We start from the raw sequence: 44,990 nt of genomic DNA on the forward strand, positions 1-44,990 counted from the left end.
AAGCGGAAATCCTCGCTTCGCTCGGACTTCGCTGCGCTTCGCCCCACAGCGGCGCTTTTGCGCCGAAGGCGCAACGCACCTTGGGGGTTCCGCTTAGCTCGCGCACCGTTAGGCCGCTTTACGAAACCTGTTTTATACTTGGGTAATTTTGTCAGGAGATACGAGGTAGAGTAGACTGAGATAGAGGCACAGTTTCGTGCAGCGTCTCCAACCCTTCAGGAGGTGTCAGATGAGCGTACACATTGGCGCAAAGCAGGGGCAAATTGCTCCAACCGTTCTTCTACCCGGCGATCCGTTGCGAGCCAAGTACATTGCAGAAACAATGCTGGAGGATGTATTCTGCTACAACGAGGTCCGCGGGATGTTAGGTTATACGGGCCACTATGGAGACAAGCGCGTCTCGGTCATGGGATCCGGCATGGGTATGCCCACCTTGTCCATCTATGTAAACGAGTTGGTGAGTGAGTATGGCGTCAAGACGCTGATTCGCGTTGGGACGTGTGGGGCACTCCAGTCTCACCTGAAGGTCGGCGACATCGTGCTCCCCATGACATCCTCCACAGACTCCCACATGAACAAGCTCCGCTTCCAAGGGATGGATTATGCACCTGCAGCCAGCTTTGATCTCTTGCTGAAAGCCTATGAAGCCGCCAAAGCACGTGAGGCCAGAGTGTATGTGGGGGGCATGTTCTCCGGCGACACGTTCTACGCCGACGATCCTGAATGGTGGAAGATATGGGCTGCGTATGGCACACTGGTCTGCGAGATGGAGACGAACGGTCTGTACACGCTTGCGGCAAAATTCAAGGTTGATGCTCTCTCCGTGCTGACCGTGAGCGACAGCCTGGTGACCGGCGAGTCCTCAACAGCCGAGCAACGGGAAAGGGATTTCCCGCTGATGGCCGAAATCGCATTGGAGATTTCGCCTTGTTCTGGTTAGAGCGCCTTATCTTGGTCGTAGCGGCCTAACACGCGCATGCAGCCGACACGCGCTTCGCGCGTGGGTATCGAAGAGGGTTACGGCATTGGTGGGGGTTGGTTGGCGGAGTTGGCAGGGCCAAGCCGCGCGTGCGGCTGATGCGCAACCGTCCGGTGGATAGAGAATCAGATTAAAAGACTCCACCAAGACGATGTATCTACTAATGGGATTGTACGTCGTCAAATTTCATAAAACGACGTACACCGGTGAAAACCACAAATCCTGAAGAGAGAACGGTACCGTGAACGATATTCCTGGTACACAGCAACAGTCCAAATCTGGGGACATGCGATACGCCTTGCTAGCTATGACATGCAGCCTGACTATTATGGTGCTGAGTGGTTGTTGGGAGCGGGACATGCCGATTACGCCAAAATCAACTTTGCAGCCTACGTCGATTGTTACCGGGTTACCGGTGTCTACGCCTGACCTGCGCTGTATCGAAGATAGCGACTGCGTGATCGCATTCAGGCTCGATCTCTGGTGCGATTGCGGGAGCATCTACAGCCGTGAACAGGTTGAGGGCGACCCCAACTTACTGCTTGTGTGGGAAAGACGGAAGTATCCATATACGGTGCCACGGACGACCCGCACACCGACAGGGCCGATTGCCATGTGTAAACCGTGCGGCTACCACCCGACAGGGGCAATTTGCTGGGAGGGGCGGTGCAAACTGCCGGACAACCAGGTGGAAATGCTGCGATTGTGTGATGGCTTGGTTGATCAACCTCGCGCCGGCATCTGCTATGACGCCGCAGCCTACCAGGCCTTTCAGGAAACTGGTACTCAGGGTGCTCTGAAGATATGCAGGTTGCAGAAACGCCCGGATTTAGAGGCCGCATGTTTTTCCAACATCGCCAGCTTCCTCGCCCAAACCGATGCAGAACGCGCCAATCAGTTGTGTAAACTGATTGGTGATACCACCTCGATCACTCAGGCGGATTGCTTCGAAAAGGTCCGCATCACCAGCCCTACGATTACTCCCACACCCACGGCGACCACGACGCCCTTCCCCACGACAATACCAACCGCCCGATCACTCGACTCACCATTGCCCACGGTCACGCCCACGCCCACTAGTGTAGCCCAGTTCATGTCGCCATTACCAACGCCGATCGAAGGCGAGTAATGACAGGGTAACACCAGGACGAATTCGCTAATCATTTGAGTACAGACGCCGATTAGCGTATAGTTGGCCCCTTTGTCAAGACCACGAATCGACGAATCTAAGGTGATGGACATAACGTTCTGGTCGAACGATAAGAAGTTGAACAAGGATTAGGAAAGAAGTCATCGCTTTCCGGTCTGCATCGACAACAGGCGTGCAGTGAGCGAACAGGTTCGACTTCGCTCACTGTACGCTTTCTGCTGGCTGAACTGCCCCGGTCTCATGCCGAAGGCACCCCTTTGGGGAGGGCCGCCGGTTGGGGGACGGAATCCACTTCCCAACTTTCCACTAGACGCAAAGACAGACGCAAAAAAGACGCCTGGCGACCGCTTACCCTGTATAATGCCCGGCGATGGATGATTTCGAGGGCAACGCTCACTCGTTCATTGTAAAAATCTGGTTGGAGGAAACAGCTGAAGAGGCCGGCCAGGCGCACTGGCGCGGGCGCATCACCCATGTACCCAGCGGCACCTACCGCTATGTTCAACGGCTGGAGGATATCAGCGCGTTTATCATCCCTCACATCCGCGCGATGGGCGTGGAACGAATTTAGGGATGTCGGGCAATTTCGACAGCCGGCGCGGGGCAAACAGCACGCCTGTTGCCGGCATGTCGGGTCCCAATTAAGGAGAGTTACCGATGCCAGTCACACCGACCTATCCGGGAGTCTACATCGAGGAAATACCCAGTGGTGTGCGAACAATCACCGGCGTTTCTACCTCGGTCGCCGCTTTTGTCGACTACTTCAAACGTGGTTCGATGAACAAAGCGGTGCAAATCTTTAGCATGGGTGATTTCGAGCGCGGGTTCGGAGGCCTGGACGAACTCAGTGAAGCCAGCTATGCCATTCAACAGTTCTTTCTCAACGGCGGCACTGAAGCCTGGGTGGTCCGGGTGGCCAGCGCAGATGGCAGCAACCCGTTGGCCAAGGCAACCGCGACCCTTTTCGACAGTGCCAGTGGCGGCTCCCAGGCCATGGCGATCTCGGCTGCCAGCGAGGGGACCTGGGGCAACAATCTGCGGGTGGAAGTAGACTATGGCACCGCCAGTTCTGCTACACAATTCAATCTGACCGTCTCAGAGGTCCAGACAGTCAGTGGTCGCACGGTGGTGACCAGACAAGAGGTGTTCCGAAACCTCTCGATGACCAGCACCGATCCCAGCTACGTCAAGACTATCGTGGATGACGGTTCAACGCTCATGAGAGTGGACTCGACCGCGGGCAGCAATCTTCCTCAGGCCTCAGGCTCACTATCTGGTTCCACCTTCACCTTCCCCGCCAACCCACCTGGGGCAGGGCTGCCGCTGCTGGTTGACGTCATCCTGGACGATGGCACCAGCGCCGTGACCAAAACCGCCAACCTGGGTACGACGGCCATCGCCAGTGTGGAGGAGGCTGCCGGCCGCCTGCAAAGTGGCATTCGAGGTGCAGACCCGGGAAATCCAGCCTGGGCGCAGGCTCGTGCAGGAGTTGTGGCGGGCGTTCTTCAGATCGTGGCTGGTCCCTCCGCGCCAGGTACTATCTTCACCTTCGCCGCTGCGGCAGCCGATGCCAACACCGTCGGGAACCTGGCTCTGCCCACCGCGGCGGGTACGGAAACCAACGTTGCGCTCTACCAATTGGGCTACAATGGCAGCGCCATTGGGGCCCAGGGCGCGGGTGCTGCCACATCGGTGGGCGGCAATGGGTTGCCGCCCGATGCCACGGCCCTGCTGGGCAGTCCGGCTGTCGATCCACCAACCGGACTTCACGCTCTGGACAAGGTCGACCTGTTCAATATTCTCTGCCTTCCTCGCATTGCCCGGGTGAGCGGCACGTCGACAAACTTCGCCGAGGCCCAGGTCGATGCTGTGGTCAGCGCAGCCACGACCTATTGCAACGCACGGCGAGCTTTCTTTGTTTTGGATACCCCCAGCAACAAGACCACCGTTTCCCAGATCAAGGACTGGATCAACACCAAGGCGACATTGCGGGACAAAAATGTTGCGCTCTACTTCCCCCGGGTCCAGATCGCCGATTCCCTGCAGGATTTCCGCCTTCGCTCCTTCGGCGCCAGTGGCACCATTGCCGGGCTCTACGCACGCACCGATGCCAACCGCGGTATCTGGAAAGCGCCGGCGGGCGTTGACGCGGCCCTCCGCGGAGTCACCAGGTACGACGTCAAACTGAACGACGCCGAAAACGGCACCCTCAATCCTCTGGGAGTTAACTGCCTGCGCATTTTCGATGTCTTCGGCAATGTCTGTTGGGGGGCCCGTACCCTGGACGGTGCCGATCAGCAGGCCTCGGAGTGGAAATATGTTCCGGTGCGTCGGCTGGCCCTCTTCCTGGAGGAAAGCCTGTTCAGAGGAACGCAATGGGTGGTCTTCGAACCCAACGACGAACCCCTTTGGGCGCAGATTCGCCTCAACATCGGGGCGTTCATGCATAGCTTGTTCCGCCAGGGCGCCTTCCAGGGTACAACGCCGCGCGATGCCTATTTTGTCAAGTGTGACAAGGAGACCACGACTCAGGATGATATCAATCGCGGCATCGTGAATATCGTGGTCGGCTTTGCACCGCTCAAGCCGGCTGAGTTCGTGATCATCAAGCTCCAGCAGATCGCTGGTCAGATCGAGGTATAGAACCATGGCCCAGTTTACCGTCAATACCCATCGTTTCGATCCCTACAAAAACTTCAAGTTCCGCGTCAGGTGGGACGGCCGCTATGTGGCAGGAGTCAGCAAGGTCAGCGCGCTCAAAAGAACCACCGAGGTGGTCACCCACCGGGAGGGAGGCGATCCCAGCAGCAGCCGCAAATCGCCGGGGCGCTCCGAGTATGAGGCGATAACGCTCGAGCGTGGCGTTACCCATGACCAAGAATTCGAGCAGTGGGCCAACAAGGTCTGGAACTTTGGTTCAGGGTTGGGCGCCGAGAGTTCGCTGAAGGATTTCCGCAAGGACATCATCATCGATGTCTACAACGAGGCTGGCCAGCTGGCGATCGCCTACAAGGTGTATCGCTGTTGGGTTTCGGAATACCAGGCGCTGCCTGATCTGGACGCCAACGCGAATGCCGTTGCCATCCAAACCCTCAAGCTGGAAAACGAGGGCTGGGAGCGCGATTACGAGGTCACCGAGCCGACGGAACCGACCTTCACTGAACCATGATCTGGTTCGCCGGCGAGTTTCTTCCGGACATCCGGTGGTCATACTATCAGCCCACCGGCCGGGTTTCCCACGTAAGACCGGTGCCAGCGCTGCGGGAGCGTGGTCCATGAGCGGGATCGCAGGCAACTCGAGGTCATCCGCTCGACTCTGGCTGCATGTCTGGGAGCAATGCCAGATGCATGGGTCTGTGCAGCGAGCCCTGTTGCTGTTGGCCGGCGCCGAACCGCAAAGCCCTGTCGAAACCCTGGCAACGCTGTCGATCGGCCAACGCAACCGCCGGCTGCTGGCGTTGCGCGAGTCTCTCTTCGGACCCGGCTTCGTTGGCCTTGCTACCTGCCCCCAATGTGGTGAAAGGATTGAAATGACCTTTGCCGCATCTGAGATCAGCCAGGCTATGGCGTCCATTCAACGGTCAGACGCCGGGATCACCGGGTCACCCGAGGTTGATTCCGAAGGCGGGGAACATGGCGCAACGACCCCTTCATCCCTGGTTGCGATCGAGGACAGGTATCTGTGGAGCGACAGCAGCTTCGAGGTGATCTATCGCCTTCCCACCAGCCAGGACCTGATGGCCTTAGATCCCGCTCACGGGTCCGGCGCGCGACGAAAACAGCTTCTGGATCGCTGTATCCTGGAGTCTCGAAGTGACGGCGTGAACGTGGCGCCCGATCAGCTACCGAGCGAGGTGAGTGCCGCCGTTGTTGCCCATATGGCGGCGGTTGATCCCTTTGCACTCATGGAGACGGACCTGATCTGTTCGGCCTGCGAATACCGATGGCCGGTCCAGTTCGATATCCTTTCCTTTCTGTGGGACGAGTTGAACGCGTGGGCTGAACGCATGTTGAATGAGGTCCATACGCTGGCTTCGGCGTACGGTTGGTCTGAAATGGAGATACTGGACATGGGTCCCTGGCGGCGAGGACGGTACATTTCGATGGTACTTGACCGCGGAGCTGTCACATGACCGATTACCTGGACAATCTGGTTCAGCACAGCCTGCCAGGTTTGCCGGAAGCGCTGAACGTGCTGCAACCTCGGCTTCCAACCCGCTTTGAAGCGAGTGGAGTTGAAGGAGTTGGGTTGGCGCGAAGTGCGAATGTGGACAGCATCGAGACGCTCGATGGGCCGGGGTTGGATCCAGGGAGATGGGAAACCAGTCAATCGACTCCAGCCTTAGCTGAAGAGAGATGGCCTGGGCAACCGGCTCCCCGCGCGATCGGAACGCAACAAGGAATCCTGGAAAGTCCCTGGCCAGGCAGCGTGCCTTCTTCCGATCATGAGGGTCGCCCGGTGACGCAGCCAAATATCAGGATGGATCGCGACCCCAAGATATCGAACGACCTGGACAGTAGTCCGCCGGCAGGCATGGTCTCAGAGACGAAGGCAGCGACTCCCATTTCGGTCAAGGATCAGACCCAGACGATGAACAAGGGTCAGGACTCTCTGGCATTGGGCAAACTGGCAAACGCTGAGACTGTCGCCTGGCAGTCGCCCGGCCTGCCTTTGCAATCATCGAACATTGGTCGGTATCAACGGCAGATCGAGCCCAAGCTCCAGCCGCCAGTGCGAGGTTTTCAGAAAGAGGCCAGAACCGGGCCAACAGTGGCTATCACAATTGGGCGCATCGAAGTGCGGGCAATCACGCCACCGGCACCGACTCGACCGGTCCGGCGAGCGGCGCTGCAGTCCAAACCCAATACCCTTTCGCTGGATGACTACCTGCGCGGCCGAACACCAGGAAATCGGGGCACGGCCGGAGGGAGTGGCGAGTCATGAGTAATGCCCTGGCTATCGCAGCCGTCACGGCTGTGTTACGGGACTTGCTGAACAATGGCCTGATCGATCACGACGTCACCGGAAGCCTGGGTGGCAACGTGACTGTCAGCGCGCTGCCGCCGGACCGCATTCAGACGGGGGATAGCAGCGAGCAGGCCCAACTGAACCTGTTTCTTTACCAGGTTTCCCCCAACGCCGGATGGCGCAATGTTGGTCTGCCCTCCCGCAGTTCAAACGGTGACCGGCTCAGCAATCCGCCGCTGGCTCTGGACCTGCACTATCTGCTTACCGTCTATGGCGCTCAGGAGTTTCATGGCGAAGTGCTGCTGGGTTACGCTATGCAAATCTTGCATGAGACGCCGGTGTTAGCCCGGGACGCTATTCGCGAGTCTCTGGCAGCGCCACCCCCTATTTCGGGAGGGGTGCTGCCGCCGGCGCAACAGGCGCTGGTTGCGGCAGAGCTGGCAGACCAGGTTGAGTTGATCAAAATCGTTCCACAGGCCTTGAATCTGGAGGAACTCTCCAAGCTTTGGACAGCCATGCAGGCCAAGTACCGTCCCTCAGCGGCCTACCAGGCATCGGTAGTCCTGATCGAAAGCAAACGTTCCACCCGACCGGCGTTGCCGGTACGGACGCGCAATGTCAAGGTCTTCACCTGGCGCCAACCGGTGATCGAACAGGTGGTGTCGTCCGAGGGGGCCGATGCCTGGATATTCGAGGGCAGCACCCTGCTGGTCCAGGGTTATCAATTGAAGGGCAATGTCACCCAGGTGCGCTTCGGTGAGGTCGACGTGACGCCCGCCGACACCGACTTAACCGATAGCGAGATTCGGGTGGCAGTCCCGGCAGGCCTCCAGGCGGGCGTGCAAAGCGTTCAGGTGGTCCAGCGACTCGATCTCGGCACAGCAGCGCCGTCTGAGCCCCACCGCGGTTTCGAGTCCAATGTGATGGCGTTTATTTTGCATCCTGTGATCGAGGCGTCCGGTCCGGTACCCCCTGCGGTGATTGGCCCCACGGTTGCCAACGTCACGCCCACCCTGGTCGACGGGACACCGGTGATCGTCGACGGGGTGACGCTTCAGTCGGCCGATGTGACGGTCAACTTCGCGCCGCGGGTAGGTCGATCCCAGCGGGTGAGGTTGCTTCTGAATGAGTTCAACCCCCCGGCCTCCCGCCAGGCGAGGGCCTATTCATTCAATGCGCCCCAGGACAATGGCATTGCCGATCCCCTTCAGGCCGATACGGGATCGATCGTATTCCCGATCTCCTTTGTCGCGCCGGCCGACTATCTGGTGCGGGTCCAGGTCGATGGCGCTGAGAGCCCACTCACAGTTGATGGCACGGGCCAATACGCCTTGCCGAGGATAACGGTATGAGCGACACTGTGACGGCCAGCTCTCGCAGGCAGGAGACGTCGGAAAAAACCGATGCCCAGCGGGACTTTCTGCTGGACAACCAGCGTGCGCTGGTCGCCGCCCTCGAGCGACTGCGCGTCATCTTGCAGGCATATCTGAGCGGGCAGCCGGGCAATGTAGCGCCCGCGATCGAACCACCGATGCTGGCCTCGCTGCGTGCAACTTTCGGTCTGACTGCCTTCGAGCGCGACCTGTTGTTGCTGGCTGCCGGTGTCGAAATGGACAGCGAGATCGGAAACCTTTGTGCCCAGGCACAGGGTGGAGCAACCGGGATCCAACCCACCTTTGGCCTTGCTTTGTCGATGCTTCCGGATGGACATTGGAGTGCCCTTGCGCCCACCGGGCCGCTGCGGTCCTGGCGGCTGCTGGAAGTGGGACCGGGGCCTTCACTGATTCACAGCCCGCTGCAGATCGACGAGCGGATTCTGCATTTCCTGGCTGGGCTTCAACACCTTGACGAGCGGCTGGCTTGCTATGCCTTGCCGGCGGATGCCCACGTCGATCTGGTGCCTTCCCACCGGCGACTGGCAGAGCATCTGGCTGGGCTGTGCCAGCAAGAGGGCAGTGATCCATCGCCCGTCGTGGCGCTCTGCGGCGGCGTCCCGGCCGACCGGCGGCTTATTGCGGCGGTAGCTTGTGACCTGGCGTCGCGACCTCTCTGGAGGTTGGCCTCCGGCGATTTGCCGGCTGGCGAGCTTGACAGGATGGCTCGACTTTGGGAAAGGGAACAGGCGCTGGCCGGCAGCATCCTGTTGCTGGAGTGTGATGAGCTCGATGGCAGCCGGGGAAGTTCTGCAAATGGTCTGGTTCGCCGCTTCATTGAGCGCGCAGGGTTTACCGTGTTCGTCTCATCCAAAGATCGCCTGTTGGGAATACAGCGTCCCATGGTTGTCCTGGAGGCGCAAAAACCATCGAGAACTGAACAGCGCAGCCTGTGGCAGCAAGTTCTGGGGCCGGCTGCCGGCAGTCTCAATGGGCAGCTGGATGGCCTGGTTGCCCAGTTCGACCTGAGTGCTCATGCCATCCACTCGGCGGCTCAACTGGGTGTAAGTACGGGAGAGGACGATCTATGGCAGGTATGTCGCCAACAAACCCGGCTTCGACTGGACGATCTGGCCCAGCGTGTTGCGCCGGCAGCGGGATGGAAGGATCTGGTGCTTCCCAGGGGCCAACTTCTTCTGTTGCGCGAGATTGCGGCGGCAGTCCGGCAGCGCACCCAGGTGTACGATGTGTGGGGTTTTGCCCGCAAAAGCTCCCGGGGTCTCGGCATCAGCGCCCTCTTTGTTGGAACCAGCGGTACTGGCAAAACCATGGCGGCTGAAGTGCTGGCCCAGGAACTTCAACTGGATCTCTATTGCATCGATCTGAGCCAGGTTGTCAGCAAATATATCGGCGAGACGGAAAAGAATCTACGGCGGGTCTTTGATGCGGCCGAGGAGAGTGGCGCCATTCTGCTTTTCGATGAGGCGGATGCCCTCTTTGGCAAGCGCAGTGAGGTCAAGGATAGCCATGATCGTTACGCCAACATCGAGGTTAGCTACCTGCTGCAACGGATGGAGGCCTACCGCGGGCTGGCAATCCTGACCAGCAATATGAAGAGTGCTCTCGATCCAGCCTTCATGCGGCGGCTGCGCTTCGTCGTGCAGTTTCCCTTCCCCGATTCGCATCATCGGGCCGAGATCTGGCGCGGGGTCTTTCCGCAGGAAACGCCGACGGAAGGCCTGCAGCCAAAAAAACTGGCGCGACTCAACCTGGCGGGGGGCAACATCCGCAACATCGCGCTGGGTGCGGCCTTTTTGGCGGCCGATCAGGGCCAGCCTGTGCGGGCTGGCCATATCCTGAGGGCTGCAAGGGCCGAGTACGCCAAGCTGGAAAAGCCCATGAGCGAGTTAGATCGTCTGGGCCTGGAGCAGGATGATGACTGACAAGGCTAGCCGGGGATTGAAGACCCCCGCGGTTCCAGACAGGGTGTCGGTTCACATCGAGGAACTGATTCTGCATGGGTTTCCCGCGGCCGATCGTATGCGCATCGGCCGGGCGGTGGAACGGCAGCTTGCCCGTCTGCTGGCTGATGGGCAGATGCCTGGCAACTTCACAGGCCATGAAAAGATCTCCGCCCTGGACGGCGGATCGTTTGCCACGAGCCCAGGAATTCGTCCGGAACAGATTGGTTCGCAGATTGCCGGAAGTGTTGTCCAGGCATTACAGCAACAGCAAACGGTCTCCTCTCGTTGGACGGAAGGAACGGACCAATGAGCCAACGTGCTAACGCCACACAGAAACGATCAGGCTCGGCAACGCGGGTTCCCCGGAACCGTCATTCGCGGCTGGCGGTCAATCGACCCGGGGATCGATACGAACAGGAAGCGGATCGCATTGCCGACGCGGTGGCCGGTGGCGCGTCCGGCCGTCCTGATTTTTCCATTGCGGCGGTGCCCATCGTTCAGCGGCAGGATCGGGACATCGTCTCGGAAATGCGTGGCATCAAAAAGCCCAAGCCGGAAGAGGAGAAATACAAAGAGGCGGCCAAAAAGGTCGGCGACGCATTTCTGGAAACGGCTCCCGGCAAGGAGATCAAGGCGAAAGCGGAGCAACTGGGTGATGCTTTTATCTCCACACTGCCGGGCAAGATCATTGCCGGTACTGCCCTGGCCGGGGCTGTTGCAGCCCTGGCTGCCACCCACTCGGAATTGCCCATCGGCATCCCTGAGATCTCGCTGGACAAAATCAAGCCTGGTCTGAAGATGCAGATCACCTACGAGGGTCCGGTGGACAAACCGACCAAGGTGATGGCCACCTTCACCTACAAGTTTGGGCCGGCTCCCAAGGCACCCAAAAAACCGGCCATGAGCAAGTCAGAGAGATTCCGGGCGGAAACGGCTCGTATGCAGCTGGAACAGCACAAGTTTCGGGAGAGCATGAAAACGCCGGAGGAGAAGGCCCAGGACCAGGCGATGATCAACGCCTGGCTGATGCACCGGAATCGCCAGATGGGATTGTTACCCGGCTTGACCCCTGGGGCTGCGGAACAGACCTATGGACCGCAACCGGATGCTGGCAAGCAGGCCTCTCCCGACGACCTGAAGCTGAAGGGCGAGACGAAGACACCCAGTCGTGCCGAGATGCCCAAGAAGAAGGAAGAGGGATCGCTGCTGATGCGCAAAGCCACCGGCCAGGCTGAAATTGGCCATGCGCCATCGCAGGTCCATGATGCTTTGCAGTCCCCGGGCAGGCCATTGGATGACAGCACGCTATCCTTCATGGAGACCCGCTTCGGCCATAGTTTCGCTCACGTGCGTATCCACACCGATGCCGGGGCAGGCCAATCAGCCAGAGCCGTCAGTTCCCATGCCTATACCGTGGGATCAGACGTCGTTTTCGCCAGCGGGCAATACTCGCCGCACACTGCTGCCGGGCGGCATCTGCTGGCCCATGAATTGGCCCACGTCGTTCAGCAGACTGGGCCAGCCCCCCTTTCGCCCGGGTTGGTTTTGCAGCGCAAGGAAGGGGAAGAGGGACTCTCACCCGAGGAAATGCTCAAACATGCTGTCGAGGGTGACGACGATGCGGTGCGCGAGCTGGTTGATTCTCAAGAGTGGGGGAAATTGACCTTCGATGTCGCGCAGGGGAGTCAGCTGATCGTCAACCTGTTGGATGGTGCAACGGGCGATGATGATGAACTGGCAGGTCTTGGGATTCTGCGCAAGGCGTTGAAGCTCAGCCTGTTCGACGATTTATTGCTCAAACTCAAGGCCCGGAGCCGCTTTGGCCAGTTGATGGACGACTACCATGGCGCCGAATATCGCGATCTGCTGGATCTGCTGTCAGGGAACATCAAACACCTGAAGGTCAAGGTTGCCTACCTGGACGAATTTGTGGTCATGTGGTGGGTGCGGGAGCACGAGGAGCGGGCTGTCGTCCTGCTGCTGGAAAAATCCGCGATGGATGAAAAGGTCAAGCTATTGACTGATGATCACCGGCGCAATGAACTGCGGGACGCCATTGACAATCGCGATCTTTCCTTCAGGTATGAGAAGATCATCGGTGAGGCGAATCAGGGGCGCCAGCAAGACCTGAAAATCCAATTGCGAAATATCTTCGGTGTCGAGGCCGCCAAAACGGTGAAAGCTGGTAAACGAACCCAGGCTGAAGTGGACCGGCTCCTGGTGGCGGCAACGGTTGATCTGACCAGGGAGTTGTTGGACTACCGAGAACAACTTGATGACCTGCTGAAGGCAAAACCGCCCGATTTCGGACAGATCAGGAAACTCAACAAGGAGTTTGAGGAGCGATTGAAGGCTCTTATCGTGAATAAGACAGCCGAGTTTGGCCTGGAACTTAAGTACAACCTGGAGTTCAACCGCTTGCTGGACAAGACCTACGGGCTCAGCTGGACTCCTGAAGACCTCAAATTCTTTGATCGGCGAATTCTATCCAGGATTCCACCGGAAATCCTCCTGGCCAATCCAAAATTCCGCAGGATATTGCGTGCAAGAGAGCATCCGGACGTGGCAGGTCGCGCGCCGATGAGTGGCCGGTACATCAAATTATACGGCGGTTTGACCTTCGGTACCACGGTTCACGAACTTGGACACATCCTGAGTCGTGACGAAGCTCATCGGCTTATGGGTGAGTTCATTACTGAATTCAAGTGGGAGCATCTGACAAAAGGCAATCTGAAGACCCATGTTCGTAATGATGGGAAACGCGAGCGCTTGATAAAGCGGATGGAGGCAGACCGAAAAAACAAACGGACCAAGGCGAAACACCGCCACGGGGATCATTATTACAAGTACGACAAAAAATCGGACGACGCCGATCCGATGTATTTCCGTTTTCCGGTGGATAGCTGTTTCGTTTCTTCCTACGCGACCGTTCATCCCAACGAGGATTTTGCAGAGACTTTTGAAGAATACGTGAAGAATCCCAACAATCTTTACGATAGCTGCAAAAAGAAGTATCAATTCATGCGTAGAAATGTGTTTGGCGCCTATCTCTTCGACAAACAACGTAACCGTCTCCTGGGGGAATTCGATGCTGAGCGAAAGCGTCAACTGACTTCAACACTGGTGGCGTCGTTGCGGGGAGGGGATTTCGCAGTCGACGATCACCTCAACGACAAACACCTGGATCCCCTGCGAACCGAATTGCGAAAAGCTCTTGCCGCCGAAAAGAAGGCGGTGGCAACAAGCACCGCAAAGGATGAACGGCCAGGAGAAGGTGATCTGGTTCCCTTCAAGAGTGCTGACGTTCGTGCCACCGCGGCACCATTTTTGAGGAAACTGAAGGCGATCGTGGTGCTGAGCGCACGACTGGCCCAGCCCTGGTCCCAGCATAGCTTGGCGCTGGACGGCGAGATGAAGAAGGTACCTGCGGGTGTGTTTTTTGGCGGCGGGCAACGGCTTCGCCATCGATTGGACAGCGCATTCCAGACGGATGCTCTGGCAGCTCTCGACCTCCAGGCGAAAAAGATCCTGGATGGCAAGGAGTCGGAGGTCGACCTGGAACCGGGCCTTAACAAGCTGATAAGCAAATTCCAGTCGGCGGTCAAGGTTTTCGGGAGTTATGCGCCGGTCTATCATGCCCTGGCCAGTCCCGAGTTCCAGGTGCAGTCAAAGCCTTCATCTTCTCAAGCCAGGTTTGGTCCCTTCGGAGCGGGTATCATGAGTCAAATACCGCCAGGTGACGCCCGGCGAACGAAAGTGGAAACTCACATACTGTCCTGGCGGAAGAAACTCGTGAAGCAGCGGAAGAAACTCGTGGTGGATATCTTTGATAACCTGCTGGCCGGCATATCGTTCGTCAATTCAGGCCTGGAACACCCCGACGTTCTGTTGAAGGAATACAAGGCAGATGTGCGAAAATTCGCCAGGAAACAGGGCCTGGCCATTCGCCGGAAATCGCAAATCGGTCAGGAAACGCGCGAGGTCACGGATGCGGCCGGCCTCCAAATGACGGGGGCGGGTCAACCGCTGCCTGGCGAGACCCGAACGCTGATGGAACGCAGCCTGGGGCTGGACTTCAGCCAGGTGCGAATCCACGCCGACTCGTCCGCCGCCCGGTCTGCCCGGTCGGTGCACGCGCTGGCCTATACGATAGGATCGCACATCGTTTTCGATGCAGGCCAGTTCGCACCCTCGACACCGGGCGGTCAATGGTTGTTGGCCCACGAATTGACCCATGTGGCCCAACAAGGGCAACTGGACGGTGTAAACCATGACTCACTGAATGAGCAGGAGTCAGAGGCCATCCCGGGTGACCTGTCCGCCAGCAGGTCATCAGCGAATGGCCAGGCAGGAAGCGCATGAGCACATTTCCCGGCACTCCCAGGCTGATCAAAGGTGGGCTCGTACTGATCGACCCTGTCTCGGCTGCCGTTCAGCAGGTGATCACGTTGCAGTACAACCCCGATACGATCACGCGCACGCTGCAGGTTCAGAGTGTAGGCGAAACGGCCGACCGTTCCGAGGCGCTGCGCCTCAAAGGCCCCCCGGTGGAGACCATTAGCCTTGAAGCGGAAATCGATGCGAGCGATCAGTTGGCTGCAGGGGATTCCTCGGTGAGTGAGTTGGGCGTTGCGCCTCAACTGGCCGCACTTGAGGCTACAGTTTATCCGGCCAGCAGCCAACTGCAGCAGATCAATGGACTGGCTCAAAGCGGAACCCTGGAGATCATTCCCATGCAGGCTCCCCTGATGCTATTTGTGTGGAGCAAAAACCGGGTAATGCCGGTGCGCATCTCCGACTTCAGTATTACGGAGCAGGCCTTCGATCCGGCGCTGAACCCGATCCGGGCCAAAGTGAGCCTGAGCTTGCGAGTCCTCAGCATCAGCGACCTTCCCTTCAACGAGAAGGGAGGCAATCTCTATATGATCTATCAGCAACAGAAGGAGCAGCTGGTTAGCCGCGGTCCGGGAGGCACCCTGGGTGCTCTGGGCCTGGGAGGGATACCATGAGCGATTCCGAACAAGCGCTGCAGGCGTTGCTTCAGCCGCTGGGAATGGACTCCACGGCCTTTCCACCCACCAGCCGCTATCATGGCATTGAAGTTGCCACCATGGAGACCTCGGACGGTCGCACCATTGCTTACGTGCGACGTCGTTTCGTCCCGCCGCCGGAGCGTTTCGCGTTGCTACAGGAACATACGGTTCAGGAGGGTGACCGGCTGGACAAACTCGCTGCTCAATACATCGGCGATCCGGAGCAATTCTGGCGTCTCTGTGATGCCAATGGTGCGACGCGACCTGATGAACTGACCGAAGAGAACGGCCGGAAGCTACGGATTACCTTGCCAGAAGGCATTCCAGGCGGCCAAAATGCTTAAGGGCATCAATCTTACCCTGATGATCGGTCCGGCTGTGCCGCTGCCGGTACCGGCGGCTGTGCTCGATGCCCTGACTGACATTCAGGTACAGGTCAATTCCGGCGAGGTGACCAGCGGATTCGAGATGAAGTTCACGCTCTCAAAAAACTCGCCACTGCATACCCTCTTTCTTCTGAGTGGCCAGGCGGCAATTCCCATCATGCGTGCGGTGATCGTGGTAACGGTGAACGGGGCGACCGAAGTTCTGATGGATGGTGTGATCACGCATCAGAATGTGAGTCCCGGCGGCGCAGGAAACGACCCCGTGCTGACGGTCAAGGGCAAGGACCTGACAGCAGTCATGAACTGGATCGATTTCAGTGGCATTCCCTACCCTGCCATGCCCAATTTTGCGCGGGTTGCACTCATTCTGGCAAAATATGCCGTCCTGGGAATTATTCCCGTGGTGATCCCCAGCGTTCTGACCGAAGTGCCCATTCCTGTGGATCGAATTCCACGACACAAGGGAAAGGATCTTGCATACGTCAAACAGCTGGCCGAGGAGGCAGGTTACGTCTTTTATCTCGATCCAGGTCCAGCGCCAGGCACAAGCAGAGCCTACTGGGGTCCCCTGATCAAAGTTGGTGCGCCGCAGCCAGCCCTGAACATGGATATGGACCACTACACTAACGTGGAGTCCTTGAGCTTCAACTTCGACAACGAAGGCCGTACGCTTCCCGTGGTATTCATCCAGAACCAGTTGACCAAGGTGCCAATTCCCATCCCGATTCCTGATGTTTCATTGACCAATCCACCGCTGGGCCTGGTTCCGCCCCTGCCGAACGACATCGAGCCTTTGAGCGGCACTGCCAAACTCTCTCCGATCCGGGCCGCTCTCTTTGGCCTGTCGAATGCCGCAAAATCGGCTGACGCGGTGACCGCCGATGGCACGCTTGACGTGTTGCGCTATGGCCGGGTTCTGAAGGCCCGTCAGTTGGTCGGCGTGCGCGGGGCCGGTGTTGCCTTCGACGGACTCTATTACGTGAACAGCGTGACCCACCAGATCAAGCAGAGCCAATACAAACAATCCTTCACCCTTGCTCGCAACGGACTGCTGTCTACCGTTCCCACCGTTCCAGCCTGAGGAGCAATACGAGTCTGAATTCTATGAGCCAAAAAAAGTTCTATGGCAAATATCGTGGTCAGGTCATCAACAACGTTGATCCCATGATGATAGGCAGGATCCAGGTTATGGTGCCCGACGTATCAAACATTGCCTTGACCAGTTGGGCCATGCCCTGTCTGCCCGTCGGTGGCGTACAGATGGGCATGTTTACAGTGCCACCCATTGGCGCAGGCGTCTGGATCGAATTCGAGCAGGGTGACCCTGATTATCCCATCTGGACAGGCTCCTTTTGGGGTTCGACGGCCGAGGTGCCTGCGTTAGCCAAAACCGTGCCCCCGGCCATCGACGGAATCACCCTGCAAACTACGCTGCAAAATGGCATCGTGATCAGCGACCTGCCTGGACCCACCGGTGGCATCATGCTCAAGAGCACGACCGGCGCCACGCTGATCGTCAACGATACAGGTATTTACATCCAGAATGGCAAGGGGGCGATGATCACGTTGATCGGCCCCACGGTGACCGTCAACAACGGCGCGCTGGTGGTCGTCTGAGGTCATTCTGAAGAATGCTATCTATCCGATAAAGGAGATCGACTCGTGCCAGGTCCTTTGCTTCACGTCGGCGCCGTGGTGATTTGTGCCCACGGCGGACAGGCTCAGCCGGCGGTGCCCAATCCCAGGGTGCTGGTAAACGGGCAGCCAACGGTTGCTGTTACGTCACCTTATGTGATCGCAGGCTGCGCGTTCGTGCCGCCCGGCGGCAACGGTCCCTGCGTGACGGCCCAGTTTGTCACTTCGGCGATCCGGGTCACGAGCAATGGACAGCCCTTGCTTCTGCAGGATAGTCAGGCTATCTGTGCTCCCACCGGCACGCCCCTGTTGCCGCTTGTGGTGCAGCCGCGGGTGACCGCCATATGAGGAGGCAGACCAATGACGATGGCACTTAGCAAGACCATGAAGAACCTGGATTATGCCTACCATTTCGATGGTCGGGGCCGCACGGCCGGCACCGGCTACGAGGACCATATTCGCGATATGATCGAGCAGGTGCTGTTCACGGTGCCGGGAGAGCGGGTCAACCGCCCCGATTTCGGTAGCGGCCTCCTTCAGCTGGTGTTCGCACCCAACAGTGATGAGTTGGCAGCAACCACCCAGTTCCTGGTACAGGGCGCTCTGCAACAGTGGTTGGGCGACCTGATACTGGTCGAAGAGGTCGAGGTCGAGGCCCAGGATTCCAGCTTGACAGTCCAGGTGCGATACGTTATCCGGCGGACACAAGAGCGCCGGGTGGCGGAGTTCAACCGCCAGATCTGAGAGTGAGTTATGATCTATTTCTGCTGTGACGAAAGGCGCCGCAACAGCGTTGCGAACCATCCGGTGCTCAATGGGATCGACTATCTGGAGGTGCTGGACGATCCTGGGCTGCCCAACAATCTCAGGCAGCGTACACTCTTCGTTCACTTTCTGAAGGAGGATCATCTTGCCGGACTGGACTCGACGAATATTGTGATCGAGGGTGGCGAGCGGATCCGGGATATCGCTGTGCTGGAAACCAAGGCTGATCCATTGGATGCCACGGTACTGGTGGTCACTGTCGACCAACCGGGCGACTTCTCGACCTATACCTTGCGTTTGGTGGCAGCGCCGGAGGCGTTGAGCCCACCTGAGGACTTCGATCCTCGTCTTTCAGCCATCGACTTTTCCTTCAAGGTGGCCTGTCCCAGCGATTTCGACTGTCTGCCTGTCGATGAATGCCCTCCAGATGTCGAGTTGGCGCCTGAGATCAACTATCTTGCCAGGGATTATGCCAGTTTCCGGCAGCTTATGCTGGACCGGATGGCGACGATCATGCCCGATTGGCCGGAGCGAAATCCGGCCGACCTTGGTGTGGCCCTGGTGGAGTTGCTGGCTTATCTGGCCGACCGTTTGAGCTACCAGCAGGATGCCGTAGCCACAGAGGCCTACCTGGGCACCGCCAGGTTACGGACCTCGGTGAAGCGTCACGCCCGTTTGATGGATTACTTCATGCATGATGGCTGCAACGCGCGGGCATGGGTTTATTTTGATGTCAACGCGCCGGTGACTCTGCTGGATGTGGATACGATCTCTGGTGCGCCCGCGCGACTGTTGACCCGATGTGTGCCAGGTCCGGTGGTTGCGGCCGATGATTTGCCGGCTGTGCTCACAGACCACGATCCCGAGGTCTTTGAGTTGCTGGAAACTGGCTACCTGCACCCCGCTCACAATGAAATCCCCTTCTATACCTGGGGCGATGAGGAATGTTGTTTGCCCAGGGGTGCCACCCGCGCCTACTTGAAGGACAGCGTGAATGGGGACGAACGACCACGCTTGCGTCCCGGGGATGTGATCATCTTCGAGGAACGCCTGGGGCCGAACACTGGCAGCGAGGCTGATGCCGATCCAAGCCATCGCCACGCCGTGCGTTTGACTCGGGTGCATCCGGAAGCAAGCGAAACGATGCAGGCTGGCGGCCCTGGAGTTCGTCCGAGGATAGATAGAACGCCTGCCGCAGCGGTCATCGATCCCCTCACCGGGCAGCCATACATTGCCATCGAATGGGATCCTGAAGATGCGCTGCCCTTCCCGCTTTGCCTGTCGGGCATCACCGACGATGACCATGGCAGTCAACTGGTTTTGGACATCAGCCTTGCCCTTGGAAACGTTGTCCTGGCGGACCACGGTCTGAGTATCACGGACGAGGATCTGGGAGTTGTTCCCGACGCAACGATCTTCAAAGCGGAGGGCAGCGAAGCCCACTGCGAGCCTCACCAACGCCATCCGGTTCCTGCCCGTTTCCGGCCCGGTTTGCAGAGTCAACCGTTGACCCAGCAGGGCATGGTGCCGGCGACAGAGCAGCTTCCTGGTGGTGGTCAACAGAGGGTGCACCGGCCTTTCGACGACGAAGGGTCGGCGACAGCGGCATTCCGGTGGTTGATGCGTAATACCATGCCTGCGGTCAGCCTGGTCGATAGCCTGGAGCGGACCTGGAAATCCCGGCGTGACCTTTTGGCAAGCGAAGAGGATGCCACCGAGTTCGTGGTGGAGATGGAGCAGGGAGGACGGGCCTTTCTGCGCTTCGGCGACGACCGCCATGGTGAGCGTCCCAACAGTGGGCTGGGATTCACGGCAACTTATCGGATCGGCAATGGAACGAGCGGAAACGTCGGTACCGACGTGATCACTCTGCTGGTGACAGGGCAGAACGATGTGGCGGCTGCAGTTACCGGCGTGCGTAATCCATTGCCTGCCCGAGGTGCTGTTGAAGCGGAGCGCATCGAGGATGTTCGCCAGCGGGCACCTGTGGCCTTTCGCACCCAGGAGAGGGCTGTGACGGCCGCGGACTATGCCGAAGTCACGGAACGGCAGCAGGACATGCAGATCCAGCAGGCGGCCGCGACCTTTCGCTGGACCGGCAGCTGGCACACGGTGTTTGTAACGGCCGATCGTTATGCCGGGCTTACCGTCGATGAACACTTCGAGCAGCGCCTGCAAGACCGGCTCGAGCGCTACCGTCTGGCGGGCTACGACCTGGAGGTCGACGGTCCGCGCTACGTGCCGCTGGAAGTCACCATCAAGGTCTGCGTCAAGACAGACTATTTTCGCAGCCACGTCAAGGCAGCCCTTCTCGATGTCTTTAGCAATCGCGTCCTGCCCGATGGACGGTTGGGTATCTTCCATCCCGACAATTTCACCTTTGGCCAGCCTGTCTATCTGAGCAAATTGGTGGCTGCGGCCCAGCAGGTGGCGGGGGTGGAATCAGTGAAAGTTTCCAGGTTTCAGCGGCGGGGCCGTCCCGATCCGAAGGCGTTTCAGGATGGCATGTTGGCCTTCGAGCGGCTTGAGATCGCTCGATTGGACAACGATCCCAGTTTCCCCGAACGAGGTACATTCAAGTTGAAGTTGTTAGGTGGCAAATAACACCAGAGGATCATGATGAGCCAATCTCCAGTCACGCTGAATGACTGCGGCTGCTGTCAGGGAACCAGCGCAGAGACGCCGGTTACCCTCGATAATCGACCAGGCCTGAGTGCGATCGCCTACCGGGTTGGCATCCACGGAACGTTCAAGCGCACCATGCTGGCCCGTCTTTCCTCCAGCGCTTACCCAGCGCTGCGTATGCTGACGACCCGCGAGGATGACGACTTCACCATCGCTCTGCTGGATGCGTGGGCAGTGGTTGGCGATGTGCTGAGCTTTTATCAGGAACGGATCGCCAACGAGTCCTACTGGCGTACGGCGACGGAACGGCTGTCGCTGCTGGAGATGGCCCGTCTTATTGGCTACGAACTGCGCCCCGGCGTGGCCGCCACGACCCTGCTGGCCTTTTCGATGGACGAGACACCTGGGGCGCCCGAAAGCGTCATCGTGACGGCAGGTGTCAAGGCTCAAAGTGTACCGGGACAGGACGAATTTCCTCAGACCTTCGAGACCATCGAGGAAATCGAGGCCCGCCCCGAATGGAATGCACTGAAGCTGAAGTTAACCGAAGGCCAAAGTGTTGGACAGAGCAGCCAAAAGATCTATCTGGAAGGCACCGGCAGTAATCTTCGGGCCGGCGATGCGCTTATCTTCGTCGGAACGAATCGAAAGGACGATCCCGAAAGCAACAACTGGGACTTTCGCTATGTAAGCGATGTGACTGCCGACCCGGTGTCGAACCAGACGCTGGTCATATTGAGCACAGCCCTGGATAGTAGCGTGGCTTCTGGACATCCGCTGGAGGTGCACGCGCTGCGCCAGAGAGCGGCCCTCTTCGGCTACAATGCCCCTGATCCGCGTGTCCTGCCGGCGGAAACCCTGACCAAATACGCGAGCAGCCTCAATGCAGGGAAGACCCGTTGGCTCTATCCAATATCCGGGAGCACGGTTTATTTGGACAACAACTATCCTGCGGTTGAGAAAAGCAGTTGGGTCGTGCTGACCAGGCCCGGCTCTACCCGGCTGTACGAAACGGCTGGCGTTTCCGAGGCCGCTGTTGCCAATTTTGCCATGACAGGAAAGGCAGCAAAGGTTCAACTGGACCCCAGCACCGGCCTGGGTAACTTTTCCAGCACCAACTATCGCGGCACGACAGTCTATGCCCAAAGCGAACGGCTTGCAGTAGCCAGTGAGAGGCCCATCGGCAAGAAGGCAACCGGCAGGGTGGATAATCTCCTGATGGCAGCCAAGGTGGACAACCTGTTGCCCGAGCGACGCCTTGTTCTGGTAGGCATCCCAAAAGACGCTGAAGAGTTAACGAGCGAGGACCTGGTCCTGGACAGCGCCAAACTTGAAGGCAACGCCACACGCCTGACCTTCACTACGACGCTTCAGCAATCGTACCAGCTGGAAACAGTGATGATCTACGCCAATGTGGCCAGGGCCACTCACGGCGAGACCACCCAGGAGGTGTTGGGTGCCGGCGATGCAACCCGGCCCTACCAGAAGTTTGGGCTAAAACAGTCGCCGGTGACCTATGTGCGGGATACAGTATCGGCCAGCGGCGCGGTTTCGACATTGGCGGTGAGGGTCAACGACATCCTGTGGCACGAGGTGCCAAGCCTGTACCAAAAAGGCCGCGATGAGCGTGTCTTCGTGACCCGGCGGGACGACGAGGGAAAGATGACCGTACAGTTCGGCGACGGTCAAAATGGCGCCCGGCTGCCCACCGGTATTGACAATGTCCGGGCTACGTATCGCAAGGGGCTGGGAGCAGCCGGTAACCTGGAGTCTGAGCGACTGACAACTCTGTTGACCCGTCCGTTGGGCTTGAAGGAAGTTGCTAATCCGGTGCGGGCTGCTGGCGGCGCCGATGGGGAGACCCGCGACGAAGCCCGCCGCAATGCGCCTGTCACAGTTCGGACCCTGGATCGCATCGTTTCTCTTCAGGATTATGAGGATTTCGCCCAGGCCTATGCCGGGATCGCCAAAGCCCGGGCCACCTGGACCTGGAGCGGCCAACAGCGGGGCGTGTTTGTTACCGTCGCTGGCGCGAACGGCGACATCGTGGAGACCGGTAGCGACACGACCGGTTCCAGCCTGCTTTCGGCCATGCAGGGGGCTGGCAATCCCTTCGTGCCGCTGTCACTCGCTTCCTATGTTCCGGTGAAATTTACGTTGGACGCCGTGATAACCGTTGAGCTGGATTATGACTCCGATCTGGTTCTGGCAGCCGTGGAGAATGATCTGCGCGATCACTATTCGTTCGAGGCCGGAGAGCTGGGCAAGCATGTTTTTCTGAGCGAGATCATGGCTGTGATACAGAGCGTCGATGGGGTGGTTGCAGTCGACGTCAATTACTTTCATCGGCTTGATCCTGGCGTCGGCCCCACTTTTTCTCAGCGACTGATTGCCGCCGCGCCGAGCCCGGGCGTGGCGGCCGGGGAGGTTTTCGGCGCCGAACTGTTGATGATCACCGATGAGCCGCTGGGGCTCGAGACCGCACTATAGGGTCTGGACGAGACGAGGTTCAGAATGAGTTACGACCTGGACACGATATACGAATTGCTACCGGCAATCTACCGCCTGCGCGATGCAGAGGAAGGGGATCCTCTCAAGGCGTTACTGGGTGTCATATCCGAGCAGACAGCGATTCTCGAGGAGAATCTGGCTCAGCTTTACGACGATCAATTCATCGAAACCTGCGCCGATTGGGTGGTGCCCTATATCGGCGATCTGATCGGGTATCGTACTCTGCACGGAGTCACTCCGGAAGTTAGCAGTCCTCGCGCTGAGGTGGCTAACACGATAGGCTACCGCCGGCGCAAGGGCACTGCGGCGATGCTGGAGCAACTGGCCAGGGATGTAACCGGCTGGAATGCCCGGGTGGTCGAGTTCTTTGAGCTTCTGGCAACCAGTCAATACATGAAACACCTGAGGCTGCACAACCTGTACAGCCCTGCCATGCGCGATTGGGAAGCGCTGGAACGATTGGATACTGCCTTCGACAGGGTTGCTCACACGGCAGATGTCAGGCGAATTGGCGGCTATCCGCAGTCGCCCAGGTCTGAACGAAGCGCCGGCAAGTTCAATATTCCCAATGTGGGGATTTACCTCTGGCGACTGGATAGCCATAAACGCAGCAGGTCGCCCGCGGTACGGATCGGTCCCCGGCGTTATATGTTCAGCCCTCTGGGGAAAAACACCCCGCTCTACAATCGGGTCGAAACTGAGGATGAGATCACCCACCTGGCGGAGCCCATCAATGTTCCCATGGCGTTGAGCCGCCGGGTACTGGATTCCTACCTGGCACTGCACTACGGGCCTGGCAAGGGAATCCTGCTCACCGCCGGCGGTGTGGAGATCGACCGCAGCCAGGTCGTGGTCTGCAATCTTTCCGACAAGGGGGCTGTGTGGGCCCATAAGCCGGCCGACAAATATGCCATCGATCCGGTACTTGGCCGGGTGGCTACCCCGCAGAACACGGGGGACCCGGGCCAGGGCATTTTGACGGTGACCTTCCACTATGGATTCAGCGCCGATCTGGGCGGAGGCGAATACGCCAGGGCCGACGACCTGGATGAGGAACTCGCGCCGGTGATGAGGGTGCCAACAGATGAGGCGTCGATTCAGGCTGCGCTTGCGGCCCTGGGTGGCCACGGCGTTGTCGAAGTGCAGGATAGTGGCCCCTACGATGAGACTCCCCACCTCACGGCCACAGCTGGTTCCCGCCTGGAGCTACGGGCCGCGGACGGAAGCTTTCCTCACCTCTTGCTGGGCGGTGAACTGGTCATCGACGGGGGGGATGAAGCCGAGGTTACCGTCGATGGCTTGCTGATCAGCGCCGCCGCCGTCCGTATCACAGGCAACCTGCGACGGGTTACCCTACGCCACTGTACTCTTGTGCCTGGGCACAGCCTCTTCGTCGATGGAAGGCCGCGTTTCCCCGACGCGGCAAGCCTGATCGTCGATGCCGAGGGCCTGATCCTGGAGATCGACCGGTGCATATTGGGCGGATTGCGAGTCGACGGACAGGTCGCGGAGGTTCGTATCGTGGACAGTATTGTCGATGCGACCTCGCCCGACAGGGTCGCTTACGCCGCTTTGGATGGAGAGGGACCTGGCGCGCAGCTGACCGTCGTCGATTCTACGGTAATCGGCAAGGTGCACACCCGGCTGCTGGAGTTGGCCTCAAACACCATTTTTCACGCCCGGCTTGATGTTGACGGCGGGGATACCTGGCTCGCGCCCGTTTTGTCGCAGCGGCGCCAGGAGGGCTGCGTGCGCTTTTCATTTGTGCCGTTCCGGTCGGTGACACCTCGCCGTTTTCAATGCCAGCCGGCCAGGGAGGAAGACATGGTGTCCATGAGGCCTGTCTTCAACTCCCAGCGCTATGGAGATCCCGACTATTGCCAGTTGAACCAGCGGTGCCCGGTCGAGATTCGCACTGGTGCCGATGATGAATCTGAGATGGGCGTGTTTCACGACCTGTATCAGCCTCAAAAAGAGACGAATCTGCGGGTACGCCTGGATGAATATCTGCGCTTTGGGTTGGAGGCGGGGATATTCTATGCCAGCTAACCGATCCTTTGGAGGTCCGCTATGAAGGGCGATTTCAGTCGAAACACCTTTGATCCAAAAAAACATTATTCCAACGTACTGATGCAACAGGGACGCGTGCATCTGGACGCGGATTGGAATGAGCAGCAGGCGATCGTTACCTGCCGTGTCGAAACCGAGGCCCGAGATGTGATCGGGAAGTGCGGTGGGCCGCTCGGCGGGGCTGGTTTCGGGCTGGTCGCCAAACCGGACGGCACGCTGGTGATTGGCAAGGGCCGTTACTACGTGGACGGCATTCTGTGCAAGAACGAGCAGGACGCAGCCTACAAAGATCAGCCTGATCTGCATGAGCCACCTGACATTCCCTCATTGCTGAAAGAGGCGGATACCGCTCTGGGAATCGTCTACCTGGATGTATGGAAACGTCACATCACGGCCCTGGACGATCGGCTTATTCGGGAGGTAGCCCTGGGCGGCCCCGACACCGCCACCCGGGTGCAGACCGTCTGGCAGGTCAAGGTGCTGCCCGTTCAGTCAGCCGGCGATTCCAGTGAATTGCAGGAGTTGATTGAGGTGCGCAAAGAGCTGCTGCAGATGCTCATGGAACTGGAAGAAGCAGGCGCCGGGGCCGACCAGATCGCCGAGGTGAAGGCTAAGATTGAGGAAGTCGAGGCGGCCATCATCGCCAGCCTTGGAAGGAAGAGTTGTGCCGATTCCTTTCCGGAGTGGACCGACCTGATATCTCCGCCAGAGGGAAAGTTAACGGCCCAAACCACGGTAGCGGATGACGACGACAATCCCTGCCTTTTGCCGCCCAGTGCCGGGTATCAGCGATTGGAGAATCAACTCTATCGGGTCGAGGTGCATCGACCCGGACCCAGGGGACAGGCAACCTTTAAGTGGTCCCGGGAGAATGGATCGGTGGTAACACCGATTGAAAAGTTCAATGGCAAAGAGGTCACTGTCACCAGTGTGGGACCAGATGCAGTGCTGGGTTTCTCGAACGAACAGTGGGTCGAGGTTATCGACGATAAACGAGAGCTGGATGGCGCGCCGGGGCAACTGGTGCAGATCGCCAACGTGGATCCCGGCACGCGCATCATCACCCTCAAGGTGGCGCCGGCGGCGATAGATTCCAGGTACAATCCCAAATTGCGCCGCTGGGACCAGACCGGCGACGACGCCACGGCCGGGGGCGTTCGGATTCTGACCGGGCTCCACGACCTGGAGGGTGGCATTCAGGTTCAGTTTTCTGCCGCCCACTACAAGACGGGCCAATATTGGTTGATTCCCGCACGAACGGCCACCGGCGAGATCGAATGGCCACCCTTTGAGGTGCCCAACACAAGCCCGGAAGCGGTCCCTCCCTTGGGAATCCATCACCACTACTGCAGGCTGGGCATTGTGCGCCTGAAGGACAACGATCTACGAGTGATTCAGGATTGCCGTACCATCTTTCCTCCCCTGGCCTCGCCGGCACTGCGGGTCGAACGGATCAGTTGGCGGAACGACGATCTGATGAGCATTAGCAGGTTCGCCGAGGAAGGGCTGCGCATGGCTCTCAGCGGTACGCCTGATTCCCGAACCATTGACAGTTCCACGATGATCGTGACCGCGGAGGTGTCCTATCGCGAGGGAGATTCCCAGAGCGAGGTGCCGCTGAATCACAGCCTGATCCTTCACGGCAGTATCAGCGTCCACGGGAACATTATTCACTGGCAGTGGGATCAGGGCACAAATCCTGATGGTCCCAGTGGTGCCGGTTTTCTGGCTGTGAATTCGCTGGCAGCAATCCAGGATCCGCGCATCATCCGGCTTAGAGTTGTGCTAAAGGGGCACGTGGTCTGGGGTGATTTTGGCCAGCGCCGCCTCTTCCTGGATGGGCAGGCCTTCGGTCGCCCGGACCTGCGAGGAGTCGACAATTCGGTTCGCACGGCGCTGGAATTACCCAGTGGCAACGGTGAACGGGCAAGCGATTTCGAGAGCTGGTTTTTCCTGGGAACCGAGGGAGATACCCCTGAGCCGCTCCAGGTTAGGACGGTGCGTTTCATTTCTGTGAGGGAGACAGGGGAGCAGCCCAGCTCGGCCGGTGATATCAACGTGCCTCCGGTGCCCAGCGTGCCGCCGGTATTCAAGGCTGGTGAGCGTATCAACGTCGTCGAGATTGAGTTCAACAGAGCCGTCAGCCCGGAGGGCATGAAACCCAACGGTGAACCGCAGTCGATCCATGTAGACAGAGTCGACCAGGCGGGCAACCTGGACAAGATCTTTGGCGACATCCAGCTGGTGGACGAACACAAGGCGCGCTTCCTGGTCCAGGATCCCTCACGATTTCCAAAGGGTAACTTCCTCCTCACCATTCTTGGAGAGGATCGCGATGTGGATCCCGGCGTTCGTGCCCAGGATGATGGGTCCTTGCTCGATGGGGACTTCGATGACGATCCGGGCGCCGATTTCCGCCTCGAATTTCGCGCTGTGTAAATCAACCTCGGGCTAAGTTTGGGCAATCTGCTTTCCGCTTTTTCATGTGCGTATCCGTCACGCCTGCTTCTCCCTACGTCACTCCCGCAGTCATCCTCGCGAACGCAGGGAAGGCGGGAGTCCATCTATGGCTGGTCTCCTGTAGTGCTTCCCGGAAGTCAAGGGAAGTGTGGTATAATCGTCCGCCATGGACGACTCACAGAAACGACCGAACTGGCGATTGCTGGTAACTGAGCCCATGTCCGGTGCCTGGAACATGGCCATCGACGAGGCGATTGCTGAGCATGCTGGCAAGGGCGATGTGCCGATGACGCTGCGTTTTTACGCGTGGGCTCCCCCCTGTGTTTCCCTGGGCCGGCACCAACCGCTGGCCGACGTCGACGTAGAAAAATGTAGCGAGCTGGGGTACGATGTTGTTCGGCGACCTACGGGCGGTAGGGCTATCCTGCACACCGATGAGTTGACCTATTCGGTGGCGGGCCCCCAGTCCGATCCCATCCTGGCGGGCGGGGTGCTGGACAGCTACCTGCGCCTGAGTCAGGGTTTGCTGGCGGGATTGGAGGAATTGGGACTCCAGGCGGGCAAGGCGCCCGTCTCCAATCGGGCCAACGCCGACGCTGGCCCGGTCTGTTTCGAGGTGCCCAGCGCCTACGAGATCGTGGTTGGCGGGAAAAAGTTAGTGGGCAGTGCCCAGAGCCGTCGCCAGGGGTGGGTGCTCCAGCACGGTACGCTGCCCCTCGGCGGTGATATCACGCGTCTGGTGGATGTTCTTGACATAAAATACAGTAGTGAACGGTTGGCTTTGAAGCGTATCCTGGCGGATAGGGCCACTACCGTTGGCGCGGTGCTGGAAGGAGGGGTCGGGTTCCAGCGGGCAGCCGAGGCCATGAGCAGGGGATTCGAGAGTGGGGTGGCCATTGAGCTGACGCCGGGGCTGTTAAGCGATGAGGAGTGGGGCACTGCGGAACGAATCTGGCAGGAGAAGTACGCCAGCGATGATTGGACAGGGCGATTCTGAAGGATGTCATCATCTTTCAAAATCGAAGGGTTGACCCCCCAACAACGCCAGAGATCACCCATATGATCCAGATCATGGTCACGGCTGGCGATGCATTCTATGACATGGTCTACGGCTACGACGGCACTGGCAACCTGGTAAACAAGGCTGGCACTACGCTGGACTACTTCCCCCATGGGACAGCACAGCCCCATGCCGTGCAGTCGGACGGCACCCATGTGTATGAGTATGACCAGAACGGCAACATGGTGGCACAGCGGCTGAGCGGGGGTGGCAGCGCGATTGCCACCTACACCTGGACGGCGGACAACTGGCTGGCCAGTGTGGACATGCAAGGGCAAGGGGTATCCAGCTTCAGACTTCTACTCGCTTTCCTTGTTTTGGGTCATTTGCTGTAATTCGTATAGTCTGTTAAGGGCATCCAGGGGGCTAAGGGCATTGACATCTAACTTTTTTAAGGCTTCGACCACAGGATTCGGTCCGCCAAACAGAGTTAGCTGCATGGGATTCATCGAGGGTCCAATGTCATCCGGGGAGAAGAGACCGCCGGGTGCTGCGCCCTGAGATTCCAGGTCTTCGAGGATTTCCTCGGCCCGGTGAATGATTGGACGAGGAATCCCTGCTAATTGGGCAACATGGATGCCGTAGGAACGATCGGTCGCGCCTGGCTCGATCCGATGCAGAAAGATGACCCCCTCTCCTTCTTCAGCCACCGCGACGTTGTAATTCACTACATGAGGCAGCCGCTCAGCCAGGGCAGTCAACTCGTGGTAGTGGGTGGCAAAGAGGGTCTTGGCTCGCAGCCGCGGGTGGTTGTGAATATATTCGACCACTGCCCAGGCGATGGAAAGACCATCGAAGGTGCTGGTGCCACGCCCCAGTTCGTCGAAGATGATCAGGCTGCGGTCTGTGGCATGATTGAGGATATTGGCGGCTTCGACCATCTCGACCATGAAGGTGCTCTGGCCGGCATGAATCTCGTCCTGCGCTCCAATCCTGGTGAAAATCCTGTCTACCAGGCCAATATGGGCGCTGTCGGCCGGTACGAAGGAGCCAATCTGGGCCATGAGTGCGATCAGCGCCACTTGCCGCAGGTAGGTGCTCTTTCCAGACATATTGGGCCCGGTAAGGATCATGATGCACTGTTCTTCGGAAAGTTGCAGGTCGTTGGGTTGGAAGGGTTCATCCCGTTGGGTGATTTCGACGACCGGATGCCTTGCCCCAATGATGTCCAACCGGTGATCATCGGAAAGTTGGGGTCGAACATAACGGTTATTGGCAGCAACTTCCGCAAGGCTGGTGAACAGGTCCAGTTCGGCCAGACTGTGAGCGGTCTCCAACAGGCGGCTTGCAGCGGCCGCGACTTGAGCGACCACCTGGCGGTAGAGTTCTCCCTCCAACTCTGCCTGGCGTTCTTCCGCGTTCAGAATGAGATTCTCATACTCCTTCAGTTCCGGCGTGATGTACCGCTCGGCGTTGACCAGAGTCTGTTTGCGGATGTATTCCTCGGGCACCAGGGCGCTGTTGGCCCTGGTCACCTCGATGTAATAACCAAACACTTTATTGAAACCGACTTTGAGCGACTTGATTCCCGTGCGCTCTTTTTCGCTTCGCTCGAGGCTGGCCACCCAGTCCTTCGCGTCGCGGGCCGCAACGGTGATGCCATCCAGTTCAGCGGAATAGCCGGGGCGAATTACACCACCGGAGCTCACGGCAGCCGGCGGTTCTTCGGCAATTGCCTTTTCAAGCAGGTCCAGGACATCGGAGCACAGCAGCTGGGATAAGCCGTTCTGCTGGTTGTCTCTGGAGATCTCGAGAATCTCCGGCAGCAAGGTCAGGGTCTGACGGATTCCCACCAGGTCCTGGGGGCGAGCCGTGTTCTGAGCCGCGCGCCCGGTCCACCGCTCCAGATCGCCGACCTGGCGAAGCAGATCGCGCAGTTCAGCGCGCGCAACCAGGTTGTCGTGCCAGGCCTGCACACTGTCCAGGCGAGCGTCGAGCGCCGCCCGATTCAGTAGCGGCTGGTTGAGCCATTGTCGTAACAGCCGGCTGCCCATGGGCGTTCGCGTCGCATCCAATACGCCCAGCAGGGAACCCTTTTTACTGGCGCCGCGAATCGTCTGGACCAGTTCCAGGTTGCGGCGGGTAGCTTCGTCGAGAAGCATAAACTCGCCCGTGCTGTAGGTTCGAAGCCGGCTCAGGTGGGGCAGGGAATCTCGCTGGGTCTGTCGCAGATACTGAACCAGGGCGCCGGCTGCGATCGTGGCCGCCGGCAGCGACTGGCAGCCAAAAGCTGAGAGAGATTCCACCTCAAACAGATCAAAAAGCGTCTGGCGGGCGCTCTCCTGCTCGAATTGCCAGTCCGGCAACGGTGTCAAAATGAACCCCGGTTCCTCGCCGTTGATTTGTTGGCCGAACAACCCTCCGCTTGGTGACAACAGGGAGTCCTTCAGGCTATCCGGGATCAGAAGCTCGGCCGGCTTCAATCGGGCCAATTCCTCGCCCACCAAATGGCCCAGTTCGCTTCCTTCGAGCTGTGTGGTTGCGAATTCACCTGTCGTGATATCGGTGTAGGCGAATCCCGCGGTGCCCGCTGAAGGATCCACAGTCAGGGCGCCCAGGTAGTTGTTCTTATCCTCGTCGAGCATGTGGGGCTCAACAATAGTGCCCGCGGTAATGACGCGTCGGACCCGCCGGTCGACCAGCTTTTGGCCCGGAGGGGGTTTGTTGCCTATCTGTTCGGCGATGGCGACCTTGTAGCCAGCCCCAATCAATCTGGCGATGTGAGGTTCTACGCTATGAAAGGGCACTCCTGCCAGCGGTACCCGCTGGTTTTTCCCTATCGGGCGCGAGGTCAGAACAACATCACAGACTTGGGCGACAATCTCCGCGTCGTGGTCAAAGGTCTCGTAGAAATCGCCGAGCCGAAAGAAGAGAATGGTATCGGGATACTGTTGTTTGATCGCCAGATACTGGCGACGCATGGGTGTTGGCATGGCGGGTGTCAAGCCGTTTGATAGATGGTCTCAAGCATTTCCAGCCAGCCAGTATCGGCGAAATCCAGCTCTTTGTAGGCTGGAGAGGGTTGCACGTTGTAGGGCGCGTGACTGGCCGGAAGATAGATGGAAAGCCCGGTCGCCCTGGGCGCAGCGTACTTGCCGGTCGCGACATTGCTGACTACCGGGCCCCGGCTGGAGGCAATCCAATCGCGCAGGACCGTGCTGGTTGCGAGCAATCTCAGGTCCATGCCACCGTTTTCGAGATAGTGACGTCGTAGCAGGGTCACGAAATGATGCAAATCCACGTAGTCTGGATCCTCGAAAATACCCCGGGCTGTGTCGGCTGCCGACTGGTATGCCCGCCGAAAAGCACTCTCGTCCGGATAGATTTCTGTGATGGCCCGCGCCAGATTTCCGACCCGGTGAGCTGTTGTCTTCATGGTCGTCAGATCCACCGCGGACTGCGTAATCGGCCGGCTCTGGTAGGCCTTGCCATATTCCTCTACAATCAGTATCCCCAGTTGCCGGGGTGAGATCTCCGGGTCGCCATTCAGTTTCTCAAGTATCCCGGTGTAGGGCCAGCCATTGAGGGGTTCCAACTCCTGGGAAGCGATCGCAACAGCTGCAAAATCCCGCACCTGGTGGAAGACTTCAATCATAGCCATCAGACAGGCGTCCATACCGATTGCGCTCAGCTGGCGCTGTGGTTCCTGCTCATGGTCGGACATCACAGCTTCCAGCCGTGTCGGATCAGCAAAAATCGCCGCTGCGTCATCTTCACTTTCGGCAATCTCGGCAACGCGCAGCGCCTGGCTCAACTCCACGTTGGTCAAAAAATCAAGGGAGGTATCGTCATAGAGGATTCCCCGCAGGAGGTCATCGTCGATATCCTGCCCCAATTTCCGGGCCCAGTCCGCTGTTGCCGAAAAAAAGGCCACGTTTTTGCTTCGCGGTTTGAGATTGAGAGCCGCGGCATGGGAGCCAGAACGGACCGTTTGATAGACATCGTTGTCCTTCCAGCCGATGCCGTGATTCCAAAGGATCAAGAGTGTATGGCGGGCCGGGCAGCGCGCCATGCCCCAGATCACGAACCTGGCAAGTTCGCAGGGATCACCGGTATTGATCTCCGGGATGACTTCAACGACGTCATCCCAGGTATTGTTGCCTTGTCGGATTTCAAGGCGGTAGGAGCCCTGTTGGATGTCCGGGTCTTCGCCCAGGGTGTCGAACTGGGCCAAAACCGCCACGCGATCTGTCGACCCAACCTCCTGTATCTCGGCGATATCCCGATGGCCGGCGGTGGTCATCTCCGCCATCAGGGCATAGGCACCGAGATCTGTTTCAAATATCTTGCCATTATCCCCGCCCATGTAGAGCAGGATCGTCCAATCTCTTTTGCTGGTCACAGGAGCGCTCTCCTTTCGCTGTTTGGGCACAAAGAAGGTCAGGAGTGTCCGGTTGGCTTCAGAATGAAATAATCTTCGAAAGGTTCTGTGAAGCCGGCGGGATAGTACTCACCACTGGCGCGGTTCATTTGGTAAACCCCTTGATAATCATCCCGCGCGATGCACTGAAGGGCTTTCACCAGGCGATCGACATCGTCCGTATTGTTGTAGCAGCCGAAGCTGGCGCGTATCATGCCAGGCATATTCGACTTGTCGCCCCCCAACAGTTGATCGCGCCAGGTGCCAGCGGTTTCCATGTCGAGCTGAAGGAGATGGACCACGTAGGGATGGGCGCAGAAACAGCCGCTGCGTACGCCGATTCCACCCTCGTAGCCGAGAATCGACGCGACCAGAAAGTGGGATTTTTCCTCCAGGTTGAAGGGGATCACCCCGACTTTCTCGTGCAAGCGGTCCGGGTCGGTCTCGCCGTAGATCTTCAGGCCGGGTATCTCGAGCATGCGTTGGGTGGCGTAGGTCAGCAGTTCCTGTTCGTGGGCAGCGATGGCATCCATACCGGTTCGCATCAAGACCTGAGCGGCAGCAGCCATGGCAACCGCTCCCACCACGTTGGGACTGCCTGCCTCATCCCGATCCGGCATGCCGGCCCAGCGGACCTCCTCCAGAGTTACGATGTCGACAGTGCCGCCACCGGGATATTCGGGGCTACCCTGAAGGAAAATCTCTTTGGGTCCAATCAGGGCGCCGGTGCCGAAGGGCGCATACATCTTGTGGGCTGAGATGGTAACAAAGTCCAGGTGTTCCGGATCGTCGTCGGGCTTCATGTCCACCTGGCGATGGGGCGCCCACTGAGCCGCGTCTACCAGGATTCTTGCGCCCACCTGGTGAGCTTTTCTTGCCAGGCGGTGTACAGGCTGGATGAATCCGCTGACGTTGGAGGCTCCTGCTACGGCAACCAGGGCAATACGATCTTCGTACCGGGCAAGTTTGGCATCGAAATCCTCTTCATCCAGGCGCCCCTCGGGCGTCAGCCCCACGTGCACGACGTTGGCCCGGGCGCGCCAGGGCAGGTCGTTGGAGTGATGTTCCATCTGTGTGGTGAGGACAACGGCATCCGACTTCATAGGATAGCGGAAGGAGAGTTTGTTGATAGCCTCGGTGGTGTTCTTGCCGAAGATCACCGTATTGCTCACCGGGTTCGCCCCTACAAATTCGGCGATGATTCCGTGGGCTTGTTCGTAGGCAACCGTGCTGAGACGAGACTTGAATCCGGTGCCGCGATGGACGCTGGAATAGTAGGGAATGAAGCGCTCGAGTGCGTCCATTACGTCGAGCAATGCCGGGGTGCTGGCCGCGTTGTCCAGGAACACATAGTCTGCCTGGGTGCCGTCAAGCAACGGCACCTGTTGATCCACACCGACAATACGGTGTCGCAGGTCAGCGGTGGTGGGTGAGGTGGTCGGTGTCATGTATGCTGGCTCCGGGTGTCTTTGGGTTGAAAAGCTGCGACCTGTCAGGCGTCCAAAAAGGGCAGTGTAGTAACCACAGCCTCTACTGGCCCGGAAGTTTGATCGACGATGACCTGGGTGTTTTCCTCATCAAAAGGACGTCGCAGGAAACCCAGGGCGATTGGCCGGTCGAGGCCCAGGCTGTGAACACTGCTGCTGACCCAACCGATTTTTCGGCCGTTGGCCAGGATCGGGGATTGGATCGTTACAGGTTTTTGCGGATACAGGCCCATCAGGTGGGTCGTTACTTTGTCGTAGGTAATCTGACGGGCGATAATTTCCTGACCGGTATAGCACCCCTTGTGGTCGTCGCAGAAACGGCGCAAGCCCGCTTCCAGGGGACTCACCCTGTCAGTTAACTCCGATCCCGCCGCCGGAACACCTGACTCCACCCGAAGGATATCGTAGGCTTCTTCGGGAAGATCAGTTGCCCCAACGCTGATCAGAAGGTCACGGATAGTCTCGGCCGTTTCTGCCGGCGCAAGCAGTATGTAACCATCGCTGCCCAGCCCTTCGTTTCGCTGAACAATGATCAAGGCGCCGGCAACCGTCGCCGGCTGCCATGCAAACGGCGCCAGATCGGCTGCTTGAGCAACGCCTGCCTCGGCCAATACCTGCGTCGCCCTTGGGCCATAAAGGCCGAACTGGGCCATGACCGAGCCGCGCCCTTCGATATTGACCTGGTCGTTGAAAAAGATCTGCGAACTGAGATGGCTGTATGCCCGCGGTCCCTCGCCGGGACCGGCGATCAAAAGCACGCCCTCTTCGTGGATCTGCAGGGTGAAGACAACGTTGATTCGAGCTGACGCTGAGGTCAATACGGTCACCGTGCCCTGGCCCGTGCCGAGACGCACCTCGTTGCTGGTCAGACGCTGGAGGAAATCGATGCGGTCGGAACCGCTCAACCAGAGTCTTCCGTGGTGACTCTCATCGCGTAGCGCAGCCCCATTCCGGCCGGCGTGGTAACCTGCCAAATCGTTCTGGCCGAGGATGTTATTGGAGTCTATCATGGTTTCCTGTCGCAGCCCGAAGGTTGGGTTTGCACCCGCCCCTTTTCGTGCGGCAAGTATACCACATGGAGCCGTGAACCTGGAATCACCGCTTAATCCTGCTGAGCCACCAACCCCAAACGTTCGAATTGCTCGGCAGGCGCGTGATTCTCTCGCAGCAGACGAATCAGTTGCTGAGTCATCCGCTTTTCGACGGCCGAATCTTGTAACCTGTTTTCCTGGCGCGGGTCGTTACGAAGATCATAGAGGCGGGTACCGGTCTCGTAGGAGTTGGACTCGCCCCGGGCCGGGATTTTCAAAAGGGGGCAGCCCTTGGTGAATGGGAAGGGTGGCGCCAGCGTGGCATCGCGCAGTTCCTCGACGCTAAACGGATAGCGCATATGGGTCGGCATCAACGTGTAGTTGTTGAGGGGTTGTCCGTCGGGTGAGGATGGGGCCCGCATGTACACGTAACGCCCGTCGGTTACGGTGACGTGGCTGCCAAAAATACCAAACAGGCCAGCTTCCCTGACCGGCACATCCTGGGCGATCGTCTGCTGCAGGTCTTTTCCGGTCATGTCTGCCGATGGTGCGATCCCAAAGAAACCCAGAACGGTTGGCGCCACGTCGATCGTCTGCACCAGGCTCTGTCGCCGTGTTCCCGCATCCTTCGTTCTTGGATCCCAGATGAACAGGGGCGTGTGGGCAACCTCTTCGAAGAAGGGAGGGACCACCTTGGCCCACCAATCGTGCTCACCAAGCAGGAAACCATGATCTGTGCATACGATTAGCATGGTGTCGTTCCATAGGTCCAATTCATCCATCGTATCGAGAACCCGCCCCAGGGAGTTGTCACACAGGCTCAGCAACGCTGCGTATTCACGGCGAACATGATCGATTTCATCCGGCGTTTCCTGAACAGGGCGATAGGGCGGCCAGTCGAAGTGGGCACCCTCGTATTCTTCAGGGTACAGATCGCGGTATTCCTGGGGCGCGTAGAATGGCTCGTGGGGATCAAAGGTCTCGATCTGCAGGAACCAATTGTCTTCCTGATGGTTGGCCTGGATAAACGCCAGACCCCGATCAAAAACCTGGGTCTGGGGAAACTGCGACTCTTCCTGAATGACCTGGCGGTTCACCCAGTCCTGGCGCCACATGGGTTCCGAGCGATCAACCACGACATCGGGGATCTCAGGGTCTTTCACTTGCCCGATCCAGGGATCACCCTCCTGACCTCGGACCATCTCCCAGGTCGTGTATTTCGTGTGGTAGGTTGCACCGCCTGTCTCCCAATAGTGGTAGTGGTCGCTGACGAGGTGAGTGTAAACGCCCTGTTGGCCCAACATCTCCGGCATGGAGTCGTCGAAGGGCTCCAGCGGCCCCCAACTTCGGTGCAGGAAGTTGGGACGTCCCGTATGCAGATCCCGACGGGCTGGCATGCAGGGCGCGCTGGTGATGTAACATGTGTCAAAAGTGACACTCTTTTCACTCAATCGCTGGAAGTTTGCAGCGCGGACCCAGTCGCAGCCATAGGGTGGCAGCATGTGGCGGTTGAGGGTATCGAACATAACGATGATAGCTTTCATTGTATTGACTCCTACTCTGGACAAGCCAGAACTGGTACTCCTATGCGCCCGCCAAGGCAAACTCGGCGCTGGCCATGGTGTTTTCCCACGTTGTCTCCCGGCGGAATTGCTGGGTGTAGAGATCGTAGTAATGGCCGCGGGCTCGCAGGAGTTCGTCGTGAGTCCCCGACTCAATGATCTTGCCATTTTCGATCACCAGGATGCGATCAGCCCGCTTGATCGTGGAGAGGCGATGGGCGATGACCACGCTGGTTCTATCGGCCATCAAGCTTTCCATGCCCTGCTGTATCAGTGCCTCGGTCAGCGTATCGACCGAACTGGTAGCCTCGTCCATGATGAAGACCTCCGGGTCAGCCAGTACCGCCCGGGCCAGGCTGATCAGCTGTCTCTGGCCCATGGACAGCAGGCCTCCGCCCTCGCCTGAATCTTCGTCGTAACCCTTGGGCAGGGCCAGAATGAATTCGTGGGCACCCGCGATCCTGGCGGCTTGCTCTATCTCACTGTCGCTGGCATCGAGGCGGCCATAGCGGATGTTCTCGCGTATCGTTCCTGCGAAAAGGTGGGGCGTCTGGAGTACGATTCCGATGCGCGACTGGAGCGCATGCTGGGTCAACTTCCTGTAGTCCTGGCCGCCGATACGGACGGTGCCGCCGGTAGGCTCGTAGAAACGGCAAATCAGGTTGACGATTGTGGACTTGCCGCCACCGGTTTCACCAACCAGTGCGATCGTTTCGCCCTGGTTAATGCTGAAAGTGAAGTCTTCCAGCACCGGCTTGCCAGTTTCATACTGGAAATACACGTGGTCAAATTCGATCGAGCCACGGATGCTTCCAGGATCAACAGAGCCCGGCTGGTCCTGGATATCAGGTTCTGTATCGAGTAATGAGAAGATGCGCTCTCCTGAAGCGATCGCCCGTTGCATTTCGGCGAAGACGCGCGCCATTTCCTGTACGGGCCACATCATGAAGGTAACGTATGAAATGAATGCCTGGATTCCACCGATGGTGATCCCGACCGCGGCGCCTTCGCCCAGCAATGCCTGATAGCCACCGAACCAGAGGATACCTCCGATCGCAACGGCTGAGATGAACTGCACCATCGGAAGGAATAGCGCGGACAAAAGGGCCGCCCGGTACCCGGCTCGATACATGTCGCTGGACAATGCATCGAATTCTTCCAGGTTCTCTTCCTCACGACCGAGGGCCTTGACCACTCGCACCCCGGTGATGTTCTCGTTGTAGGCGCCAGTGATTTTTGAGTTCACCTTGCGAACCTGACGATACTGCACAAGAATTCGTTTTTGAAACTGAATGGCCACTCCTATCAACACGGGCAGGACAGCCAGAACGATCAGCGTCAGCTGCCAGTTGATGAAGACCATGAAGATCAATGCTGTGACGATATTGAAAATGGCCCACGTGGTGTCCAGGAGTCCCCAGGATATCAGCTGAGCCACCCGCTCTGAGTCCGAGGTCACGCGCGATATGATCCAGCCAATGGGAGTGCGATCGAAGTAGGAAAAGGAGAGGTTCTGCAGATGATCAAACATCTGTTTTCGCAGATCGTACTGGATCCGTTCAGCAAGGATGCCGGCCAAATAGATGAATCCAAAGACGCCCGCGGCCTGAACAAAGATCAAGACAGCGTAAACACTGACGATTTCTTTCAGGCGCTCGGTGTCACCGGGTATGATGGCTTCGTCAATCAGCAGCATGCTGAGATAAGTGAAAAGGGAATCCAGGCCAGCTACCAGGCTGATAAAGACCAGAAAGCCAACGAACCAGGGCCAGTGCGGTTTCGCTTGAGCCAGGATGCGGCCTACCGTGCCGATATTGATTTGTGCGGAAAAATCTTCTTCTTCGAATTCGTATGGTGCCATGCTAGGTAGTTGGAAATCAGCGAATGGGCCAATGGGTGGACGGTTGGGTCAGGCAGTGTTGGGATCGGTCCCGTCGCCACGACCATTGCCGGAGCCGTCTTCCGAAACGGACAATTCCTGTTGTAGTTCATCCTCAATACTGGCCTGAAGCTCGAAAATGCGGCGATAGATGCCATCCTCAGCCAGCAATGCCTGATGGGTGCCCCGTTCCATGATCTGTCCATTTTGCATGACCAGAATCAGGTCGGCATCCATGACGCTTTGGATCCGGTGTGCGATGACAAAGGTCGTTCGACCCTCCATCAGATGTTCAAGCGCGTGGCGGATCGATGCCTCTGTTTCGGTGTCCACCGAAGACGTGGCATCGTCAAGAATCAGGATCTTTGGATTGCGCATCAGTGTGCGGGCAATGGCGACCCGTTGTTTCTGTCCGCCGGAAAGTGTAACGCCTCGCTCACCAACCAGCGTATTGTAGCCTTCGGGAAAGCTCAAAATGACGTCGTGAACTGCTGCAGCCTGAGCTGCCTGGTATACCTCCTCGTCGGTTACATCCCGATCGACGCCGTAGGTGATATTGTCGCGAATGGTTCGGGAGAAGAGAAAGGGGTCTTGTTCCACGATGCCGATGTGACGTCGCAGGTATTCCCGCGTATAATCGCTCAAGGGCTTGCCATCCAGATCGATGGTGCCAGAGCCGGCCTCATAAAAGCGGGGAAGCAGGTTGACCAGACTCGTTTTGCCTGAACCGGTCGAGCCGAGCAGGGCAACGACCTGGCCCGGCAGGCAGGGAAAGCTTATGTCCCGCAACACCGGTGTGCCTTCCTCGTACTCAAATGCCACGTCGCGGAAGATGATCTCGCCCTCGGGCGGGCCGGCGGGCTGGACATCCCCGGTTGTCAATGGCTCGGTGGGTTCGGCGATAATCTTTTCCACGCGCTCGAAGGAAACCATCCCCATAGACATCTGTACGATGAGCCTGCCCAGGTTTCGTATGGGCCAGATGATCCAGATCACGAGCCCGTGGTAGGCCAGGTAGGTGCCCACAGTAATGGTGCCGTTCATGGTCATTAGAGCTGCCAAGGTGAATCCGGCCACCATTTGCAGGCCACACAGGATATCGGTAATGGGCCAATAGGCTGAGTGGATCATCAGCAGGCGCTTACCCCGCCGAAACTTCTCCCAGTTGTCCTTCTCGAACTTGCCCCGTTCGTACTCCTGGCGGGCAAACGCCTTGACCACACGCACGCCGCTGAGGTTTTCCTGTAAGGTGGTCGAGAGAACCGCTTCCTGCTCCTGGTAACTTTCGTAGGCGTCGAAGATACGTTTGAAGAAGAAGACTGACATTGCCAGGATAATTGGGACTACCATCACAGAGAAGAGGGCGAGTCTCCAGTCGATCAACATGATCGCAGTGAAGTTGACCAGGAACAGCAGCGTGATACGGCCGGCGTTCACAGCCTGATCCTGGAAGAAACGGCGTAGTGCGTCCACATCGGAGGTGGAACGCTGGATGAGTTCCCCTGTGGAGGTCTTGTCGTGATAACTGAACGGCAATCTCTGGAGGCGATCAAAGAGATAGTTTCGCAGCCGATAGACGATTCCTTCCGCAGTACGGGCAGCCCAACGTCCACTGAGAAAGGTAAACGTGCCCTCCAACAGTGCCAGCCCCACGAAGGCGAAGGCTACTACTGGTAACCACTGAGCCATGGAAGTTACGCCCAATATGTCATCGACATAATAGCGTATCAACAGATAGGAGACGGTCTTGATTACCGCGGCCAAGCCAAGGCTGAGGGCTGCTGCCAGATAGGTCCGGTGGAATCCGGTCATCATCCGCCAGAGACCAACCAGCCGGTTGTCAGCGACCGTGTTTTCTAGATCGTAATCGGGACGTGGAATGGAAACGGACAAAACGCGGTTACCTCCGGAAAGTGCACGGGGAAAGGCGGCGCGACCATTCTACCACCACTGTACAGAATAGCACGAAAAGAGCCTCGGCACATTAGCCAGGTGGCTAATCATACCACTGGCCGGAGGGTTAGTCAGGAAAGTTGTATCCATTAGCAGATATGACAGCGCGGCTGGGTTGCAGCGCGGGAAGTGCTTGGTCGGATGTTGCAGAATCTGGCAGTTGAACGATCATTGAATTCGACCGGCATCGTATTGTAATCATTGGCGAAGCGGAATTGGCGAAAATCCCGGAAACCTGATAGTATGCTGAACGGAAAAGGGTGCCGACGGTCTGCGTAAACAGCGGAAATGAACCGCTGATAACCGCTGATCGATCCAAACAAGATCAAAAAAGAATCAGCGTGAATCTGCGCCGAAGGTCTGCGGAATCAGCGTTCCTCTGGCTTGTCCAGGTTAGGAAAAACCAAATGGCAAAGAACTACAGTTTCTACCAGGATCTGGCAGCAGAATTGCCGGAGATCCCAACGGACACGACGATCAGCCGGATGATCTACGACGATGATCACATTCGTGTAGTCGTCTTTGGCTTTGCGCCCGGCCAGGAGTTGACAGAGCACACGTCGGCAATGGCAGCAATTCTGCAGATCGTTCAGGGGGAAGCTACCCTGACCCTGGGAGCGGATTCCCTGGAAGTTGCGCCTGGGGCTTGGGTTCGCATGGCGCCAAATCTGCCTCACAGCGTGAAATCAAAGACCGAAGTAGTCATGCTTTTGACGTTGATCAAGGGCAGCGGCTCCTGAATGCAGTAGGAGAAACAGACAATGCGAATTCTGGCGATCATCTCCGGCGAGTATGGACAGCGTCACACGGATAATGTGAAGGCAACCGGCCCTGCGGGCTGGCATATCGAGACCTGGCGGGCGCCGGCCTTTTTGCCGCCGGTCATCGATGATCCGGATGATTTTCTGCCACCTGCCCTTCCGGCATCGGACCTGATACTTTCCTTTGCCGAGCACCGCGGCGTTGCCGAGTTGTTACCTGATATCGCCGAATTGACAGGTGCGTCCGCCGTGATCGCCGCGGTTGACAATGAAACCTGGCTGCCGCGCGGCCTGGCCCGGCAGCTGCGAGGTTGGCTGGCGGATATGGGTGTGGCTTGCGTCACGCCCAAGCCCCTCTGCTCGCTGACCGAGGCCGATTACGGTGTGACAAGGCGCCAGCGCGAACGCTACGACAATCCGCTCATTGCCGAATTCGCGCACCATTTTGGCCAGCCCAATCTCAGAATAGAGGTGGATCCGGAAACCAGGACCATCATCGGTGTCGAGGTGAAGCGGGATGCGGTCTGTGGATGTGCCCGTTTTACGGGGGAAGGTTTGCTCGGCATTTCGGCGGACGAAGCGGAGCAGAAGGGTGGCATGTTGCACCATCACTTTCCGTGCATGGCCAGCATGGGAATCGACGATGACTTTGGCGATACCTTGATGCACGTGTCGGGCAATGTCCTGCGCGACAATATCGGGGAGCAGGTGAAACCCTTCAAGGATACCCTTTACATTCGCCCGGCCGGGCAATGATGCCGACGGCGCGATTTCCGGTGCCGTAGGTCCGGCTACCAGCCGGACGTTGCCGGTGTGCGGGCCGGGGTGGTTCGAGGCGGGTGTCACGCTGGTAGCGTGACCTACGGGGATGTCGGTTTTTATGCTGTTATCTTGAGGAATTTGCGTTTACCCACCTGTAACACCTGCTCCTGCTCTGCCGGAACCAGTTCGGCGCGGAAATCCTGGATGACTTCTCCGTCGAGTTTTACCCCACCCTGCTGAACCAGGCGCCGGGCCTCGCTAATGCTGCTTGCCATGCTAGTTTCTTTCATGACCGTCAGGAGTCCTGCCGGCTCCGTCAGACGGTACTCTGGCATATCGTCCGGCAGCTCTCCCCTTTGGAAGACAGTCCGAAAGTGTTCCTCGGCCGCATCGGCTGCCGCATCTCCATGGAAAATACTGACGATTTCCCGGGCAAGCTCCATCTTGATATCGCGTGGGTGTCGCGAACCGTTGGCCAGCGTTTCTTTGACGGCAGCAACCTGTTCTGGCAGGTAGCGGGTCGCCAATTCGAAGTAGATCGGCATGGCATGGTCGGGCAAGGACATCACTTTGCCGTACATGTCGTTCGGTTCGGCCGTGATCTCGATGGCATTGCCCATGCTTTTACTCATGCGGACCTGACCATCGGTACCGGGCAGGATATCCATCAGGATCGCTACCTGCGGATTTTGGCCCATGGCTTGCTGGAGCTTGCGGCCGGCAACCAGAATATTGAACAGCTGATCGGTGCCGCCCACCTGTACATCGGTTTCCATGGCAACTGCGTCGTATGCCTGCATCATGGCATAGAAGGTTTCCTGAAGGAAAATGGGATCGCCTTTTTCGAAGCGCAGTGCGAAATTCTCCCTGGCCAGAAACTGTTGCACGGTGAAATTCTGACCGATCTGCATCAAGTCGAGCAGCGTCAAGTCTGCCAGCCAGGTGCCATTGTGGCGCACGATGGTTTTTTCCGGATCCAGGATTCGAAAGGCCTGATCGGTGTAGGTTTTTGCGTTGGCAGCTACCTCCTCCTGGGTCATCAATGGGCGCATCTTGTTCTTGTCGCTGGGATCGCCAACCAGGCTGGTGTAGGATCCGATCAGGAAGGTGACCTCGTGGCCCAAGTCCTGGAACTGGCGCAACTTGCGCATAGTGATCGTGTGGCCCAGGTGTAGATCGGGGCGGGTTGGGTCGTAGCCACAGTAGACTCTGAGGGGTCGACCTTGCTCCTCAGCATCGATCAGCCGCTGCCTCAGTTCGGCCGTCATTTTGCGTTTGGTTTCCTCATCGCCGTAGGTGGTTCCCTGCGTTAAGAGGGCGACCTGTTCATCAATGCTTTTTGTTTTTGACATGCTGGCTTCCTCCGGAAAAGAAAAGAGCGTGGCGCAACGCGCCACGCTCGAATTTGAAAGGGTGGATGTCACACGTCGGACGCGTTCACTCGACCGGCATCGGGGCGTAGTCGCCCCCCGAATACGAGTAACTGCGGCGGAGAGTGTGGTATTCTTTCATGGTGAAGACATCATAACACGCCGGTGGCGGCGTGTCAAGTGGAATTTGTGTTGACCAGCAATTCTCATTACGCAGAGGAGGCGAGGCTGTACGAAGTCTACCGCTTTGCTTGTCCTGCGAGAAAAGGTCATTGTGCCCGTCCTGGCCGGCGCCGGCAAGCCCAAACGTGGCCCGAAACCTAAGCGGGATACGCCACTGGATGTCCAATATCGAACCTTGCACACTGAGATGCAAACCTTGTTTCATCTCCTCGGTATCGCCGTTTAATCAGACTTATCGACAAAGGTTGTCGATCTTGATGCCGTAAGCGCCTATTTTTCGGGTTAGGCGCTATCGAAGCGCTGACCGCAGCCGCAGTCAATCTGAAATGGACGAGTGACGATTCTCATGCTCAAAGCCCTGGCGGCTAACTTTTTCCTGGCCCCGCTACTGGCTTAGGTGCTGGCGCGGGTCATCGGGTTGGATCAGCAGCTTGCGGTCGGTCTGTTCATCCTGTTTTCCAACCGGAATCAACCGGTGTTGTATGCTGGCAGGCAGAAAGCGCAGCCATCGTAACCACGAGCCAGTCCGTCCTGGACTCTGGCGAACGGGATCTTGTTTTTCTGGCTGATGCGAGGCCAGTAGGGGCAGTGAATCGTGTGCAACTCCATGCTGCGTGGGTTGCCATATACGTAGTCTTCCGACTCCTTCACCGCCGTGATTT

Annotated in this window: 34 protein-coding genes; 25 read left to right on the forward strand and 9 right to left on the reverse strand. The window is 58.3% G+C overall.

Translation table 11 applies throughout. The annotated features are described in order from the left end of the window. The first annotated feature begins 229 nt into the window (after positions 1-229). From deoD to U9R25_06730, 23 genes are all read left to right on the forward strand, one after another. Entirely contained in the window at positions 230-940 is a 711-nt protein-coding gene (gene deoD, locus U9R25_06620) for a purine-nucleoside phosphorylase (GenBank protein MEA3335567.1), read from the forward strand. Positions 941-1,220: 280 nt separating this feature from the next. Continuing rightward, positions 1,221-2,108 (forward strand): hypothetical protein, encoded by an 888-nt coding sequence (locus tag U9R25_06625; protein MEA3335568.1) that lies wholly within the window; start codon positions 1,221-1,223, stop codon positions 2,106-2,108. A gap of 391 nt (positions 2,109-2,499) precedes the next feature. Beyond that, positions 2,500-2,700 (forward strand): hypothetical protein, encoded by a 201-nt coding sequence (locus U9R25_06630; protein MEA3335569.1) that lies wholly within the window; start codon positions 2,500-2,502, stop codon positions 2,698-2,700. Between the two features lie 86 nt (positions 2,701-2,786). After that, a complete protein-coding gene (locus tag U9R25_06635) occupies positions 2,787-4,772 on the forward strand; it encodes a phage tail sheath subtilisin-like domain-containing protein (GenBank protein MEA3335570.1) in 1,986 nt (661 codons plus the stop codon). A gap of 4 nt (positions 4,773-4,776) precedes the next feature. After that, complete coding sequence (locus U9R25_06640) at positions 4,777-5,298, forward strand: phage tail protein (protein ID MEA3335571.1); 522 nt, start codon at positions 4,777-4,779, stop codon at positions 5,296-5,298. Positions 5,299-5,404: 106 nt separating this feature from the next. Beyond that, complete coding sequence (locus tag U9R25_06645; GenBank protein ID MEA3335572.1) at positions 5,405-6,262, forward strand: phage baseplate protein; 858 nt, start codon at positions 5,405-5,407, stop codon at positions 6,260-6,262. Then, the gene (locus tag U9R25_06650) at positions 6,259-7,074 is read left to right on the forward strand and encodes a hypothetical protein (GenBank protein ID MEA3335573.1); all 816 of its coding nucleotides are present in this window, start codon (positions 6,259-6,261) and stop codon (positions 7,072-7,074) included. Before U9R25_06645 ends, U9R25_06650 begins: the two co-directional genes overlap by 4 nt. Continuing rightward, positions 7,071-8,450, forward strand: coding sequence for a DUF4255 domain-containing protein (locus U9R25_06655; GenBank protein MEA3335574.1), 1,380 nt, complete (start codon positions 7,071-7,073; stop codon positions 8,448-8,450). Before U9R25_06650 ends, U9R25_06655 begins: the two co-directional genes overlap by 4 nt. Continuing rightward, complete coding sequence (locus U9R25_06660) at positions 8,447-10,414, forward strand: ATP-binding protein (GenBank protein ID MEA3335575.1); 1,968 nt, start codon at positions 8,447-8,449, stop codon at positions 10,412-10,414. The genes U9R25_06655 and U9R25_06660 overlap by 4 nt, the downstream gene beginning before the upstream one ends. Next, positions 10,407-10,745 carry a hypothetical protein gene (locus U9R25_06665; GenBank protein ID MEA3335576.1) on the forward strand — a complete coding sequence of 113 codons (339 nt, stop codon included), beginning with the start codon at positions 10,407-10,409 and terminating at the stop codon, positions 10,743-10,745. Before U9R25_06660 ends, U9R25_06665 begins: the two co-directional genes overlap by 8 nt. Beyond that, the gene (locus U9R25_06670) at positions 10,742-14,797 is read left to right on the forward strand and encodes a putative zinc-binding metallopeptidase (protein MEA3335577.1); all 4,056 of its coding nucleotides are present in this window, start codon (positions 10,742-10,744) and stop codon (positions 14,795-14,797) included. Before U9R25_06665 ends, U9R25_06670 begins: the two co-directional genes overlap by 4 nt. Beyond that, a complete protein-coding gene (locus U9R25_06675; GenBank protein MEA3335578.1) occupies positions 14,794-15,444 on the forward strand; it encodes a hypothetical protein in 651 nt (216 codons plus the stop codon). Before U9R25_06670 ends, U9R25_06675 begins: the two co-directional genes overlap by 4 nt. Next, positions 15,441-15,812: a LysM domain-containing protein gene (locus U9R25_06680; protein MEA3335579.1), complete on the forward strand. Its 372-nt coding sequence runs from the start codon at positions 15,441-15,443 to the stop codon at positions 15,810-15,812. Before U9R25_06675 ends, U9R25_06680 begins: the two co-directional genes overlap by 4 nt. Then, positions 15,805-16,935, forward strand: a complete 1,131-nt coding sequence (locus tag U9R25_06685) for a hypothetical protein (GenBank protein MEA3335580.1) — start codon at positions 15,805-15,807, stop codon at positions 16,933-16,935. The genes U9R25_06680 and U9R25_06685 overlap by 8 nt, the downstream gene beginning before the upstream one ends. Positions 16,936-16,958: 23 nt before the next feature. Continuing rightward, positions 16,959-17,471, forward strand: a complete 513-nt coding sequence (locus U9R25_06690; GenBank protein ID MEA3335581.1) for a phage baseplate assembly protein V — start codon at positions 16,959-16,961, stop codon at positions 17,469-17,471. Between the two features lie 45 nt (positions 17,472-17,516). Further along, positions 17,517-17,837 carry a hypothetical protein gene (locus tag U9R25_06695; GenBank protein ID MEA3335582.1) on the forward strand — a complete coding sequence of 107 codons (321 nt, stop codon included), beginning with the start codon at positions 17,517-17,519 and terminating at the stop codon, positions 17,835-17,837. A 36-nt stretch (positions 17,838-17,873) separates the two neighbouring features. Next, positions 17,874-18,233, forward strand: coding sequence for a GPW/gp25 family protein (locus U9R25_06700; GenBank protein ID MEA3335583.1), 360 nt, complete (start codon positions 17,874-17,876; stop codon positions 18,231-18,233). A 9-nt stretch (positions 18,234-18,242) separates the two neighbouring features. Then, on the forward strand, positions 18,243-20,858 hold the full coding sequence (locus U9R25_06705) for a putative baseplate assembly protein (GenBank protein MEA3335584.1): 2,616 nt from the start codon (positions 18,243-18,245) through the stop codon (positions 20,856-20,858). Between the two features lie 12 nt (positions 20,859-20,870). Further along, positions 20,871-23,369 (forward strand): putative baseplate assembly protein, encoded by a 2,499-nt coding sequence (locus tag U9R25_06710; GenBank protein MEA3335585.1) that lies wholly within the window; start codon positions 20,871-20,873, stop codon positions 23,367-23,369. Positions 23,370-23,393: 24 nt separating this feature from the next. Beyond that, on the forward strand, positions 23,394-25,439 hold the full coding sequence (locus U9R25_06715) for a hypothetical protein (GenBank protein ID MEA3335586.1): 2,046 nt from the start codon (positions 23,394-23,396) through the stop codon (positions 25,437-25,439). 21 nt (positions 25,440-25,460) lie between these two features. Continuing rightward, entirely contained in the window at positions 25,461-27,899 is a 2,439-nt protein-coding gene (locus tag U9R25_06720; protein ID MEA3335587.1) for a DUF6519 domain-containing protein, read from the forward strand. A 187-nt stretch (positions 27,900-28,086) separates the two neighbouring features. Continuing rightward, entirely contained in the window at positions 28,087-28,917 is an 831-nt protein-coding gene (locus U9R25_06725; GenBank protein MEA3335588.1) for a biotin/lipoate A/B protein ligase family protein, read from the forward strand. 62 nt (positions 28,918-28,979) lie between these two features. Continuing rightward, a complete protein-coding gene (locus tag U9R25_06730; GenBank protein MEA3335589.1) occupies positions 28,980-29,315 on the forward strand; it encodes a hypothetical protein in 336 nt (111 codons plus the stop codon). Here the strand turns inward: U9R25_06730 and mutS are convergent. The 7 genes from mutS to U9R25_06765 form a co-directional block, all read right to left on the reverse strand. Continuing rightward, entirely contained in the window at positions 29,280-31,913 is a 2,634-nt protein-coding gene (gene mutS / locus U9R25_06735) for a DNA mismatch repair protein MutS (GenBank protein MEA3335590.1), read from the reverse strand. The two genes, U9R25_06730 and mutS, sit on opposite strands and share 36 nt — an antisense overlap. An 8-nt stretch (positions 31,914-31,921) precedes the next feature. Next, the gene (locus tag U9R25_06740; protein MEA3335591.1) at positions 31,922-33,322 is read right to left on the reverse strand and encodes a clostripain-related cysteine peptidase; all 1,401 of its coding nucleotides are present in this window, start codon (positions 33,320-33,322) and stop codon (positions 31,922-31,924) included. A gap of 38 nt (positions 33,323-33,360) precedes the next feature. Next, positions 33,361-34,788: an aminotransferase class V-fold PLP-dependent enzyme gene (locus U9R25_06745; GenBank protein MEA3335592.1), complete on the reverse strand. Its 1,428-nt coding sequence runs from the start codon at positions 34,786-34,788 to the stop codon at positions 33,361-33,363. A 44-nt stretch (positions 34,789-34,832) separates the two neighbouring features. Continuing rightward, a complete protein-coding gene (locus tag U9R25_06750) occupies positions 34,833-35,837 on the reverse strand; it encodes a glycine cleavage T C-terminal barrel domain-containing protein (GenBank protein ID MEA3335593.1) in 1,005 nt (334 codons plus the stop codon). Between the two features lie 92 nt (positions 35,838-35,929). Further along, on the reverse strand, positions 35,930-37,402 hold the full coding sequence (locus tag U9R25_06755; GenBank protein ID MEA3335594.1) for a sulfatase-like hydrolase/transferase: 1,473 nt from the start codon (positions 37,400-37,402) through the stop codon (positions 35,930-35,932). A 40-nt stretch (positions 37,403-37,442) separates the two neighbouring features. Further along, positions 37,443-39,281 (reverse strand): ABC transporter ATP-binding protein, encoded by a 1,839-nt coding sequence (locus U9R25_06760; GenBank protein ID MEA3335595.1) that lies wholly within the window; start codon positions 39,279-39,281, stop codon positions 37,443-37,445. A 48-nt stretch (positions 39,282-39,329) separates the two neighbouring features. After that, positions 39,330-41,192 carry an ABC transporter ATP-binding protein gene (locus U9R25_06765; protein MEA3335596.1) on the reverse strand — a complete coding sequence of 621 codons (1,863 nt, stop codon included), beginning with the start codon at positions 41,190-41,192 and terminating at the stop codon, positions 39,330-39,332. A gap of 467 nt (positions 41,193-41,659) precedes the next feature. Here U9R25_06765 and U9R25_06770 point away from each other — a divergent pair, with 467 nt between their 5' ends. Both U9R25_06770 and U9R25_06775 read left to right on the forward strand, forming a co-directional pair. Further along, positions 41,660-41,992: a cupin domain-containing protein gene (locus U9R25_06770; protein ID MEA3335597.1), complete on the forward strand. Its 333-nt coding sequence runs from the start codon at positions 41,660-41,662 to the stop codon at positions 41,990-41,992. Positions 41,993-42,013: 21 nt separating this feature from the next. Continuing rightward, entirely contained in the window at positions 42,014-42,769 is a 756-nt protein-coding gene (locus tag U9R25_06775) for a DUF166 family protein (protein MEA3335598.1), read from the forward strand. Positions 42,770-42,891: 122 nt separating this feature from the next. On the opposite strand, the gene tyrS is transcribed toward U9R25_06775, so the two are convergent. Both tyrS and U9R25_06785 read right to left on the reverse strand, forming a co-directional pair. Next, a complete protein-coding gene (gene tyrS / locus U9R25_06780) occupies positions 42,892-44,127 on the reverse strand; it encodes a tyrosine--tRNA ligase (protein ID MEA3335599.1) in 1,236 nt (411 codons plus the stop codon). Positions 44,128-44,796: 669 nt separating this feature from the next. After that, on the reverse strand, positions 44,797-44,990 hold a 194-nt coding region (locus U9R25_06785), incomplete at its 5' end, for a hypothetical protein (GenBank protein ID MEA3335600.1).

It is taken from the genome of Chloroflexota bacterium, from assembly GCA_034717495.1.
GTDB lineage: Bacteria > Chloroflexota > Anaerolineae > JAAEKA01 > JAAEKA01 > JAYELL01.

Coding starts and splice junctions, on each gene's coding strand:
- deoD (MEA3335567.1), top strand. CDS start 230: ATGAGCGTACACATTGGCGCAAAGCAGGGGCAAATTGCTCCAACCGTT.
- U9R25_06630 (MEA3335569.1), top strand. CDS start 2,500: ATGGATGATTTCGAGGGCAACGCTCACTCGTTCATTGTAAAAATCTGG.
- U9R25_06635 (MEA3335570.1), top strand. CDS start 2,787: ATGCCAGTCACACCGACCTATCCGGGAGTCTACATCGAGGAAATACCC.
- U9R25_06640 (MEA3335571.1), top strand. CDS start 4,777: ATGGCCCAGTTTACCGTCAATACCCATCGTTTCGATCCCTACAAAAAC.
- U9R25_06645 (MEA3335572.1), top strand. CDS start 5,405: ATGAGCGGGATCGCAGGCAACTCGAGGTCATCCGCTCGACTCTGGCTG.
- U9R25_06650 (MEA3335573.1), top strand. CDS start 6,259: ATGACCGATTACCTGGACAATCTGGTTCAGCACAGCCTGCCAGGTTTG.
- U9R25_06655 (MEA3335574.1), top strand. CDS start 7,071: ATGAGTAATGCCCTGGCTATCGCAGCCGTCACGGCTGTGTTACGGGAC.
- U9R25_06660 (MEA3335575.1), top strand. CDS start 8,447: ATGAGCGACACTGTGACGGCCAGCTCTCGCAGGCAGGAGACGTCGGAA.
- U9R25_06665 (MEA3335576.1), top strand. CDS start 10,407: ATGACTGACAAGGCTAGCCGGGGATTGAAGACCCCCGCGGTTCCAGAC.
- U9R25_06670 (MEA3335577.1), top strand. CDS start 10,742: ATGAGCCAACGTGCTAACGCCACACAGAAACGATCAGGCTCGGCAACG.
- U9R25_06675 (MEA3335578.1), top strand. CDS start 14,794: ATGAGCACATTTCCCGGCACTCCCAGGCTGATCAAAGGTGGGCTCGTA.
- U9R25_06680 (MEA3335579.1), top strand. CDS start 15,441: ATGAGCGATTCCGAACAAGCGCTGCAGGCGTTGCTTCAGCCGCTGGGA.
- U9R25_06685 (MEA3335580.1), top strand. CDS start 15,805: ATGCTTAAGGGCATCAATCTTACCCTGATGATCGGTCCGGCTGTGCCG.
- U9R25_06690 (MEA3335581.1), top strand. CDS start 16,959: ATGAGCCAAAAAAAGTTCTATGGCAAATATCGTGGTCAGGTCATCAAC.
- U9R25_06700 (MEA3335583.1), top strand. CDS start 17,874: ATGAAGAACCTGGATTATGCCTACCATTTCGATGGTCGGGGCCGCACG.
- U9R25_06705 (MEA3335584.1), top strand. CDS start 18,243: ATGATCTATTTCTGCTGTGACGAAAGGCGCCGCAACAGCGTTGCGAAC.
- U9R25_06710 (MEA3335585.1), top strand. CDS start 20,871: ATGATGAGCCAATCTCCAGTCACGCTGAATGACTGCGGCTGCTGTCAG.
- U9R25_06715 (MEA3335586.1), top strand. CDS start 23,394: ATGAGTTACGACCTGGACACGATATACGAATTGCTACCGGCAATCTAC.
- U9R25_06720 (MEA3335587.1), top strand. CDS start 25,461: ATGAAGGGCGATTTCAGTCGAAACACCTTTGATCCAAAAAAACATTAT.
- U9R25_06725 (MEA3335588.1), top strand. CDS start 28,087: ATGGACGACTCACAGAAACGACCGAACTGGCGATTGCTGGTAACTGAG.
- U9R25_06730 (MEA3335589.1), top strand. CDS start 28,980: ATGATCCAGATCATGGTCACGGCTGGCGATGCATTCTATGACATGGTC.
- mutS (MEA3335590.1), bottom strand. CDS start 31,913: ATGCCAACACCCATGCGTCGCCAGTATCTGGCGATCAAACAACAGTAT.
- U9R25_06745 (MEA3335592.1), bottom strand. CDS start 34,788: ATGACACCGACCACCTCACCCACCACCGCTGACCTGCGACACCGTATT.
- U9R25_06750 (MEA3335593.1), bottom strand. CDS start 35,837: ATGATAGACTCCAATAACATCCTCGGCCAGAACGATTTGGCAGGTTAC.
- U9R25_06755 (MEA3335594.1), bottom strand. CDS start 37,402: ATGAAAGCTATCATCGTTATGTTCGATACCCTCAACCGCCACATGCTG.
- U9R25_06760 (MEA3335595.1), bottom strand. CDS start 39,281: ATGGCACCATACGAATTCGAAGAAGAAGATTTTTCCGCACAAATCAAT.
- U9R25_06770 (MEA3335597.1), top strand. CDS start 41,660: ATGGCAAAGAACTACAGTTTCTACCAGGATCTGGCAGCAGAATTGCCG.
- U9R25_06775 (MEA3335598.1), top strand. CDS start 42,014: ATGCGAATTCTGGCGATCATCTCCGGCGAGTATGGACAGCGTCACACG.
- tyrS (MEA3335599.1), bottom strand. CDS start 44,127: ATGTCAAAAACAAAAAGCATTGATGAACAGGTCGCCCTCTTAACGCAG.